Below are 57,030 nucleotides of genomic sequence, written 5' to 3'. Positions count from 1 at the left end.
GTTGATCACGTCATCATATCTTCTCAGTTTTACGGCATGGTAACCACCGATGGAAGACTTGAAATAGGAAGTATTCGTCTCGCTGAATGTTCCTAAAATATTATTGAAAACCCTGTAGTGGGTTTTGTCTTTTTCAGCAATGGTTTCAAGCGTTTTGTTAACGTTGACATTCGCTAAGATGGATTCTAAATTCGGATTTCCCTGAACCTTCTCGGCCAGTAGATCTGAACTTTCCGTCTGAAACGGGTTTTCAGCAAAAACTTTATCTACATAATTTTCATCATTCAGATAACGTTTGTTTACCGTCCAAAGATCGAATAAACTTACTGTTCCTATGATGATCAAAGCAATATTCTGGCTCAGCTTCTTCTTCATGGTCATGAAAAGGACTACAGCGGTTATGGCCACATAAATCAATGCTTTGATGGCATCAATTCTGAATAATTTGAATCTTTCATCCGCCAGATAATCCAACAGGAACGGCGGGAAATACAATTTTTCGTTATCCGTATAAAAACCGAGCAGTGATTTTCCAAAGAGCAGAAGAATCAACAGCAGTCCCAAAGTTCCCCCGCTTACATAAAGAAGGATTTTCTTTTTGTATTCCTCAGTCAGTTTTTCGTCTGTGAAGAACCTGTAGATCCCGATTATGGCAATTAACGGGAATAATAATTCCACAACCACCAATATAGAAGATGGCGCCCTGAATTTGCTGTAAAAAGGAACGTAGTCGATAAAGAAGTCAGACAGCGGCATGAAATTGCTTCCCCAAGCCAGTAAAACAGTCAGGATGGAAGCTCCGAGAATCCAGTATCGGTATTTTTTCCATGCGAAGAAGAATCCCAGCAAGGCAAGGAAACATACTACAGCTCCCTGGTAAGCCGGACCGGATGTTCCCGGCTGGTCTCCCCAATACGTAACTCCATTGAATCCTTTTGAAATCCTGTCCATTTCAGCCTGCGAACCTACATTTTCCTGGATAAGCTCCTGCACACGGTTCATCATTTCTTTGGCTTCCGGTTCCTGGCTTCCGCCACCCATCAGTCTTGGGATGAATAGGTTCAGGGTTTCCAGTTTTCCGTAACTCCACATCAGGATGCTGGTTTTATCCATTCCTGATTTTCCTGAAGTGTGACTGTCGTTGGTCAGGATCTGTTTTCCACGTACGGTTTCCTTAATGTACTCGGAATTGGCCATAATCCTCTGGGAATTCATTCCAACACCGATTGCGCATGAAGCGGCAATGATTCCTGATGAAATAAGAAAATGCTTCATCGGAACTTTTTTCTGAATGGCTCTTACCAGTTCGGAAAGGAATAAAAATCCTAGCGCCAGAAACAGGTAATACGTCATCTGCGGGTGGTTCGCTGCAATCTGAAGCCCCATAAACAGGGTAGTGGCAATGAATCCCCAAATGTATTGTTTCCGGATATAGACCAGTAATATTCCGGCTAAAAGCGGCGCGAAATACTCTATGGTATTTACCTTACCGTTGTGGCCGGCGGCAATAATAATATAAAAATAAGTAGATAAACCGAAGAAAGTGGCGCCGAGTAAAGCGTATTTCCAGTTTCTGACGGCTACCATTCCAAGGAAGAAGAATCCTGCAAAGAGCAGGAATAGATAATTAACCGGCCTTGGCAGGAAATTCAGGTTGCTGTCGATCTTTTTAATGATGTCCCCTTTGAACTGGCTTCCCATCTGATAGGTCGGCATCCCTCCAAACATGGAATCACTCCAGTAGGTTTCGTTTCCGGTATCGGCCCTGTAGTCCAGGAGTTCTTTTGCGCCTCCTCTGTACTGAACGATATCATGCTGGAAAAGCTGTTTCCCTGAAAAAACAGGAGTGGAGTATAAAAATGCTAAAACTATAAATACAACTAATGAAATTGCAATATAAATTAAGTTTTTATTTTTAGCCATGCTGGTTATTATCTTTTATTTCTTGGAATTTTACCTTTTGTCCTTAGTTTCTTTTACCTCTTCATAGTCAACTGTTTCTGCATCCCAGTTGAGGTTCTGTTTATTCTTATCCGAGCTGCGGATGTCCCGCTGCCCGTTATTATCTTTATGGTTATTGAATCTGTAACTATAAAAAGTCTTAAAGAAAACTCTTTTAAGAATATTCCACACAAAGAAAATAATAATAGCTGCGAGTACTAACTCAAGAATGTACTTCATAATTTCTGATTTAAATTTAAAGCTTCCGGCTGATTGTTGCTGGTTTTTTTGTTATCAGTTGCTGGCTTGTAGTTTAGTCAAAAACTCTCAAACACTTTCACTCTCAGCCCTCACTTAAAACTCTGTTATTTCAATTATTTTGCAGAAGGATTGATCATCACAGAAGATTTGGAGATGCTTTTCATAGACTGTGACTGTTTTCCGTCTGAAATCGTCTCAATCTGTGTGGTTTTTACATCGATATTCTGGTTCGTGATCCATCCTGTGCTCTGGTCAAACTTAATGGTCCCGTTTTGGGCAAGCTCACTGCTCAGGCTGTGGGTGATTGGTCCTTGCGTTTTCTTTTCGGTTTTCTTAGGAATTCCTCCGGTTATCGAAATCTCAGCAGCACCGTTTCCTACGCTTTTCAATACATAGTTTGAGGTTACTTTAAGAGCTCCGCTTGGATCCGCATTTTCAGAAACAGTCCATTTTTCTCCAATTTTTGCTCCTTTTTTAGGAATAATGGTTAAGTTCTTTTTAAGCTGGTCTTTCAGTATTTTTTCGTTAAAGGTTTCCTTAAGGCTGGCTACAACGCTGGCTTTCTGGTTAGCATCCTTGATAAGGGTTCCTACCGCATTGGTCACTTTGGTATATACCGCATCAAAACCTGTAATGGAGATCACGTTTCCTTTCGTGTCCATTTTCATGTTCAGCTTGTTTCCGGTAAGTGCTTTGTTGATATTCCAGATCATTTTCAGGTCATCTTCCTTAGGAATAGCCATTTTTGTATCTACCACTACGGTTTTACCCTGTGCATTCTGGGAATTCCTTTTAGCCACAAGATTAAGGGTCATGTCATATACATTTCCTTTAATATCGTTGACAACGAAATTCATTTCATCAGTAGATTCACTGGTTGCGGTAATGGTTTTCCCCTGAGGGTCTTCCATGGTTTTTACGTCTCTCTGGTAGGTCGTAAGAGGGTAGGTTTTTCCTTTTTCCAGTTTGAAAGTTTGTGTGAATACTCCTGCAGAGTCTTTGATTGCAGGGTTTTCAGCCACTTTAGCTACAGAATCGGCAGGAACTTCCACCGTGACTGTTTTTCCGGTTTTAGGATCTACTTTAGTGATGGTCGCCGTTTCTTTTTTACAAGATACTAAAGCTATAGATGAGATAAGCATTAATGCTGCTACGTTTTTCATTTTAATTTTTTTAAGTTTAAATTTTACTGATATCCTGTTCTTTGTATCAATAACGATACCATAAACATCAGATTAAAATACCTGTACCGCCGGTTAAACGCCCGGAACCGCTGTGATTTTCTGTCTTACCGCTTCATACAAAATAGCTCCGCAGGCTACAGAAACATTGAGCGATTGTGTTTTTCCTTCAATAGGAAGTTTTATTTTTTCGTCCGCATGATGAAGGACCTCCTTGGAAATTCCGGTCTCTTCATTTCCCATCACAATAGCACAAGGCTCTGTGAAATTCACCTCATAAATCAGTTTTTGGGCTTTTTCACTTGCTGCATATACGGAAATACCGCTCTGCTGAAGGAAATCTACTGCGTGGGCAAGGTTTGGTTCTTTGCAGATCTTAATATTGTAAAGCGCTCCGGCAGAGGTTTTAATCGCATCAGAATTGATAGGTGCCGCTCCTTTTTCAGGAAGAATGATTGCATCTACTCCCACACATTCAGCGGTTCTGCAAATGGCTCCGAAGTTTCTCACATCCGTAAGCCTGTCCAGAATCAGTAAGAAAGGGGTTTTCCCTTCTTCAAATAATTGAGGAACAATATCTTCTACTCTGTGAAACGGAACGTCAGAAATAAAAGCAACCACGCCCTGGTGGTTTTTTCTGGTAAAACGGTTCAGTTTTTCAACCGGAACATAGTTAGGACGAATTTTATTTTTAGCTAAAATAGTTTTCAGCTCGGCATAAATAGGACCCTGAAGTGCGTTCTGCACAAAGATCTTGTCAATTGTTTTTCCTGCTTCTATAGCTTCAATCACGGGACGCAGCCCGAAAATAAAATCGTCTTTCATTGAGTTGTCTGAATTTGTATGTTTAAGGTTCAAAGTTTAATGTTTAAAGTTCAGAGATTTTCTGAGTTTAAGGTTTGTACTTTGTTCCTTTTAAATCTGTTATTTTTAAATATTTTATAAATGAGCTGATCTTTTTGCTCAAGGTTTCTGTTCGTTCAAGTAAATTTTCAAATAATTCCAGGCTTATAAAGCCTCTGTCAAAAACACGGTATAGCTGTGATCTTGTTTCTCCGCAAGAAGCTTTGGCTATAGAAAGGAACTGAATAAATTCTCTGTTTCCGTTTCTTTCAAATCCTTCCGCAATATTATCCATAATGGAACCGGAAGAACCGTCGATCTGACCACAAAGTTTAAAATTATTCTTAAGGTCCGGTGATTGAATAATATGATAAATTTCTTTACAAAGTTCGCGGGACAACTGCCAGATTTCTAAATCCTCAAATCTTCTTATTGTTCCCATAACCTTAAACCTTAAACCTTGAACCTTAAACTTAAAACCTTGAACTTAAAACCCACTAATACTTCTCTCCTAATATCGCTCTTTTTTGTGCCATGATATAGCCGTAATGAAGGCTTTCATGCATATTGTTGAAAATAATGGCGTCCTGGATGCTTTTCAGGTCCATTCCAAAACTTGTGGTGTAGGGCGTATAGTCTGAAAAGAAATCGCTGTCATAGTCCTTCATTAAAATCTTTGAAGTTTCGGTGAGTAAAAACTCAAGGTCTTCCACTTCGGATTTTTGTACATTCAGGTTGGGAAGGGTGCCTTTTTTGTAGGTTTCAATCCAGTATTTATCAATTCTGAAAGGATTTCCGCTCAGATAATAATGCAGCAGCTGCTGGGTAGCCACCGTATGCGCGATATTCCAGTAGATATTATTGTTGAAACCATCGGGAATCAGCAGAAGATCCTCGTGGGAAGTATTCTGCAGGATACCTAAAAGGTTCTTTCTCACCTGTCTGTGGGCTTGAAAATGATAGTTCATTTTGCAAAAATTTTAATCACCAAAAATAGTTTAATAAACTGGAAATGACAATTTTTTGAATAAAGGATTAAAGCAAAAATTTTTCTTGAAGAAAAAATCACGCAGATTGGGCGGATGATGCAGATTTTATATTTGAACCATTAAGGACAATGAAACGATTAAGTTTATTAAGAAAATCAAGTAGATTTTTAAAGCAGAGCTCTTTAAGAAGCCATGACAGATGCATAAATATAGCGTGATGAAATCATCCGCTTCATCAACTCAATCGAAGATTAATTCCTCTTTGCCACCTTAAAAAAATACATTCAGAAAGTAAACTTTTGCGTTTTAAAAAAGCAAAACAAAAAAGCCCTTTCTCCGGATAATCAGAGGAAGGGCTTTTAGTTTTTCAGATCAGAAGACCGGAATTTATTTTTTAATGATTTTATGCTTAAACGTTATGCCGTCTTTCAGGACAATCCGTAAGAAATAAACCCCTGCCGTGTAAGAAGAAAGATCTATCCTGCTTTCTTCGCGGGTTTCGGATAATTTTCTTCCGTCTATCCCGTAAAGACTGATGGAAGCTACTTCCGCCTTCGATTTGATATTAACGAAATCGGCCGTAGGATTCGGGTATATGCTCACATCCACTGTTTTTACATCCTGCACACTTAAGGCCACGTTGCTTTTCCCCTGCATGTACACGGAAAGATAAACATCTCCCTGCTGCTGGTTGAAAACAGCTGTTGGTATGGTGTGTTTCAGTGTGTGATTTCCTGCAGCTATCGTCGCCATATTAAATCCTCTGATAGGAACAGAATTTCCCGGACACCAGTTGTTCCATGAAGTCCATCCTGCAAGCGTTCTCGGAGTAGCTCCGTAGATTCCGTTACCTTGCGTATTGTAAACTCTGAATGGTTCACAGGAAATCCCTCCCGGAGTGTAGGTCAGCATTTGAACATCATCTATGTACGTGTAATTTTGTCTTCTTACGTATTCTTCGCCACCGCTGTTCGCCCCGTGAGGTGTGGATATTACATAGAATTGAGCATTGGTAACAGGGTCGGGTAAGTTGAAATTAACGATCCTTACCGTTTCTCCCGGAACATCGGTACTGTTATAGTTATTCAGTCTGTTATAAGTTAATATAGGAGCGAGCGTATTAAAATCGGTGGCAGTTGCTCCCACATCTGTTGAGAAAAAATTCAGGGTTCCGGAAAATACATCAATTCTGCCGCTGCATCCTGCAACTTCATTCTGGGCAGCATATGGAACACCGAAAACATCCAGCTCCATATACATATCATAAGCTGTACGCAGTGTCGCGTCATGAAATATACTGTACAAATTACTTAAATCATAAGTAAATGGAACCTCCAACGGTGAGCGGTTCTTATTCATAAACGGAGTGATATACCGGGCTGCTTCAATCCTTTTTACATTAGCATCATTTACAGTATATGTGGGCTGGTTTTTGGGAACCATCGCCAGAAAGACACTTCCCAGACGGTCGTAATTATCACACAGAGCGCCAATAGTTACCCTCATGGCAATTTTTGCTTTAAAAGAATTGAGCTCGGCGTCAGTAAGTTTCCTTGCATATCTGGTGTTGGAGAGGCGGATCAGACCTGCCGGAACCGGGGTCGTTACTGTGGCCGCATAGCCGTCATAATATACAGCCTGAGAAATCACATCAATCCTGTTGGTTTGTGACTGAAGAAGGCCTGCAAACAAAATACCCAGAAAGAATAGTTTTTTGTACATATTACTAGCGTTTGATACAAATATATTAAAATATACTGTTTGTGTTGCTTTTTAATGGTGAATTTTTAAAATAATTATTGATTTATTATTAAATATGTAAATTTATAATTATTGTATGTGTATATTTTTAATAAAAAATTAGATTTAGATTATTTTTATACACTGTTTTGTGAATTTTAACTTAAAGTGTTGATATCTGTAATTAAATAATCAATTATGCTGTAAAAATTGAAATTTTATAATTAAATTAGCATCGTTTTCGTGTTGAATTTAATTAATTATGAAAAAAACTTTACTTTTATCCCTATTGTTGATAGTGTCGGCGTTCAATGCCCAAATAAATATTAATATTGGAAGCACGGGCGTGGGAACCGCACCCATAAGTAGTTTCTTTTCCTATTCATATGTTCAGCAGATTTACCTTAAGCAGGAGATTAATGCCGATGCTGCAGGAAATATTACAGGTTTATCCTTTTATGCAGATCCTTCAGCCACCATTACGGAATCCTCAAACTGGACCGTTTATCTCGGACACACTACGAAAACCGCATTTACATCCGGTACGGACTGGATTCCTGCAGCTCAGCTGACCCAGGTTTTTGCAGGAACGGTGACCGCCACCAACGGTAAAGTGGATGTCACTTTTAACATACCTTTTGCTTATAATAATACTGATAACCTGGTAATCGCAGCAAAAGAAAACACTCAAAGTATTGATATTAATAATTTTGATGAGGCTTTTCATGTATATAACCATCTTCCGAATTCCACGTTATTCTATAAAGGAGATCTTGCAGTTGTTGATCCTGCAGCGCCGCCGGGAGGAATCAGAGCGGATTATAAATCAGCGATCAGTATTTTAGGATTGGCCCCAAAACCTACGCCGGCATGTCCTTTTGTGCAGTTTCCAGCGAACAATGCGCAGTTTGTTACTTTAACCCCGAATTTCAAATGGTTTGCCGCTTCAGGCGCTGATTCCTACAGAGTTTCAGTCGGAACAACTGCGGGAGCTACGGATGTTGTCAACCAGGTGGTGACTGGGAATAATTTTACTCCGCCCACAGCGCTTAATTATAATACTACTTATTATTTGAGAATTTCTTCAGTTTCAGGAAGTGTTGAATCTTCGGGCTGTGCAGATATCATGTTTAAAACCATTCCGCCAATCCCAGCCAATGATGCATGTTCAGGAGCTTTTGTAGCTTCAGTGTTCCCTTATGAATACACTCAGAGCGATGCGATGTCCGCTACAAACAATGCAGGATTCATTACATCATGTGCAGACGCGATGAATGACGGAACCTGGTTTAAATTTACAGGAGACGGAGGACAGTTTACCGTAGGGATCACCATGCCTGCAGGCAGTACTTACGATCCTCAGATGGATATTTACAGCGGATCATGCGGTAATTTTACCTGTATAAAAGCAGTGGACGCCGGTGGCGGTGGAGCTGCGGAAACATATACGTTCACAACAACCGCCGGAACCGAGTATTTTATTAATGTCGGAGCCTACGAAGAGACGGTGGATATGCCGGAAAATGTATTTACAATTAAAATTACGAAACTTTAAAGGTGAATAGTGAATGGTCAATAGTGAATTTTCCACCGTGATCATTCACTATTGACTTGCGTAGCAAAATTGACCATTCACATTGAGAAGTTGTGAATGGTCAATTGTCAATGATGAATTTTACACCCAGACAATTCACCATTGACCTGCGAAGCAGAATTGACTATTCACATCCATAATTCCAATTTCACTACGGTCGCGGAATATTTAACAAACTTTAACTTAAAAATGGCATTCATTATGTTGATTAATGCCAGTATTTATTAGAAATTTACCACTTATTTTTAATTAAAGTTATGTCAGATACGTATCAAGCCGAAGATATCCGCCAGTTGACGGAAAAAGTAAAAGAAAAAAACTACTTGTTTTCGCTTCTGAGGCAGGAAATCAACAAAGCGATCATTGGACAGGAATATATGATAGACCGCCTTCTGGTAGGACTTTTGGGTAACGGACACATTCTTTTGGAAGGGGTGCCGGGACTGGCAAAGACTTTAGCGATCAAAACCCTGGCTGAAGCCGTTCACGGTGAGTTTTCCAGGATACAGTTTACTCCGGATCTGCTTCCTGCGGATGTCGTAGGGACTATGATCTTCAATATCAAAGACAATGATTTTTCTATAAAAAAAGGTCCTGTTTTCGCTAATTTTGTGTTGGCGGATGAGATCAACCGTGCCCCTGCAAAAGTACAATCGGCTTTGCTGGAGGTGATGCAGGAAAAGCAGGTAACGATTGGTGATGAAACCATGAAACTTCCCAAACCGTTTCTGGTACTGGCCACCCAAAACCCGATTGATCAGGAAGGAACCTATTTACTGCCGGAAGCTCAGAGCGATCGTTTTATGCTGAAATGTAAGATAGATTACCCGAATTTCGAAGATGAAAGAACGGTAATGAGAATGGTTTCCACTTCCCATCAACCGGTCATTAAACCAGTGATCGCATTACAGGATATTGTAGACGCCAAAGAACTGATCAACCAGATTTACCTGGATGAAAAGATTGAAAAATATATCCTGGATATGGTTTTTGCGACCCGTTATCCTGAAAATTACGGACTTTCCGAGCTTAAAAATTATATCGGCTTCGGAGCTTCTCCAAGAGCCTCTATCAACCTTGCGATTGCGTCCAGAACCTATGCATTTCTGAAGGGAAGGGCTTTTGTGATTCCGGAAGATGTAAAAGCACTGGCTCAGGATGTATTGAGACACCGGATTGGTCTTACTTTCGAAGCTGAAGCAGAAGAGATTTCAGCAGAAGAGATCGTCAACAGAATTTTAGCGAAAATCCAGGCACCGTAATGAGTGAAGTGGTCATCAGAAAAGCTGTTCAGGAAGATTGCGCACCTATGCTGCAGCTGATCCTTGAACTTGCAGAATACGAAAAAGCACTTCATGAAGTGACTTTAACCTTAGATGAATTTATCGAAGACGGCTTTGGAAAATCGCCGGTCTGGGGAGCTTTTGTCGCTGAATTGAATGGCGAGATTGTAGGAATATCCTTATATTATGACAGATTTTCAACCTGGAAAGGAAGAAGATTGTATCTTGAAGATCTTGTCGTGACCGAAAAAATGAGGGGAAAGCAGATCGGAAAACTCTTGTTTGAGGCTACCCTGGAATACGGAAAATCAAATCAATACAGCGGTATGGTGTTCCAGGTATTGCACTGGAATGAACCGGCCATTAATTTTTATAAGAAATACAGCCCGAAATTTGATAATGAATGGCTGAATGTGTCGATTGAATTGAAGAGTTAGAAAATAGAAGTTAGAGGATGGGAGAGGGAAGAAGGAAGATCCCGGATTCCAAACCCACCACATACTATGGAAATAAAAGATATTGTAAAAAAAGTAAAGCAGATAGAAATCCGGACCAGAAAAAAGACGGAGGCTTCGCTTATGGGGCAGTATCACAGTGCTTTTAAAGGGCAGGGGATGACGTTCTCAGAAGTCCGTCCGTACCAGTTTGGGGATGAGATCCGGAGAATCGACTGGAATAAAACCGCCCGTTTCCGGGAGCCGTTCGTCAAAGTAATGGAGGAGGAAAGAGAGCTCACGATGATGATTCTGGTAGATATTTCCGCATCCATGGATTACGGCACCAAAGGCCAGCTGAAAAGGGAATATGTGGCGGAGATCGCTGCAAGCCTGGGTTTTTCGGCTGCCGGAAATAATGATAAAGTAGGGCTGATCCTGTTTGCAGATAAAGTGTATAAAGTGATTCCGCCGCAGAAAGGCAGAAAGCATATTCTTTCCATCATCAGCAATATATTGACAGCTGATTATGTTCCGGCTATTTCGAAGATTGATAAAGCGATGGAATACATGATGGGCATTTTTAAAAGGAAATCCCTGGTATTCCTGTTTTCAGATTTTGAAGATGAATATGACTCCAAAATGCTGCGTGTGGCTTCAAAAAAGCATCAGCTGCTGGGCATGAGGATTTATGATGAAAAGGACAATGAAATTCCTGACGTGGGCTATGCGCTTTTATATGACGCCGAAACAGGAAAAGAAGTTTGGGCAAATACGTCCAGTGCAAGATGGAGATATACCTTTGCCGAAGCCCAGAAACAGAAAGTCCGGGCTCTGGAAGAAGATTTTGCCAACAGTTCGGCCAGTTTTATGAATATCAGCACCGGCGCGGATTATTCAAGGCTGTTATATAATTATTTCCAGAAGAAGTAAAATTTAAACAACAAAGACTGCGGTCTTTAACCATTAGTATTTGAAATTGAAAAAAATAATATTCATACTTTCTTTTTTAATCTGTGGACATGCTTTTTCACAGATCCTTTCTTCCAATCTTGAGAAGAAAACCCTTGCATTGGGTGAAGTAAATCATCTTGTTATTAAAATAAACAATATTCACGAGATGCAGGTCACTGCTGCCCCTAAAAATGAGCTGCTTCCTTTCCATTTTGAGGAAATTAAGGACAGCATCGGGCAGAACCAGAATTCCTACGAAAGAAAAATTGAATTTTCAGTCTATGAAGAGGGGAAATTTACCATTCCTGAACTGGAATTTAATGTAGGCGGGAAAATTTTAAAAACCATTCCTTACGAAATTGATGTCATCAATACCGCCCAAAAGGCAGACCAGATCAATGATATCATGAATAATAAGGAAGTAAAGCTTGAAACCCAGGATTACTGGGAACTTTATAAATTTTATATTCTTGCTGCTCTGGCAGTTATTGCATTGATTATTGCCATTGTCATGTTCGTCAAATGGGGCAGAAAATCCAAAAGCTCGCCTGTGGTGGCTACCAATCACACGCTAAAGGAACTGGATTCCCTGAAAAAGAAAAAATACATTGAAAGCGGGAACTTCCGTTTGTTCTATGTTGAATTAATAGAAATATCAAGGACATTTATTACAAAACAATATCATCTTCCTGCGGATGTTCTGCTTACAGACGATCTTATTGACGTGATGAAAAGGAACAATACCATTTCTCAGGAAAACGAGAAGATTGTGGAAGAGGTATTTTTAAGGGGAGATCTGGTGAAATTTGCAAAAACCTTCCCAGATCAGGTGACCATGGAAAAAGATTTTGCAGACATCCGGGATTTTGTGAAGAGATCATCAAAGGATTTGGAATTTGAAAACTTAAGAAAGGATGTTTAATTTTGAATTTTACAGTCCGTGGTTCCTGCTGCTTTTTCTGCTGTTCATTCCGCTTCTTGTAAAGGATGTAAGCGGAAAGAAGAAAAAAGGGATAAAAGTTCCCACCGTTAGCCATATGGAAGACAGCGGGGGCATACGTGCTGTGCTTGCCCTGCTCAAAATCTCGAAATACATTATCCTTTCGGCGCTGATCATTGCGATGGCAAGGCCCAGAACCTTTACGGTTTCCCAGGACAGGGATGATACGAAAGGGGTGGATATTATGCTTTCTGTAGACGTTTCCCTGAGTATGCTCGCCAAAGACCTTAGTCCGGACAGGATTACCGCACTGAAAGATATCGCCGTAAAATTTGTCCAGAAGCGCCCGAATGACAGGATTGGTGTGGTAGCCTATGCTGCCGAAGCCTTTACAAAAGTACCGGTAACCTCCGATCATCAGGTCGTAATTGATGAAATTAAAAACCTTAATTCTGCAGGTCTTGAGCCCGGAACCGCTATTGGGGAAGGACTTTCCGTAGCTGTAAATCACCTGATAAAAAGCAAAGCTAAAAGTAAGGTGGTGATTCTGATGACTGACGGGGTTAGCAATATTCAGAATGCGATACCGCCGCAACTGGCTGCAGAACTGGCCAAAAACAATAATATTAAAGTATACTCCATCGGGATAGGAACCAACGGTTTTGCCCTGATGCCTACTTCACAGGATATTTTCGGAGACCTTATTTTCACGGAAACGGCTGTGACCATTGATGAAAATACATTGAGAGAAGTAGCACAGACCACAGGCGGAAAATATTTCCGAGCCACTTCCAACAGCAGTCTGGAGGAGGTCTACGATGAGATCAATGAGCTGGAAAAATCTGATATCAAGGTTTCCAAGCTGTACAATTATGATGAGTATTTTAAAATCTTCCTTTGGATCGCATTGGGAATGCTGTTCTTTGATGCGTTATTGCGATGGGTAATCTATAAATTTTTAAGCTGATGAGTTGGTCCCTGGGAAATTACTGGTATTTACTTTTGCTGCTGCTGTTGCCGCTGCTTTCGTTCTTCCTGATCCGTTTTCTGAGATGGAAAAAGAAAAGAAGAGAAATCTTTGCAGACAGCCGTTTTCATGATCAGTTGTTTGAAAACAGATCCGGGTTTGTGAAAATTTTCCCGGCATTATATCTTTTGGGAACGCTTTTCCTGATCTTTTCCATCATCGATCTTCTGAACGGTTCGGAGGAGGTGAAAACCAACCAGAAACTGAACAATGTTATCTTTATGCTGGATGTATCCAATTCGATGAATGCGGAAGATATTGACCCCAGCCGTCTGGTGGAAGCCAAAAATCTGATGATCAACACCATGCAGAAGATGAAGAATGATAAGATCGGAATTGTGATTTTTGCAGGTGAAGCGGTTTCTATTATGCCGCTTACCACAGATTACGGTTCGGCGGAAACCTACATCAGTGCGGTGGAAACAAGTTCGATGAAGATCCAGGGAACTGATTTTCTGAAGGGGATGCAGGCTGCGGCAGAAAAGTTTAAAAACGTCAGTAAAGGTTCAAGAAAAATAATCCTGCTGAGTGACGGGGAAGATAATGAAGGAAATGACAATGCGGCGATCAGGCTGGCCAATAAAGAAGGAATTTCCATCACATCGGTTGGGATAGGAACAGATGAAGGAGCACCTGTGCCGGAATATGTATTCGGGCAGCTGATGGGCTACAAGACCGATATGGATGGCAGTACGGTGATCTCCAAAAGACAGACTGAAGCCCTTAAAAAAATGGCGGAATCCACAGGAGGAGATTATATAGACGGAAACAACATCAATGAAGCTCCGGATAAAATCATCGATGCCATGAACAAAAAGTCTTCTTCTGCACAGACTTTGGTGAGATCCCAAAACGCGAATCACTATTATCAATATTTTTTAATCGTATCTATTTTCTTTTTCTTTTTAATTTATATATTGAATCCTAAAAAAGATTTTAATATATAGATTTTTATCTATTGTTTATCAAGATTTTAAATAATACTTTAACCGAACTTTAACAAATAAAAGCCTGTTTATTAACATATAAACGAATAATTTTGCAGTTGATGAATACTAAAATCATTTTTTTATCGTTTCTTATTGCTTTCTCCTTCTCAAACTTCGTTTCGGGGCAGGAAAATTACAGGACTTTAGTGTATGAAGGCAATCAGAAATTTAATGGTAAAGACTATGATGGAGCGTCTTCCAAGTATATGGAGGCTTTAAAAAACAATGAAAAGGATTTTACAGCGCATTATAACCTGGGGAATGCCTTGTATAAAAGTAAAAAATATGAAGAGGCTAAGGCAGAATTCGACAAAGCCCAAAAGCTTGCCCAAACCCTGCCGGATAAAACAGCTGCTCTTCATAACCTCGGAAATGCTTATATGCAGATGAACCAGCCGGAAAAGGCGGCGGATTTTTATAAGAAGGCCCTGAAGCAGAATCCTTATAGCGAGGTAACCCGGAAAAATTATGAAATTGCCAAGCTGAAAGAAAAAGAAAAGCAACAACAGCAAAAAAACGAACAGAATAACTCTGGAAAAGGCGGCGGAGGTAATGATCAGAATAAAAATGATGATCAGAAAGGCGACAAAAAAGATCAAAAGCAGGATCAGGGAAGCGGCCAGCAGAATGAAGGGAAAAGTGATAAGGGAGATACTCCGAAAGACAACCAGAATGATGAAGGAAAATTGCCGAAAAACCTTGAAAATGCCATATTAGATAAAGTAAGCGAAAAAGAAAAAGAAACCGCCAGAAAAATCTTAAATAAGAATTCTTATTCGGTGCCGCAGAGCAACGAAAAAGATTGGTGATGCAGCAGAAACTGATTTACATACTATTTATTTTTGCATCCGTAATTTCTTACGGACAGGTAAACCTTTTCATGGAATCTGATAAAGCAGAATACAACGGAAAGGATATTGTAAATCTTACGATCGTGCTGGAGCTTAACGGGATAGATCTTGAGCCGCAAACCCGTTTTCAGCTTCCTGACCTTTCAAAATTCAATATTATAGGAAGCGGATCCGTAACCAATACCGTTATTGATCCGGCTACCAACACCCTGATTACCCAGAAAGTATCCAGAATTGCCCTTGAGCCTAAGAAAAAAGGGAAAATTAAAATCGGTTCCGTACTGGTAACCGTTAATAACAGGATCTACAAAACAGAACCTTTTGATGTCAACATCAAAGACATTATAGACAGGAGGTCTCTTGCCGGCAATGTTTCCAATGAGGTGTATCTCAATATGGAGATAGAAGACCGGGAGATCTACCAGGATCAGCCAACGGTAGCTGTGCTGAGAGTGTATTCCAAAAGCATGGACAACTTCAGAAAAGTGAAGGATGTTCGTCTTCCGCATCAGGATAATATCAATGTGCATCCGATCAGCATGAATAAATCTGAAATAGATCCTACGGGAGCCGGAAATATGGCTTCCCAGATTTTAGCGGTGTTTATGGTATTCCCGAATGAGGCAGGATATGTGGAGGTTCCTTCCGTATCAGCGTCAGTAAGCTCTTATTCCAATAAAAACAAAATTGTTTCCAATAAAGTAAAGCTGAATGTAAAAAAGCTCCCTGAAGGATCACCTGAGTGTTTTAAAAATGCAGTGGGGAACTTCAGTGTGAATGTTTATAATGCTTCAAAGGAAAAGGTAGAGGTTGAAAAACCGGTTCATGTGATTGTAAAAGTTTCTGGAGAAGGAAATCTTCCTGATATGTACCTTCCGAAGATCGTTTCATCCCCGGACTACGAAGTTTTTGCTCCAAAGATCACCTCTAAAGTTGCTCCCGGAACAACGGGAATGAAAGGGGAAATCTTCGCCAATTATGTGGTGGTTCCTAAAAAGCCCGGCGCAATTTCTATACAGACCGAGCAGTTTGCTTTCTTTGACCCGGCCAGCCGTGAATATGTAGACCTGGGGCAGAAAACACTTGCCCTGAATGCATTTTCCCACGACCAGATTCTGGAATCCCGTACCACAGTTGAAAAGGTGAATGAATATACCAACACCCTTTTGGAGACGGTAAATACCCCGGTTCTGAAAACTACTACCCTTAAAGTAAAAGAGAAGAGTAAATTCCACTGGAATATACTTTTAACCAATATTGCCATTCTTGTAGGATTATTAATAGTTTATCTGCTATTTAAGACCTGGCAAAAAAAACGAACACTTGTTAGAGAAACGGCATCACCAAAACCGCTTGGCTCTGTGGCTGAAACGGAAAGAGAGATCAGAGAAAAATTAAAGACAGACATAAACGATTATTTCAGCTATCTTGAAAATCTGAAGGATAACGGGGATTATGCTAAGTTCTTTGATACGCTGGAAGAAATGGATCTTGATCTGAAAAAGCAGTATAACCAGACTTCTTCAGAAGATTTCAGAGCATTTCTGGAAAACAAAAAAGGATCTTCGGTTGCTGAAGAATACAGAAACTTATCCCAAAGGATTCAGATGGAGAAATATTCGCCATTGAAATCAGCAGAAGGGATGGATGAGCTTTTAAAGGCGGTTGTTAATTTGTATTCACGTATTAGCAAATAATCATTTATTTTTCATATTTTTGCGAAATTATTAATTACAAAGAGATGGAAATATTTAATGATTTCTCTATTAAAGAGATCTTTACCTGCTTTATGGTTCTTTTTGCCGTAATCGATATTATCGGCTCTGTTCCTATTGTAGTAAGCCTTCAGCAGAAATTCGGACAGATTGAGGCCGGAAAGGCGTCCATTACTGCAGGAGTGATTATGATTGTTTTTCTTTTTGTAGGAAATAAAATCCTTAAACTGATCGGGGTAGACGTTAATTCCTTTGCAATTGCCGGAGCTTTTGTGATTTTTATCATAGCCCTTGAAATGATTCTCGGAATTGAGATCAACAAAACCACCGAAGCAAAGGCTGCATCCATTGTCCCTATTGCGTTTCCGTTGGTTGCCGGAGCTGGAACCCTTACCACAACGCTGTCTCTCAGGGCTGAATTCCATGACATTAATATTATTTTAGGAATCGTTCTCAATACAATTTTCGTATATTTGGTGCTGAAATCAGCGAAATGGCTGGAAAACAAAATGGGGGAGGCTACCTTGTCTATTCTTCAGAAAGTTTTCGGGATTATCCTTTTGGCGATTTCAATAAAATTATTCACCGCTAACTTTGCCCAATTGGTGCAGAACTATATTAATTTTTAAGAATCATGCAGAAGTTTTATAAAGTATTTCTCGTTGTGTTTATCGTGTTTATTGCCATTAATCTTTATGCGTTGGACTGGCAGACGGATCTTCTATCAGAAGATAACCTGAAGTTTGTATTCTCAATAGCAGCGGCAGTTCTTGGTCTTATTTTGCTTTTTGTACTGGATACGTGGAGCAGAATCGGAGTGAAGAAATAATTTAAGAATCACATTATTCAATATACCCAACCTCTTTCATTGGAAAGAGGTTTTTTGTTTGTGTGGCGGCTGAGGCTTCCGAAGCCACCGTTTCCCGAAGCGACCATCGTCCTAAAAAACAATATTCTTTAAAATTGCTTCGGATTTCAGTTCAGTTTCAATCCATTCCTTTTCCGGGTTGCTTTGTGCCGTGATTCCGCCGCCAACAAATACATGTACGGAATCCTGATACAGTCTTGCGCATCTGAGATTCACGAAATACATAATGCTTTCATCGGTTTCCACTTTAATATAACCGGCATAGAATTCACGGGGGAATTTTTCCAGTTGCTGGATGTTCTTTTTACAGAAATCCTTTGGAATCCCACACACGGCCGGAGTAGGATGGAGGTCATGAATCAGGCGGTCCAGATCATCAGGATGGATATGGGCTTTAAAATCCGTCCGCAGATGTTTGATATTTCCTGAAACGTGGTCATACGTTTCTGATTGCTCGGTATTTTCGGAATAATTCGCAAGAATATCTTTGATATAGGACGTTACTGGCTTTTGCTCTTCAATCTCTTTCTCAGTCCATTCCTCAGAAACCGGAAGTGTGCCGGCAAGGCTCATGGTTTCAAACTGATGGGTTGTTTTATTGAATTTCCCCAGAGTCTCTGAAAAAGCACCCATCCACGCGTTTTTCCCGTCATTAAAAATATACCTGAAGGCATTGGGATAAGAAGTACACAGTTTTTCAAAGCTTTCTTTATAATCTATCCTTTCGAAATCAGTGAAAATCTTTCTTCTTGAATAGACCAGTTTTGGGAGTCCGTTCTCTTTAATTACATCAATCACCTTATGTAAAGTATTGATATATTCATCCTTCGTTCCCGCATTGAAATGGCTTTCATCTTTCAAAAGATATTCATGGATCTTTTCTTTTTCAAACTGTCCTGCAGCTTCAATAATACTGCCCTTAAAACCGATCTGCCTCAATACATCAAAAGAATAGAAATGAATGGATTTTTTGTTTTGTTTTTGATCCGTAGAGTACAATGTTTCGTCGAAAGGAAATTTGAAATAAATCATGATAAGACTGCTTTTTCAAAAATCAAAGCCTGGAAATAAGGTAAGAAACTCCTAAGCTGATTTTGCTTTCTGCAAAGGTATTATTAGTCTTAAAGATGTCAAAATCAAACGACGTATTTTTTAATGAAAAATGGTTGATTTTATAATACTGATATTCTAGATCAATCAGGAACCGGCTGGAAATCTGATATTGCAGACCTAATGAAAATCCCATGTTGATCCGGTTGTTTTTAAAGTCATCCAATTTGTTCAGAATCTGGTTTTCCGGTACTAAAAACTGCATTTTGTAGGTGTTTTTATTGACTGAAAACCCTGCAAACGGACGGAATTTTTTCCATTCATACATTGCTTTCACCTGCAGAACGTATTCAAAGTGTTTATTATTAAACCTCTGAAACAACAAAGGCTGCTGGTCCCGGGTAAAGTAAAATCCACTGAGAGGAGTATCTTCTTTGGTGGCATCTAGATTGAGGGTGGAATGCCAGTAAAAAACATTTGCAGAAAGCATGATCGAAAATCGTTTATAAATACTTCCTGAAATCCAGATTCCTGAATTGAACCCAGGCTGCCGGCTTTTTTCAGATGATTCTTTATCCCAGCTGCTATGTTTTAAACCCATTCCAGCTACCACACCAAAGGCGAATTTTTTCGCTTTGATTTTCAGTCCTTTTGTTGTATCTGAAATTGTAATATACTCAAATCCCGGTTCTTCACGAACAGCATTCATATCAGAGATAACCAACGGTTTGGAATGGATGCCAACCGGTTTTATTTTTAAGACTTTTTCTAAGTAAACGGTATCATAAACAATGACTTTTTCATATACATACACCGTATCAACCTTTCGCTTTTCTTGTGCCAATGAAAAGTTAATTAAAATCAAGAAAAAGAGTAAAAATACCTTTTTTAAAAGCATGGTTTGATCAGTTTTATCTTTCGATATAAATGGTGTCCCTCTGGATAATTTTTTTCACAACAATTACTTTGTGAGAAGCAGGCTCTGCAGAATCTTTTTTTATTACAGTTTTTGAAGATACTAAGTTTTTTGTTTTGAAAGCTGGAGAATAATCTGTTTCTGCATTTTTCCCTGGTTCTGAATTTGATTCCTGAGAGATTGAGTTATGTTTTAAAGCTTCCTCAGGATCCGTTTTACTTGCTTGATCTGTTTTAATTTCATGGGTTGTAAAGGGCTTTTCTTCTGATTTAGAATCTGAGCTATTGGATTGAAGTGCTGTTATTAAAGAGTTTTTTGGATTAAATAATAAAATGGATCCAACAATAATAATGAAGATCGTAGATCCGGTAACAATTTTCTGTTTCCAGAGATTATTTGATGAAAATGAAATTGTATTAAGCGGAATATCAGAAGGAATCTGAAAACTTTTGGAAGGTGAAACAGTGAAATCTGAAAACTTGCTTTTAAAAGTCTGCGCCCACAACAGCCCTCCAAATCCTAAGAAAATTAAAATCCGCGCAGTTTTATTTTTTTGAGTTTCACTATTGATAAAATAGGCCGTCAAATAATTCTGCACAGATTTTTTTGCCCTCATTAAATGTGATTTGGAGGTGTTGACAGGAATTTTCAATACGTGTGAAATCTCCGCATGTGAATAGTTTTCGATATAATACAGGTTGAAAACCGATTTGTGATGATGAGGCAGGCTGTCTATAGATTGTAAAAGCTCTTCTCTTGTAAAATGGTAAGCTAAAATGTGGTTTGTGTCGTCAGTTACAGAGGATGCGGTCATTTCGGGAGAGTTTTCTGAGATTTCGCTGGTAAGTAAGACTTCTTTACTGGATTTCCGGAGATATTGTAAAGCATTATTGACTACAATTTTTTTAAGCCATGCCAACAGAGTCTTTTCATCTTTAAGCTGATGGTTTTTCTGTATGGCAGTGATGAAACTATCCTGCACAATGTCTTCAGCCGTGTAAACATCCGGTATATATCTACGGCAAATCCCCAAGAGTATTGGGGAGTTTTCAAGATATATTTTTTGCCAGTCTGTTTTTATTTTTGACATTTTAATTTTCTACAACAAAGATAGATTCAAAAATATTTCCCAAGTGAACATTATTAGCTATATGGTCTATCTGTTGTGTTTCTACTCCATTGATAAACACTTTATAGGCAATATTAAGCGAACCTGCCTGAGAAATCTTTTTACAGATCATATAATTATTACCGTCTAATACTTTTAAATCTGTTATATCATTAAATCCATTAGGATTATTTACGGGAATCATGTTTCCATTTTTGTAATAAGACTGCCCGGAGAAAGAATAAATATCATTATGATCCAGCCGTACATTTACTCTGCCGCCGCTAGTTGTATAATGATTGGTATTATTAAGTAAATTTTTAAAGTAAGAACTATGGGCACCTGAATCATGAATTACCATAAATACACCGTTCGCATTGGATTCAATACCATGAGCCAATGAGTTATTTTGTATAATGGATGTATAGTTATTATTTTTATAGTACCCAATTTCTGAATTATTGGGAACCGGATATTTTATTACAGGGACATACACATCAGTATTATGGACGGTGATACCCATAAGTTCTCCACCAGTATTAGAGTTTGTCTGTGTGAATAATACATTTTTTATTCCATTTTTCCAGTAACAATGCTCAATGGGATATATAGCTGTCCCTCTTATATTTCCTACTATGTAAATGTCATTATTTTTTACATAAAAATCTCTAATCCGTATTATACTGTTTGGAGCTGCGCCTAAATAGGAGGAAAAGTCATATTTTGTATTATTCTTCCAGAAACTTCCATCTGCAAAAACGTAAACATTGTTATTTTCAACAATTATTTTTCTGGGGCCTATATTATTTCCGTTAACCAGATCTACTTTAACATTATTTTTCCAATAACAGGCTTTATTATTTTCCATACCTGCAACATAAACATCATATGATGCCACATTTTTTTGCAGTGGATCAGGATCATTATCCTGGCAGGAAATCATAAAAATAAGTAACAAGAGTAAAAATGAGTTTTTCATAATCTTTTTTCTTATAAGATGCAAGAAAAGAAAAAGGTTGCAGTTATGATACAAAAAAAGCTCAAAAAAAATTTGAGCTTTGTATTTTATGGTGTTTAAAACCTATTTGTTGATGATGTTGTTGGTCATCGTGGTGTGGTTAATCAGTGCGCCTTTTTCGTCCCTGATCTCAATTTCGGAAACATGCATCGTTTTTCCTTTTCTGATGAAGCGTGCCGTAGCCGTTACCATACCGTCTTTCTTACTTTTAAGGTGATTGGAATTGATATTGGTTCCTACACCGTAATATTTGCTGCCATCGATAAAAAGATTGGACAGGCTTGATCCCAGGGTTTCTGCCAGCACACAGCTTGCGCCACCGTGCAGGATTCCGAAAGGCTGATGAACCTTTGGCTGTACAGGCATGGTAGCCGTTAAAGTTTCATTGTCCACATCCACATCGATGAATTGTATTTCAAGTGTCTTTGCTAATGTTTCACCCTCGCCCCAGCTGTTTAAGAAGGTAAGGAGTTCCTCTTTGGTTTGCCCTTTCATTTTTATAATTGATGAATGATAATTGATAATTGATAATTGATGTCGGTATGAAAAAGTAATTTTGCTTCTAACTTCTAACTTCTAACTTCTAACTTCTAACTTCTTCCTCGCTTCCGTTACCCATAATATTCGGGTTCCAGTTGGCCGGTATTTTAGGGACGATGTCGTTTTTGATATAATAATCCTGAATCTCGTGCATAATTTCTGAAAACGAAGCCGAAGCAATTCTTTCATACGGAATGGTATAACCCAGATACACAATCTTTCTTTTGAAATCTCCTGCTGCCAGCACGATAGGGACTTTAGCGGCCAGGGCCATATGATAAAACCCTTTTCTCCATTTCGGAACCCAGCTTCTGGTCCCTTCCGGAGTGATCACAAGACTGAAATCTTCTTTTTCGAACTGTTTAGCCACAAAATTCACCAGGTCATTTTTCTGGCTCCTGTCGATGCCTATGCCTCCCAGACCTTTTACCACACTACCGTACCATGCTTTGGTGTGGGCATCTTTAATGATAATCTTCAAAGGTTTTTTCAAAGACCAGTAGGCAAGATTTCCCAATAGATATTCCATGTTATGGGTATGGGGTGCCACCACGAGGATACACCGGTTCAGGCTGTTTACATCGCCCTGCAGGACAACTTTCCAACCCAACATCTTTAACATTAATTTACCTATCAGCTTTCTCATATATCTTCAGATTAAAACAAAAAAGTATAACCAATCTGGTTATACTTTACAAATATATTGAAATATTATCGCTCTTAAAACAAACCGCTGATTAAATCTGCGATCTTCATTACAATTTCTAGTGCAACTTGTACCATGGTTAGAAGGTTTTTAATGATTTGGTTAATTATTTTTTAACTACACGAATGTATAACATTTTTTTAACATAGCGAACTAAATATTCATTTTTTTTCTGATTTCCGAGAGAAGAAGGGTGTGAATTTCAAACGGTTGCCTTCAATCCACACCTTCTGCACTCTCTGAAGTTAATTATTTAGTTTGTATGGAAATTTCGTCTTTTCCGTCCTTGATTTTGATGTCTACATTTTTATTCATCTTTTTGATGGTAGACTTCATGGAATCAATAACCTGGTCAGCCTGGTTTTTTGGAACTTTTTTCCCGTTGATGATAAGGCTGTCTTTGTCATCAGAGTTATATTCAATGGTAGAACCGTTTACAGAGATCTTATTTTTCTCGATTCTGATCTGTCCGTTTTCATCCTTATCCTGTTCATCATCATTGATACCGTCTGCATTCAGGTCTCCCTCAAAATTGATCATATTATGTTTTGAAGGAAGTACCACTGTTTTTAAAGGAACTACCAGTTCATAATTGATGCTGTAATCTCTGAATCTGTGCTCGTAAGGATATTTTACGTAGTTCGGAAGAATCACTTTATTATTTACAACTTCTACAGGAACACTTACATTCAGTGGAAGGTTATATCCTTTAGCCTCTTTCTTAATGATTAAATAAGGGGTTTTGATATCCGCTTTTCTTGTTACGTCTACGTGAATCCAGTCTTTTTCGAATACTGATACTTTATCTGAATAAAGATCGTTATCATATCCTTTGAAGTTCTGAGGAATCGTTACCTGCTTCACATCTACATAGATACTGTCTGATGGTGTACTGATGGCTACTTCTTCCGTATCTTCTTTATGGCCTTTTAAGAACATTTCTTTTTTCGCCATGCTGAATCCGAAATATGCTCCAAGAGCGATTAGTGCAAGGAATAATGCCCCGATTACCCAACCTGTGTTTCTTAATTTCGTTTTAGGGGAAATTAATTTGATACTTAATATCCCGAAAATCATTGCCGGTAATAAACTTCCCAGAGTGATCAGTGCCATGATAACATATTTCATGCTGTCATTATCAAAATAGAAATTCATTTCGCTGATAGGAGGGAAGTCGCTGTCTGCTCCCATGAAACCGAAGATTACAAATACCCCCATTAAACAGGAAACTGACATGATGGCGAAAATACCACCCAGGATATAACGGATTATATTCCATACTCCGCTGCCTGCATTGTTGATGTACGGCTTGCTTTCGTTGTACATCTCTCCGACCCTCTGAGTAGATTCATTGGCAAATTGTACCAGTTTATTGGACTCATTCTTAAGATTGTCGAAGTTCATAGGCTTTCCCTTCATTTTCAGGTAATCTGCAGCTGTTTCTGCTTTTGGAAGTACAATCCAAAGAATTACATAAAGAAGGCCGATCAGTGAAGAAGAAATGGCTGCGGTGAAAATACCCAGGATAAATATTCCTAACCAGATGGCCCTCATGGCTGTAATATCCATTCCTACATAGTGGGCAAGACCTGCACACACCCCTGCAACTTTTTGTCTTTCAGGATCACGGAACAATTGTTTTTTGTCAGTATATTCCGCACCTGCCTGGCGTGATTTTTTGCTGTTCTTTTCAGAATAGTAAGCTTCTTCCTGCTCTTCTATTTTTTCAGGAGTTCCGATCTGTGCGATTACTTTTTCTACATCCGTATCGTTGATCACTTCACGTTTTCCTAAAGAATCTCTGAAGATTTCTACCATTCTTATTTCTATATCATGCATCACCTCCTCCTCCTCTGAAGCATCCAATGAGCTTCTCAGTGCATTCAGGTAATCGCTGAGCTTTATATATGCGTGTTCTTCTATAGTAAAAGAAAAACCTGCGAGTCCTATTGAGAGTGTCTTGTTCATAGCTTTGTTTTTTAAATTTTTTGAGTGATTTGGTTGACTGAGTCTGTGAGCTCTGCCCATGTATTTTGAAGTTCGTCCAAGAAAAGTTTTCCTTTTTCTGTGATCTGGTAATATTTTCTTGGGGGTCCTCCTGTAGATTCTTCCCATCTGTAGGAAAGGAACTCGCCGTTTTTCAATCTTGTAAGGAGAGGATAGAGGGTTCCTTCCACTACATCCAGTTTTCCTTTTTTAAGTTCATCTATAAGGTCGGAAACATACATTTCACGATGATTGATGAGACTTAAAATACAGAATTCCAGAATTCCTTTACGCATTTGCGCTTTGGTATTTTCAGTATTCATCTTTAATAAGTTTTGTTAATTAGTTATATGGTTTAGAATAATGTTCCTAGCTAGTTGAACCTATTCTTATTTTACATTACAAAGATATGTAATTAAAATGGTATTATGCAATACAAAGTAGTGAATTTTTTCATTAAAAATATCTAATATATTGATTTTCAGTTAAATAATTTTTAGCCCGAATTTCATGAAAGCATCTTTTAACTTAAAATAAGGGTGAAAAACTTCAGATTTCGGAAGCTGATTCGTATTTTTGTTATGATTTTTTCTGAAATATTCAATTTTAATATTCAAAACAACGATGAATACTGCCATAGTTTATAAAACCTTATCTTCACTGCTGCTGCTCGGGCCCCTGTGTTTTGGGCAATACCGCTTTAAAATGGATAATGAATCCAAAAAGTACAATGCGGAAATTACAATGGAAGAATGTGGAACGGATGCATGCCGGAATAAAGCTGATATTGTGATTTTTAATAAAAAAGGAGAGAAAATACAGACGTTTACTTCCGAAAATCTGGTCATCTATTTTAAAGAGGGTTTAAAACCGTCAGAAAATAATATGATACAGCTCACCCGGGAAATGACCCAGGATTCTCCGGTGTTTTTCGATGATTTTAATTTTGATGGGACAGAAGACATCGCTATACGAAATGGCAATGGGGGAAACTATGGCAGCGGTTCCTATGATGTCTATGTTTTCAATTCAACCCGGAAACAGTTTGTTCCCAGTGCCGAACTGACCGACCTCGCAAGCTCTTACCAGGGGATGTTTGATGTAGATGCCAAGCGTAAACGCCTGACTACCTATGCAAGATCAGGAGCTGCCCTGCATTATGTCTACGAATATCAGGTAATTCCAAACAAAGGAATAGACCTCGTGTACGAAGAAATAAGTGATTTCAGTGATGATGAGAAAACTAAAGTGACCGTAAGAGAGAAGATCAATAATAAATGGGTGGTGAAAAAATCATACAAAAAATAACATAATAAGATATGAAGATACAGAAGGAAATTGATTTTATCCTGGCAGTGGATGCCCTGAAAAATGTACAGAGAAGAAATTATAATGCCGATGACTCCCGAAGGGAAAATACCGCAGAACACTCGTGGCAAATCATTATTCTGGCCCAGATCCTGTTTCCCTACGCCAAAAACCGTGCAGATATTGATCTTTTAAGAGTCATCAGAATGCTTTCCATTCACGATCTTGTAGAAATAGAAGCCGGAGATACCTTCCTTTTTGACGAAAAAGCAATGGTAGGAAAGTTTGAGCGGGAGAAAATTTCAGCACAGAAAATATTCGGAATCCTGGATGAGCCTTTACGGACGGAATTCTTTGAGCTCTGGCTTGAATTCGAGGAAGAGAAAACTCCCGATGCTATTTTTGCCTGCTCTATCGACAGAATTATGCCGTTTATCCTGAATTCGCACACTTCAGGAAAGAGCTGGACAGAAGCCGGAGTTACTGAAATACAAATCAGAAATATGCTGGAAAATGCCATTACACGGGCGTCGGATGAGATGGGAGAGGCGTTTGAAATGCTGTTGAGCAGAAGTCTGGATACGGAGAAGGTAGTGAGATAAAAAAGGTTTCGGGCGGCCGGAGGCCGCCCGAAACCTACAAGATAAAAAATCAATCAAAAAGCAGGTTCATCGAACCTGCTTTTCGAATATATATATTAACAATTATTTCAATGTAAACTTCACTTTCGTTTTAATTGCATCCGAAGAATTTCCGATCTGTGCTTCGAAATCCCCAGGTTCGGCAGTCCATTCGTGTTTATCAGCATCAAAATAGCTGAGTGCTGTTTTATCAATGGTAAAGGTTACTTCCTTCTGCTCACCGGGATTTAGGTACACTTTTTCAAAGCCTTTCAGTTCCTTTGCAGGCCGTGGTACAGAAGATTTAAGATCGCTGATGTAGAGCTGTGCAACTTCAGCACCGGCTTTTTTCCCTGTATTTTTCACACTGACTGTGAAAGTGATGGTATCATTGGCTGAGATCGTAGTTTTATCAGCTTTAGCTTTTCCAAATTCAAAAGTGGTATAGCTCAAACCATGTCCAAAACTGAATAAGGGTTTGATCTTTTTCGTGTCATGCCAGCGGTATCCCACAAAAATACCTTCGTTATACGTAATATTAATAGGATTTTTCTGATCTTTTCCCTTTCCGGCCGCCAGCTCATCTTTCTGTCCGGGATATTCTCCCAACTGATGCGCCGAATTATCCTCAAGCTTTACAGGTAAAGTAAACGGAAGTTTTCCTGATGGATTGGCATCACCGGCCAGAACAGAAGCAATAGAATTTCCGGCTTCCGAACCAAGGTACCACGACTGCAGAACAGATGGAACTTCTTTGATCCATGGCATGGCCACAGCATTCCCGGAAACAAGAACCACGGCAAGATTTTTATTGGCTTTTGCCAGTGCTGCAATCAGATTGTCCTGATTGTAGGGAAGTCCGTAGCTTTTTCTGTCATTTCCTTCACTGTCCTGGAAATCTGATTTATTCAGTCCGCCTACAAAAATAACGTAGTCCGATTTTTTCGCTAATTCAACAGCCTCATTCAGTAATTCATCTGCAGAGCGGTCGTCTTTTAAATTCTGTCCGGATTTTACTCCGTTGTATTCTCCGCCAATGTCACCTACATATCCTCTTGCATACTGTACATCTGCCTGTTTCCCGAATCTCGCTTTAATACCGTCCAGAGGAAGCGTTTCATATTTTACTTTCAAAGATGAGGATCCCCCACCAACAGTCATGATTTTAATGGCATTTTCACCGATAACAGCAATCTTCTTAGCTTTATTCATATCAATCGGAAGAACATTCCCCTGATTTTTCAGCAATACAATTCCTTCCTCTCCAATCTCTTTCGCCACAGCTTTATGCTCCTCGGAAGCAATATTCCCGAAAGGTTTATTTCTGTTCATCGTGGTTTTATAAGCCAGGCGAAGAAGTCTGGTTACTTTGTCGTCCAGTTCCTGTGTTCCCACTTTTCCGGCTTTGATGAGATCTAGATAAGGTTTGGCTAAATAATAATTGTCATAGGCATTTTTTGTTCCGGCAGAAAGACCGTTGGTCCAGCTCCCGAATTCAAGATCCAGACCGTTGTGAATAGCCTGTTCCGTATTGTTGACTGCTCCCCAATCGGAAACCACAACCCCTTTGTAGGCCCATTCTTTTTTGAGAATATCATTTAAAAGGTATTGGTTTTGGCTCGCGTACTGATTTTTATACATGTCATAGGCACCCATGATCGTCCAGGAGTCACCTTCAGTTACAGCGGCTTTAAAAGGCGGAAGATAAATTTCGTAAAGCGCCCTGTCATCCACATTCACATTGCTGGTATGACGGAACATTTCCTGATTATTCAAGGCAAAATGCTTCACAGAAGTGGCAACACCGTTAGATTGTACGCCTTTGATATAAGGAACCACCATTTTTGAGGTCAGATAAGGATCTTCACCCATATATTCGAAATTTCTTCCGTTCAGCGGGGTTCTGTAGATATTCACACCCGGGCCCAGAAGGATATCTTTTTTTCTGTATCGGGCTTCTTCTCCTAAGGCTTTCCCGTAATTCCAGGACATTTTTTTGTTCCAGGTTGCAGAAAGAGCGGTTAGGGCAGGGTAGGCAATGATAGAGTCATTCGTCCATCCGGCCTGGTCCCATTCATCCCACATGACTTCAGGACGTACCCCATGTGGCCCGTCGGTGGTCCAGAATTCAGGAATTCCCAATCTCGGAACACCCGGAGAACTGAACTTGGACTGTGCGTGAAGCATAGCCACCTTTTCCTCAAGGGTCATTCTGGAAAGCGCGTCCTGAATACGCTGCTCCACAGGTTTCGATTCATCTAAATAAACGGGTTGAGTATGATTCTGGGCCATATACGAAGCAGCAATAAAGGTGAATAAACTTACAATGGCGGTTTTCTTTAACATAAAATGCCTTTTTATTGATTAACAACAAAAGTAAGTAAAATTTTTATTATCTCAAATTGAGAAAATAAAAATAATCAATAAAATTTAAGTGGGAAGGTTTGAGGGTTTGAGAATATTAGGGTTAATTGACCATCAATTATCATTCATCATTTATCGATTATCAATTATCAATTATTACTCATTACCCATTACTCATCACTCATGTTCCCCCATCCCTTCACCGCACCACCTTTAAAAATCTCTTTGGCTTTTTTTACCACTTCCTCGGATTGATAAGCTTTTACAAAGTTTTTTACTTTATCTGAATTTTTATTATCATGCCTTGCAACAATAACATTCACATAAGGAGAATCTTTATCTTCACTGAAAACACCTTGTTTATCGGCATCCAATCCCGCCTGTGATGCAAAATTATTATTGATTACTGCAATAGCCACTTCTTTGTCATCCAGCACTCTGGGAAGCTGCGGTGCTTCGATTTCGAGGATTCTCAGCTGTTTCGGGTTTTCTGTAATATCTGTGACTTTGGGAAGCAATCCAATCCCTGCTCTTAATTTTAAAAGTCCGTTTTTCTGAAGCAGCAGGAGAGACCGGCCACCGTTGGTCGGATCATTGGGAATAACAATCGTGTTTCCGTTCTTAAGCTGACTGATATGTCTGATCTTTTTGGAATAGGCAACAATAGGGTAAACAAACGTATTTCCTACCACAGCCAATTTGTAGCCTCTCTGTTTCGCCTGTTCGTTCAGATAGGGAACATGCTGGAAAGCATTGGCTTCAATATCCCCATTGCTTAGAGCTTCATTGGGGACCACGTAATCGTTGAATGGAATGAGCTCTACTTCAAGATTGTATTTTTCCTTTGCTACTTTTTTCGCCGCTTCGGCAATTTCCAGCTCCGGCCCGTAAGTAATTCCTACCACGATATGGTTGGGATCATCTTTTTTTCTTGTACACGCATTAAATATCAGTAGTGCAGCCGTTAAAAGGCTTAGTATTTTTATTTTTTTCATTGGAATTTTTATTTTTTTGAAAAGAACATTAAAGGTGGCTGAGGCACCCGAAGCCACCGGCAGTAGTTTTATTGGCAAAAAGGCTAAAGGGCGAAAGAGCAAAAGGGCTAAAATAATTAAGCAAAACGGCAAATAAGCTAATTTGTAAACTGCAAATAGCAAATTTGCCCTTTCGCCTTTTTGCCATTTAACCCTTTCGCAATAAATCATCGATGATCAAACCTTTTCGCCAATCTGTCCCCTATAAACTGAATGAAGAATACAAGAGCGACCAGCAGTATAAGTACAGCATTCATGATCACGGCATCATAGCCGATGTAGCCGTACTGATATCCTATCTGGCCCAGTCCGCCGGCTCCCAGTGCACCGCCCATTGCAGAATAGCCTACCAGGGTGATCAGGGTGATCGCAGCATTATTGATGAGTGAGGGAAGTGCTTCAGGAAGAAGTACCTTTTGAATGATTTGCAGCGGTGATGCTCCCAGGGCTCTTGCGGTTTCAATCAGGCCATGAGGAATCTCCAGAAGGCTGTTCTCTACCAGTCTTGCGATAAACGGAGCGGCTCCAACACTCAACGGAACCAACGCGGCATTCATTCCGATGGAAGTTCCGATGATGACCCTTGTGAATGGAATCATCCAGACTATTAATATAATAAAAGGAATAGAGCGGAAGATATTAACCAGAATAGAAATAATTCTGTAATAAATTTTATTTTCCAGCAATTGTCCTTTCCTCGTTAAAAATAACAGAATTCCAACCGGAAGCCCCAGAACGAAACCGAAAAAACCGGAAACAAAAGTCATATAAACCGTTTCCCAAAGGCCCTTTCCCAAAAGAGCAATAAACGTATCACTAAGCATATCCTTTAACTGTATTTTGAATTTTATTCTGGTTAAAATAATAGATCGCTTTTTGGTTGTCCTCAGCTTCTCCCTGCAGCTGCAGAAGCAGTTTTCCGAAGTTTGAATCACCGAGGTATTCCACATCTGCTTTCAGAAGTCTGTACGGAATTTTATATTGGTCATAAAGAGTTGACAGCAGTTTTTCAACACTGATATTTTCATTAAGTTCTATTTCAACAAGCGGAAACAAACCTTTTTGCGGTTCTTTCTGCAGTTTTTTGTTAAGTTCCTGAGGTATGGTCATGATATCTGAATTTATAAATTGACGGATCACCGGATTTTCCTTATCCGAAATAATCTCGCTTAATGTTCCTTTTGCGGATAATTTCCCTTTGTCTATAACGGCTACGTGGTTGCAGACGGCTTTTATGACTTCCATTTCGTGGGTAATCAGCAGAATGGTGATTCCAAGTCTTTGATTGATGTCCCTTAACAGCTGCAGGATCGATTGGGTGGTTGCCGGATCCAGCGCGCTTGTGGCTTCGTCGCACAGAAGTAGGTAAGGATCATTGGCGAGGGCCCTTGCAATAGCTACCCTCTGTTTTTGCCCTCCTGAAAGGCTTTTTGGATAATCATTCGCTTTATCTTCCAGCCCGACAATCTTCAGCAGCTCATTGACTTTTTTGCTGATCTCATCTTTATTCACACTGTCCAGCTCCAGGGGAAGGGCAACATTATCGAAAACAGTTCTTGAGGAAAGCAAGTTAAAATGCTGGAAAATCATTCCTATTTTTTTTCGTTCTGCGGCAAGTTGTTTTGCATTGAACCGGGTGAAATCTTTTCCATTGATAATGATCTGGCCTTCATCAGGTCTTTCCAGAAGATTCACCGTGCGGATCAGTGTGCTTTTTCCGGCCCCGGAAAATCCTATGATTCCTACGATATCTCCTTTTTCTATAGTGAGGCTGATCCGATCCAGTGCTTTAAAAGACTGATTTTTTTGATGAAATGTTTTTGAAATGTTTTTGATTTCTATCATTTTGAATGTATAGTTTTAATTTAAATGGGCTGATACGGTCTTACAGTTTTACTGAAAAATCGTCTGAACCTTCTTATTTTTACTTTTGAGCGTTTTGAAAGCCTGAAATATTTCGTTACATTGGTAAGAAGTACTCCTAATAGGATAATCGATAAGCCGTACACCTGACTTCCATTGATGGTTTGTCCGGCAACGATCCATCCGGCGAATACCGTAACGATGGGATTGATATAGGTGTGGGTACTTACGAGTGCTGCCGGTTTTACGGAAAGCAACCATATATAAGATAAATAGGCAACGATTGATCCGAAGAATACTAAGAACAGCACACCGGCCCATGCGGAAGCAGGCACGTTTGAGAATGAAAACCCATGCCACTCACTTCGGAAAGCTGCAATGATAAAAGAGGCAACACCTGCTGTGATCAGCTGTTGGGCAATATTCATAAAGGTGGATTGCGAGGCCGGATTTTTCTTGGAATATAAAGATCCCAGAACCCATGCCACTGAACTTAATGCCAGTACAATGAATGCCGTGATCCTAAGTTTTCCGTTTGCTATGCCATGAACATGTCCGGATACACTTCCGTTTAAGAATAGTATCAGTCCTGCAAAGCCTATTACAAGCCCTATCGGAATAAATTTATCCGAGAAATAATACTTCCAGTTTTTCTTATCAATAGCGATGAACCAGAATGGTCCTGTAGCAATGGCAATGGCAGCTTCAGACGCAGTTACGTATTGTTCACCCCAGGCAACGAGACCTGTTCCTCCGGTAAGAATCAGTATACCGGTGATGGCATTTTTTTTCCAGTTGAGCAAAGAATTTACTTTTTCACCTTTGGCGAGAAGCCATCCGATCATCAGGAGCCCGGCTGCCAGAAATCTGAATCCGGACAGAATGAAAGGCGGAAATCCTTTCAATCCAAATGAAATGGCGAGAAATGTAATTCCCCAGATCACGTAAATGTTGATGAATGCTACCGGCACCAGCCAGCTGTTTTTAGAACTGCTCATTGTGTATATTTTTCTGCATGTTTGTAAAATAAAAAAGGCCCTACAACGTGGTAAGGCCTTTAGGAATATGTTATATAAAGTAAGGTCAGCCACGGGATTTCTCATGCATAGGCATGCAGTTATACATCATCACAGTTTTGATGGTCTGTTTATTTACTGACTGATGTTTAAATCCTTGTTTCATTGTATTTTCTTTTCCTGAATACGGTTGCAAATATAGGGCATATATTTTTATTAGTCCACTAAAAAAGTAGACTTTTTGTATTTTTTTTAATGAATATTTATATTGTGTTGAATTTCAGTTTTTTAAATTTTGTATTTGAACGATTTTTAATATAGCAAAATCGCAAAAAGGCGAATTTGCAAATTAGCTTAATTGCTTAATTGTTTAGTGCAGTTTCGCCTTTTTGCCGTTTCGCCCATTCGCCCTTTCGCCCAAAAATTACCATAGATCATTCTACCATTTTCAGAAAGAACTTACTTTTGAAGTATTAATTGAAAAATCATAACAATGGAAAGAACAGAAATCGTTTTAGGAAAAGTAAGAGGAGAAATACAGCTCTTCTCAGATGAAAACAAAGCCGGGAAAATGGATATTTCCATTATCGGGAAAAAATTAACTGTTTACCATACCGAAGTTAACCCCGAATATGAAGGAAAAGGATTTGCGAAAATACTGCTTGACAGGCTGGTTTCCTATGCCAGGGAAAATGACCTGAAAATCGTACCGCTTTGTCCGTATGTTCATTTGCAGTTCAAACGTCATCCGGATGAGTATAATGATGTCTGGCTGAAAGAGGAAGGTGATTTATAAGTTATAAGTTATAAGTTATGAGTTATGAGTGATTCCGTGACTCAATTTAAATGTGAAATATAAAATTTAATGTAAGATGAGAAGTCTGAAATCTGAAATGTGATATCTTACATCTTACATCTGTTATCTGATAAAAAACTATGCACGAACAACTTCTTTTGATACTGGGACTTTTATTAATCGTTATGATGCTGGTGATGCTGGCACAGCGCATCAGAATTGCTTATCCCATCTTTTTGGTACTGGCAGGACTGGGAATCAGCTTAATTCCAGGGGTTCCGGTTTTAAAGCTGGATCCGGACATTATCTTTCTGATTTTTCTTCCGCCTCTTTTATACGAAGCGGCCTGGTATACTTCATGGAATGATTTCTGGAAATGGAAAAGAACGATCGGTTTGCTGGCCTTTGGATTGGTATTCCTGACCTCTCTGGTAGTGGCTTTTGCTTCACAGGCTTTGATTCCCGGGTTTACACTGGCATTAGGGTTTTTGTTGGGTGGAATTGTTTCTCCGCCGGATGCTGTTGCTGCTACAACGGTTTTAAAAGGCCTGAAAGTCCCGAAACGTACGATTGCCATGCTGGAAGGAGAAAGTCTGATCAACGATGCTTCGTCTTTGATTGTCTTCAGATTCGCCCTGGCGGCTGTTATGACGGGCGTATTTTCTATCCAGGAGGCAACCGGACAGTTTTTTCTGGTCGCAGGAATGGGTGTGGTAATAGGTATTGCCGGAGCCCATATTTTCTACGCCATTCACCGGTTTTTACCAACAACTCCGGCTATTGATGCAGCACTGACCGTGATGACTCCGTATATTTTATTTTTGAGTGCGGAACATTTTCACTTTTCAGGGGTAATGGCCGTGGTAAGCGGTGGATTGTTCATGTCTTTCAGGGCTCATGAGATGTTTAAAACAGGAACTACCAGAATCAATATGACGGGAGTCTGGAATACCCTGATTTTTGTGATGAATGCATTGGTTTTTGTCTTGATAGGGCTGGAACTTCCGGATATTATCAACGGATTAGGGGAAACTTCTGTGATGGAAGGAGTTAAATACGGTTTGATCATTAGTGCAATTGTAATTGTCGTTCGTTTATTATGGATTTACCCGGTAGCCCATATTCCGAGATGGATAAGTAAAAAAGTAAGGCAGGACGCAAGTCCGGGATGGAAAAATCCTTTGATCATAGGCTGGGCAGGCATGCGTGGCGTGGTATCGCTGGCCACAGCGTTGTCTATTCCCGTTATGATGAATGACCAGACAGATTTTCCGATGCGGAACTTAATTATTTTCATCACATTTGTCGTGATCTTTGTAACGCTGGTTTTTCAGGGGTTAACGCTTCCTCTGATTATTAAATTAACCAAAATTGAGGAACTGGATGCTATCTTACCATCTCATGAGCAGCAGGCCGGAATTCAAATCAGGCTGGACAGCCTGGCGGTGAACGTACTGAATGAAAAATATGAATCCAATATAAACAGCAACGGCCTGGTTGAAAACTTTAAAAATACAATTGAAAATGATATCATTCTTCATCAGAACCACCTGAGTTCACTTGAAATGTGCTCGAACAGACAAAGTGATATGAAGGAATATCACGAAATCATGCTCGATATCTTTGCATTGCAGAGAAAGGAATTATTTAAGATGAAACGCGAAAAGCAATTCAGCGATGATGAAATCCGAAAGGCAGAATCACAGCTGGATCTGAATGAACTGCGAATCACAGGAAATAAACATTTGTAATCCGTAAGCTTTAAAATGCCATAAACATTCATGTAAATCTAAAAAGCTAAAACAAAAATGAAAACATTGAATTTTTTAGTGATTGGAAAAAATCAGGAAATAATAGACACCTTAAAACGGATCATCGAAAATAATGAAGGCTGGAAAGCGGAAATTGAAAGTGATGAAAACAAAAGTTATGACCACATAAAAAAACATCCCGTAGATATTGTACTGTTGAGCTCCGGTCTGGAAGAACAGTTTGAAAAAGATATTAAAGTTTTTTGTGAACAGATGGATAAAGACGTAAAAGTCATCGACCATTACGGTGGTGGAAGCGGGCTGCTGAAAAATGAAGTGTACAGTCTTTTCCCTCACCTGAAAGCATAATTGATCCATGTTCGAAAGTATCATCAGGAATATTACCCGGTTTGTACATCTGGATGAAGAAGAAAAGAAAAAGTTTACGGACCTTTTAACCTATGAAAAAGTTCCTAAAAAAACTATTCTACTAAAGGAAGGAGAGGTCTGTAAGTTTGAAGGCTATATTCAGAAAGGATGCCTGCGTATGTACTGCATGGATGATAAAGGAGCTGAGGTAACGGTATTATTTGCGATCGAAGACTGGTGGATCAGTGATATCACTTCATTTCAGGACCAGCATCCTTCAAAACTGAACATCGAAACGCTGGAAGACTCGGAAATTTTCATGCTGAATCCTGAAACAAAAGAAAAATTGCTTCAGGAAATCCCGAAATTTGAAAAGGCTTTCAGAATATTGGTCCAGAGAAATCTACGTACGCTGCAGAACCGTCTGATAGATACCATTTCGAAATCCGCTTCGGACCGGTATCTGGAATTTATAAAAGTTTATCCTACGATCCCCCAAAGGATCCCGCAATATTATATTGCTTCTTATCTGGGCGTTTCAAAAGAGTTTGTAAGTACCATCAGGAAGCGTTTAGGGGCAAAGGGAACGTAATAGGTGAGGTTTCGGGCGGCCGGAGGCCGCCCGAAACCATTACATAATCCTGATCGGCTTCTTGAACTGGTCAATGGCTACAAAAGTGAAATCACCTACAATAGCTCTTTCTCTTTCATAAGAGTACATTTCCTCGGTATAGATTTCCACATTCACCTTCATACTGGTTTTCCCCACATGGGAAACCTTTCCGATCAGCTCTACGATGGTTCCGGCCGGAATAGGTTTTTTAAAATCTATTTTGTCGCTGCTTACGGTTACCACTCTTTTTCTTGCAAATCGGGTGGCGGTGATAAAAGCTACTTCATCCATCAGCTGCATGGCAGTTCCTCCGAAAAGGGTATCGTAATGGTTAGTGGTATTTGGGAAAACCGCTTTAAAAATTCTGGTTTCGGATGCTGCAATTCTTTCTTCTGTAGTCATATTTCATTATTAATTAATGCGAAATGAAATATATTAAAATAACAGAACAATGACAGGAACCATAGGAATTCCTGAAGCAGTCCATCAGATCAATAAACTTCAGATCGCGAAAGTTTTTTGTTTAAAGAAATAGGCAGGTCTCCTGACTTGTAACATCTTTTATCTCCTTCCCGTGCCCTGCACAGTGGACTTGTGATAAAGACTTTGGTTACTTACAGTTGCGCGACAGTCCGTGATTTTCACACGGTTCCCTTTTAATCTGCGTTAAGCAGAACCGGTTTCTGTGATGAATTAGCGTTAAACTTTTTCAGAGGCAAAAATAAGAATATTAAAGGAACAAACAGCAATTATTCCGGATTATTGTAAATGATCTGGCTCATCACCCTTCCTTCCTTGATGGCCCAAAGCGTTACATACCTGTTTTCACCGGAACCATTGATCATATAAAGGTAGATATGATTATCGTCAAGAGCCGTTACCCCAATATTGTTGAAATCCATGGTAGGCTGGAACATATTTTTAATAGCCTCCCTTACAAAGACAGATCCTCTTCCCGGCTGCTGAACCCTGATGGATTTAATTTCTGTCAGTCCTTCAGGAAGCTCATCCTTAATTCCCCATGGTTTTATCTTATCAATCGTAAGGATTTTCCCGTCTGCATCTTTTTCTTTCTTTCTGTAACTGGCGTTGGACGGATAGATATCAATGACTACTTTGGTTCTTTGGGCTGTCGGTACTTTGGGATTGCTGTTATCCGTAAAAATAAGGGATTTCCCGTTCTTGGATTTAGAAGGAGTAAACTGGGGAAGTTGATCAATGAAGGCAATACGTTCTTTATTGACCATTCCTTCCTTTTCAAGATTTTCATACCTTACAAAAGGCTTTTCATCGTCCTGTTTTTCCGGATATTTGATCCAGATCCATTCCGTTTCTCCGGGAGCGGGCTTTACATAAACAAATACATCGCCTTTACGCATTCTGATCTTATCTACGATTTTTCTGTAGTTATCCTTATGGACACGTACGTTGGCGTAGCCTTCCTCCGCTTTTACAACACCGAAAGGAACTTTATTTTGTCCTTTGACAAATGCTAAGGAAAAAAGACTGAAAGCGGATAAGTACAATGCTCTGTTTACGGAAATCATTTCTTGGAATTTTTTGATCCCTCAAATATATAAATTAAATGTTTTTTTGATTAGTAAAATCTCAGTGTATTTAATTAAAGTGATCAATTTCTTCCAAAAGTGCTTTCCAGGACACTAAAATATCTCTTCAATTTATCAAAATCAATTAAAAATTTAATATTTATCAAATAAAATTGAACAATATTTAAATGATTTAAATTATTTTTAGGTCAAAATTAATAATCCAAAAACTATGACCAAAAATCTATTTTTTATGTTCCTCCTTTTTTTGGGAACAGCACAATTTCAGGCTACCAATAAAACAGGAAACAATTTTACGGAGTCAGCCTTTACCATTCCAACCAATCTAACGGTTTCCAATATCACCTATACTTCAGCTGATATCACGTGGGATCCTGTGCCTGGAGCAACCGGTTATTTAGTAAGATGGAGGGCCTCAACATCTTTGGTTTGGACTACCATGAATATTCCTGCAGCAACCACTTCCGTTAATCTTAATAGTCTTACACCCTGCACAGGATATATTCTTGAGGTAATTGATACTGCGTCCGGCGATGTGTCCTTTCCTTTATCCTTCTATACCCATCTCAATTACTGTAAATCCATGTCTACAATGCTCGGTGCACTGTATTTATCGAATGTTACCATAATTCCTTCCGGAGGACTTCCGACAATGGTGAGTGCTTCCAGTGCAACAAACCATACGGATTTCCGTCCGGACTTAACCCGTCGCATACAGCTTGGTCTCGGCTCGGCAGGTAATGTGATTTCGGTACAGCCCAGCTGGTCAGGTACACCGGGAACGGCTTACATAAGAGCATGGATAGATTTTAATGCGAACGAAATTTTTGAAGCTTCGGAAATGATGATTTCTACGGTGGTAGATTCTACCAATCCTAAATCTTTTGTCTTTAATGTTCCTCCTTTGGCCACTATAGCCCAGTGTGGAACAACAATGAGGGTCATGATCAGCCAGGATATGCCTGGTGGTCCGTGCGGTACATTTACCTATGGGGAAGTGGAAGACTATGGGGTAACTTTATTGAATACAAATCTTGCTGTACATGAAACTGCAAAATCCAAAGAATTCAGTGTATATCCTAATCCGGTTTCAGATGTTTTACAGATCTCAGGACTTTCTGAAGAAACGGATTATGAAATTTTCTCTGTTTCAGGACAGAAAACAGGAGAGGGTAGAACAGTAGAAAATAAATTGGATGTCAGCCATCTTACCAAAGGAGTTTATTTTATCCGGTTTAAAAATAAAGAAACTTTAACCCGCCTGAAATTCATCAAAAAATAAAAAAGAAATAGCGCTGAACACATCAGCGCTATTTTTATAAAGTTAAAAGTTGTATAAATTATCTTTTCAACACATCATCAAATCATCACATCGTCAAATCATCGCATCAATCAATCATTAAATCCTCTCCAATTCATCCGCATTAATCGTCGTCTTAAAAGTACCGTAGTTCACCGTTACTTTATTTTTAGAGATTTTCTCAATGGTTCCTACGCTTGTGCTTCCCGGAATACGCACACGCTGGCCTTCTTTCATCCAGACGGCGCGGTCGGTTTTACGTTTTTCTTCCAGCTTTTCATTGGTTTCTGCAATTTTTTCAATCACTTCTTCCTTTTTAAGCTGCTGTGTGATCTTCCTTTTAACGACCTGGAGACGTTTGGACTCATCCTTGTCAGCCCCTATTTTCCTGAATTTTTCCTGTTCCAGAATCTTCACGAAATCCTTCACAACATCCTTTCTGGATTTTCCTTTCACATAACTGTCAATAAAGGCTTCAATTTTATTTCCGAACTGAAGTTTGCGGTGTTCCTCCTCATACAGTTTCTGGAAATTGAAAAGTTTTTGCTGAAGCTGGTCATTCAGCTTCTGGAGATTATCGCGTTTGTCTTCTACAGATTCTTTTCTTTCTGCAAGATCGGTTTTCAGTTTTTCAACCTCAAATTTTTCCTGCTGAAGCTTGACAATCGTTTTATCCAGGTTCACAATATCATGTTCCACTTTCTTTTTGGCCGCATGGATAATAAACCTTGGAATCCTGTTTTTCTCCGCTACTTCAAAGGTAAATGAACTTCCTGCCTGTCCCACTTCCAGCTTATACATCGGTTCCAGCGTCTCCTCATCAAAGAGCATCGCAGCGTTTTCCGCATGGGGAAGCTGTTCTATCACCAGTTTTATATTCGTATAGTGCGTAGTGATGATCGCAAAACTCTTTTTATCATAGAAATACTCCATGAAACTCTCAGCCAGCGCACCACCCAGCTCAGGATCAGATCCCGTTCCGAATTCATCAATCAGTAAAAGCGTTTGACCATCTGCCTCACGAATGATTCCGGCCATTTTCTTAAGCCTTGATGAATACGTGGAAAGATGATTTTCGATAGACTGGTTATCCCCAATATCCGTCATGATCTTTTCAAAAAAGAACATTTCAGATCTTGGATGTACAGGCACCAGAATTCCGCTCTGGATCATCAGCTGAAGCAAGCCCACCGTTTTCAGAGTGATGGATTTTCCTCCCGCATTCGGTCCCGAAATACAGATGATCCTGTTCTGATCCGTCAATGACAGGGTCTGCGGGAAAATAGTTTTGTTTTCCGCTTTATTTCTCAGCCACAGCAAAGGATGGAAAGCGTCTTTCAGCTTTAATGTTCTGTGGCGGTTGATCTTGGGAAGAATACCGTTCACCAGCTCTGCAAACTTCGCCTTCGCTCTCGTAAGGTCAAGGTCAAAAATATAAACCTGATACCTCCAGAGCTGAGGTTGGAATTCCGCCAGTTCCGCCGTAAGCTTTCTGAGGATTTTGTCAATTTCTTTTTTCTCTTCCTCTTCATTTTCGCGCAGCTTGAAATAATGCTTTACCACACTGTCCGGTTGAATATAAGTGATAGAACCTGTTTTTGAAATTCCTAAAACTCTTCCTGCCACTCTTTTCTTGAACCCGGATTTTACTGCTAAAACCCTCATGTCTTCAATAATAGTTTCCCGGATATCATCCAGAAAGTCACTTTGCCCGTAATTAAACAGAGCACGGTTGAAATTTTCCTGGATGGCTTTTTTCGCATGCTGAATTTCAGTTCTGAGCTCCTTTAAAGCAGGGGAGGCGTCACTTTTTACTTCCCCGAAACGGTTAAAGACCTTATCTACTTTGTCAATAATTTCCTTTCTGAACTCCAGTTCAGAAACATCTCCGATCAGATTTGGGAAAGTATCCGGCATGGTTGGGAAAAACTTCTGAAGTTTTCCTATCTGTTCCGTTAAAGTTTTTATTTTGATGAAAGCACTGTTTTCCAGACGGTAATTCTCAATCAGCATCAATTTCAGCTCACTTTCGATATCTTCGTATTCATCGAACGGAATTGCATTTGAACTCTCAAAACTCGAAAGATATTCCGACGTTTTTTTCAGTGAAAGTTCCGCCTCGTCAATTTCCATGGGACGAAGTTGAAGAATTTTTTCTCTCGTTTTCGGAGAATACGCAAATGGAGAGATTTCCGCGAGCAATTGCGGAAACTCTAATTCGTTTAAATCTTCTTTATTTATATACACACTGCAAATTTAGTGAGAAAATGTGATTATTATGTATATTTGAGGTATTTACAAAATTTTCACCCCGAAATATTCTAAAATTAGATGGAAAGGATTGATAGGAAAATTTATAATTCAGAAAAATTATTTACAGTAAATAGTGAAATAATTGATTGGAACTTAGAAAAGCGCCATGGTATGCAGAAATGGAGAGCACACGATCGCTATGGTTTCATTGAACTGAATCTTTATGAGTTAGAAAACTATAAAAATGAAATAAATAAAGGATTTCCGTCTGATTACTGTTCAAATATTGATTGGAAAGTAGATGAAAATATATTTCCAAAAGAACTTTACCATCTTCATCTGGAAGAAATAAAAGATTATGCTGATTTTATTGCTTCTTATATTTCGGCACTCAAAGGGAGACATTTAAATTTTATTTTTGAAATTACTTTTGCAGGTTTTCACATTATAGACAGTTTCCGGAAAAATACTTATGGAAGGGCTTTAATTGAGGCTGTCATAAGCTGTTTTAATCAGGAAAGCTACAATGCAGGGAAATCCTATAAAGAAAAATACCATTCACCTGAGGAAATAGAATATCAAATGTCACATTATAAAAATGATTAAAACCGAACGCTTAATTTTACGTCACATCCATGAAACCGATGTGGAGGACATTCTGAGAATCCGGAGTAACGAAGTGATCAATCAATTCGTGAAAAGAAATTCTCCGAAAAACAATTATGATGCGCTTCAGTTTATTTTAACCATCAAAAAAAGAACGCAGAACAATCAGACCATTTATCTGGGAATTGCTTCTAAAGACCAGCCCAATATCATTGGAACCATTTGCCTATGGAACTTTTCTGAAGACCGGAAAACGGCTGAGGTGGGCTATGAGCTTTTACCCGAATACCACAGAAAAGGAATCATGTCTGAAGCCTTAAAAGCGGTTCTGGATTTTGGTTTCAATGAACTTCAGTTGGGGGAAATTGTGGCGATTACCCATAAGCTTAATGAAAACTCAAAAAATCTTCTGTTGAAGCATCATTTTGTTTTGGAAGAGGGAAAAGAGGATGAAGGTTTTCCGGATAATATTATTTTCAGCTTAAAGAACGGTAAATGATTTTATATTTTGAGAGGGGTAACTCAATCCACTTTTTCTTTTGTGATATGAGAAACGAAATAAAATCACTGACCGGACTTCGCGGAATTGTGGCATTGTGGGTTACTTTTTTTCATTTTTTCTATTTTAAAACCTATTGGATCCAGTCCGTTGTGGGGAAGGGATATGTGGCTGTGGATATTTTTTTCGTCCTCAGCGCTTTTCTACTGACGGTTTCTTATTCAGGTAAATTTAAAAATCTAAACACGGAAGGGGTTCAGAGATTTTATAAAAAAAGAATCAACAGGATTTACCCCGTGTATTTCTTTTCTGTGGTTTTTATCAGTGTGTTTATTGCAGAAAACCTTTCCCTGTCTGAATTTTTGATCAATGCCGGACTATTACAATGCTTTTTTAATCCCAACTATTCGCTGAATGAAGTGTATTGGTCACTGAGTACCGAATGGATTTGCTATCTGATCTTCCCTTTCCTGCTCTGGTTGATTCTTAAATACAAAATAAACGGCTGGATCTTGATTATTTCAGGCCTGGCGATACGGCTGATTTCCCCCCTATCTGCCGGATATGTACTGGGATCATGCTACGGTTACAGGAAACAGATCCACACAGTATCTGGACATCGTTTTCGGGGTAAATTCTCTGATACGGACTGTCTCCTGCTATCTTCTTGGGATGGGTATTGCTTTCCTACCGGAAATAAAAATTCGGAAAAATAATCTTTTTGTTTATGCTGTGGTGATCTTATTTTTTCTGCTGATGTACACCGGAAGGGGAGTTTTCTTTGTGCCGCTTTTATCCGCACTGATTATCAAACATCTGTATTCAGAAAAGAAAAGTCTCATAAAAATGTTCCTGGAAACCAAAGCGGTTTATTTCTTAGGAAATATTTCGTATTCATTGTATATCATTCATTATATCGTGAAGAGGCAGAAAATGACCATCGTGGATTCTTATTATCTCAATAATTTTTTACTGATTGGTTTTTCAATCCTGCTGTCTTATTTCTCCTACATACTTATTGAAAAGAAGGTTAAAATATTTAAAGCATAATCTGGTCTCACATTTCAATTGTCTCACATTTCCGTCGCCAAATAAGCACTCATCAGATTTGGTGTTGAAGGAATAAAAGAATATTTTTGTAATAAAGTGTCCGGCATTCCTGCAATGCATTGTCACATTATCATATCTTCAAATTATCAAATTAGCCCAATGACCTGGACAGAAGTTTTAGCCCCGATAAAAAATACTCCCTATTTTACGACCCTTTGGGAAAAAGTAAAACAGGAATATGCAGCAACCAAAGTTTTTCCTCCCAAAAATCAAATATTCAGGGCATTGGAAATTACCCCTTTTGATGAGGTTGAGGTCGTGATTATCGGTCAGGATCCCTACCATAATGATTATCAGGCTAATGGTTTGTGTTTTTCCGTTTCGGAGCAAGTGGCGGCACCGCCTTCGCTTAAAAATATTTTTACAGAACTTAAAGATGATCTGGGTATTGAAAGAATATCCAAAGAGCTGGATGACTGGGGAAAGCAGGGTGTTCTGCTGCTGAATGCAACGTTAACGGTCCGTGCCCATTCTCCCAACTCGCATAAAGACTTAGGCTGGGAAAAATTCACAGATTTTATCATTAAGGAAATTTCGGATCAAAAAGAAAATGTGGTCTTCGTTCTTTGGGGAGCTTTTGCCCAGAAAAAAGCCGAACTTATTAATCCGGCCAAGCATTTTATCTTAAAATCGGCGCACCCGTCACCGTTTTCTGTTTACAGAGGTTTTTATGGAAGCAAGCCTTTCTCAAAGATCAATGAATACCTGATCTCCAAAGGAAAGAAACCTATTTCCTGGTAGAACCGGAGGCTTCGGAGCCTTCTTTTGTCAGCTTAATTCCGATCCTGTATTTGCCTTCCAGCGCTTTGACCCCGCCTTCAGATGTAGGAAAAGGGGTTACTTCCTGCAGGGAAATGATATATCCGTTGTACACTGCTGACTGATGATAATTCCTGCCGGCGTTCTCAGTGGTAGCCAGTTTTAGGACCATAGGCCTGGAATACGTTCCCATCACTTCTACCTGAGCTACGGCAACGCCTGCCCAGATGCAGTTAACGCCTTCAGGACAGCGGCTGTCCTCCGAAATCTCTTTAAAAGTGACATTCATTTCATATTTCGTCAGAAATTTGTTCTCACCCAGGTTAAAGTAAATGATTTCTTCCTTTGAAGGTTTCGTAGCTTTCGTATTGGTAGTGGTTCCGGCGCCAGGTTCTGGCGCTTTCGCTTTCTTTTGAGCATTGCATCCCGCTAAGGTCAGCATGCCAAGACTGAATATGATGGCTTTATGGAACATAATTTTCTGTTTTTAATGTTTGTTATGAACTTGATCACAGCTCAGCCGGATACTGGCTTCCATTCTTCCTCTTCCAGCTTCCGGCCTAAATAATGTTAAGCATATCTAAAACTACTACCAAAAACATTGCCACACCCACCACAAGACTGAACCCGGTTCCGTAAATAAAACCGATAAATGCCCCTTTGGTAGATCTCAGGGCCTTATTCATATCCTTGCTGTCATGAAGCAGCTCGCCTATAAATACCCCTGCAAACATCCCGATCAGAAATCCCAGCGGAATAGGAATGAAAATTCCAACAATGGTTCCAATGACCGAACCTATGCTTCCCCAGCGCGTGCCTCCGTATTTCCTGTTGGTTTTGGCCGGAATTACATAACTGAGCACCGCAGAAGCGGCTGTAAGGATACCAAATGCCCAGATATAGATCATCGGCAGATCCGCATCAGTCCCGAATTTATAGATCAGAAGGCCGCAGATGCTGAGCACAAGTCCCGGAAGAACCGGTAAAAATGTTCCCAATATTCCAAGAAACAATAAAATAAGACAGAGAATATTAATTAAGGTTGTATCCATTCTTTAAAATTATCAATGCAAGATAGGAAAAAACAAGATGAGGAAGGTAGCTTTCAAAATTTGGGATGAAAATTGATGGGGAAATACTAACATCATCCCTCTTAATTTTATAAATTTGCTGTAATGAAAGACGAGATACAAGACACTAAAAGCTTTTTACAGGAAATAAGTGACCAGCTTTATATCTACATCAGCCAGGTGACGCCCGGCGGCATGGATTGGGTGGTTCATATTATTGTGAAACTGGCCCTGCTTTGTGCGGTATTTTTAGTGGTAGATTTTCTCTTCAAATTCGCGATCAATTTTGTATTCAGGTTTTTTCGGAATGACGAAAAATTTCCGGTCATAAGATCCATTTACCAATCGAAGATCACCAATTCCGTGGCTCACTTTTCCGCCCTTTTAGTGGTAGGAGCCATTCATCCGTCTATATTTCCGGCTACAGCGCTGCCCAAAACCAACGTTTTTATCAATAGATCCATTAATTTAGGGCTGGTGCTTATTCTTGCCGGTATGCTCTACAGGTCACTGACAGGTTTCAGAAATTATTTTACCATTAAGCAGGATTTCTATAAAATCATGGCCCTCAATGCCATTTCCGAAACCGTAAAGATCCTGGGGATTTTTATTTTTTCGGTGGTAGGGATCTGTGTCGTATTCGGGATTAAAGGAACAACGATCGTAGGAAGTCTTGGGGCCATTACCGCTGTTCTGGTACTCGTTTTCAGGGACACTATTTTAGGTTTTGTCACCGGAATCCATGTGGCCACTTCCAAAAACCTTAAAGTGGGAGACTGGGTAAGCATCCCGAAATACAGCATTGAAGGGAATATCACGGATATCAGCCTTTTGACGACGAAAATTACGAATTTTGATAAAACCGTTTCAACAATTCCTACTTATGACCTGTTAACGACAGAGATCAAAAACCTTCAGGTGATGTCTGAATCCAATACCAGAAGAATCAAGAAATCGGTTTATTTCAATATCAATTCCTTTAAATTTTTAAATGAAGAAGATATTGAACGGTTAAAAGAAATCAACCTGATCTCAGATTATCTGGAAGAAAAAACTCAGGAGATTGAAAAAGAAAAACTAAACCTGGAGCACAAAGATAAAACCATCAACGGAAGACAGCTGACCAATATCGGGGTTTTCAGGTATTATGTCCAGAAATATATAGAAAATGATCCGGACATTGATCAAAATGGGGCCAAAATGGTGCGCCAGCTGGATATTACACCGCAGGGGCTGCCCCTTGAAGTGTACTGTTTCGCCAATGATTCCAAATGGGAACATTTCGAACAGATCCAGGCTGATATTTTTGACCACCTGCTTGTTGCCTCAAAGGAATTTGACCTTCAGGTGATGCAGGTGAGTGTTAAGGTCTGATGGAAGCAAGAAGCAAGAAGAGGGAAGATAATGGAGTTTCCACTATTTCTACTTCTCTTCTAAAATTAATTTAATTATGATCATGATTGTGGCAAGAAAAGAATGGTACACGCTGAATTACTTCCAGCCTCTATCTTCCTCCTTCCATCTTTTATGATCTAACATCTCAATAAAAATGACAAAGCTAAGCGTAAACATTAATAAAATTGCGACATTAAGAAATGCCAGGGGAGGCGAAACGCCAAGCGTAACGGAAGCAGCAGTGAAGATTCAGGAGTTCGGAGGGCAGGGAATCACTATTCATCCACGGCCGGACGAAAGGCATATCACCAGAAAAGATGTCTACGATCTGAAACCGCTTGTAACCACAGAATTCAATATTGAAGGAAATCCGCACCGCTCTTTTATCGATATGGTTCTGGAAGTAAAGCCGGAGCAGGTAACGCTGGTTCCCGATGCAGATGATGCCATTACTTCCAATGCGGGCTGGGATACCAAAAAGCATCTGGACTTTCTGACGGAGATTATCACAGAATTCAAAAATGCAGGAATCCGTACTTCCATCTTTCTTGATCCACTGCCGGAACTGGTAGGGCATGCCGCCAAAACGGGTGCCGACAGAATTGAGCTGTATACGGAAGCCTACGCAAAAAATTATCTTACCAACAAAGAACAGGCGATAAAACCTTATTATGATACGGCACTTGCTGCTACAGAATTTGGGCTAGGGATCAATGCCGGACATGATCTGAGCCTTGACAATTTAAAATATTTCGCAGACAACATTCCGAATCTTCTGGAAGTTTCCATAGGGCACGCTTTGGTTTCTGAAGCACTTTATATGGGACTTGAAAATACGGTTCAGGCGTATCTGAAGAGACTGGCCAAATGGTAAATAAGAAGTTAGAAATTAGAAGCTAGAAGTTAGTGACAAAGGTTTTATCAAGATTTACCCCTAAACTTTAATTTCAGGTCAATGTATATAGAAACCTAAAACTTCTGCATCCCAATTCTAATTTCTAACTTCTAGCTTCTAATTTCTAAATTAAAAAAAATGGACATCTTAAACTCAAAAATATTTGGCGAAAATCTTACGGTAACGCCGCTTCTTGTATTTCACGGACTTTTTGGAATGCTCGATAACTGGGGAAGCTTCGGGAAAGATCTGGGAGAATATCTTCCGGTACACCTGATTGATCTTAGAAACCACGGAAGGAGTTTTCATTCGGAAAGCATGTCCCACGATGATCTGGCAGATGATATTGCCAACTATATGGATCATTACGGGATTCAGAAAGCACATGTCTTAGGCCACTCCCTGGGTGGAAAGGCTGTAATGCAGTTTGCCCTGAAATATCCGGAAAAAGTAGAAAAGCTTATTGTGGTGGATATTTCTCCAAAAGCTTATCCTCCGCATCACCAGGGAATTATAAAAGCCCTTGAAACCGTGGATTTCAATACCGTGGGTTCAAGAGGAGAAGTAGAAACAGTCTTGAGCCAGTATATTCCTGAAAAATCTACGATCCAGTTTCTGGCGAAGAATTTATACTGGGACGACAACAAGAAATTAAATTGGAGGTTTAATCTTAAAACTTTATCGGAAAAATATAATGAATTTGTTTCGAATGCCATAAAATTTGGTGTGTTTGAAGGTGAGTCTTTATTTATTGCCGGTGAAAAATCAAATTATATCCTTCCTCAGGATGAATACGGCATTAAGCAGCAGTTTCCAAAAGCTAAAATAGTAACAGTAAAAAATGCAGGACACTGGGTTCAGGCTGAAAATCCTGTAGATTTCGCGAATGTAGTCAAGGAATTTTTAAATATTGGTTAATTTAATTCTGTTTTTAAATTGATTTAGTTAAAATTTTCTTAAAATAAGCTAGTATATCCCCACGTGTTGAAATTTTTTGTACTTTAGTTTTACATAAAAACTAAATATATTAACTTATGGAAAAGAAAAATTCAAAAAAGCCATTCTTTGCTTCGTTTTTGGAGAAACAAATTAATGATCCTGAGAAAATTCAAGGAGGTGGGATTACTACACCTACCACTGATGTGCTTACTGTACCTCAGAGAGACGTGGTAACTACTTCGCCGTTTCTTGATAATGCAACCTCTCAGTTGAGAGATCAGGTCGTGACGATGAAATATCCGTCTGACAGTGATGAATCAGGAGAATTGGAAGTCCTGTAATCACGTTGCAGAGAACAAAAACTAATCAAACTTAATAGCTATGACAGACCAGAATTCAAAAAAGAAGCCGTTTTTTGCTTCATTCCTGGAAAAACAAATCCAGGATCCTGAGAAAGTTCAGGGAGGTGGGCCTATCACTACTCCGGATACCGATATCATTACAGCGCCTTCAATAGACAATGTCACAAGACCTGTTTTTGATAACGTAACAACACCAAGCAAGGATCTTTTGGTTACCATGAAGTATCCTTCTGACGGTGATGAATCTGTACTATAAATTTCCAGAAAGGAAATAATCATATTCAAATCAAAACTAAATTATTATGAAAGACAAAAATTCAAAAAAGAAGCCGTTTTTTGCGTCATTCCTTGAAAAGCAGCTTAAAGATCCTGAAACTGTTAAAGGAGGAGATAGCGGAATCATCACGATCCCTGAAAGAGATGTAATTACCAAACCATCTATTGATGTGGTAACTTCTCCTAAGGACGATATGATGCACACTCTGAAATATCCATCTGACGGTGACGATGATGCGCCAACAGTACCGCTTTAATAGATAAATATTAAACTGTATTAATACAATCATACGAAAGGAAACTTACCATTAAGTTTCCTTTTTTAATAAAAAACGGCAAATGATTCTCTGCATTACCCACTCTAAGGATTTTTATAATATTGATCTCTTTTTTGAATACCTTACCTCTAAGAATATTCCTTATTTCAGACTGAATTCTGACCGGATGAACCACCTTCAGAAAATCAGCGTTACGGAAGATTCATTTGAACTCACGGATGAATCGGGAAACACCGTTCATTCAAAAGATATCAAAGCAGTATGGCACAGAAAGGCCTGGGGAATAAGCGTTCCCGAAGAACTGGATGATGATTATAAAAAAATATTTCTGAATGGCTACGGGAATCTGCGCTACAACCTGATCACTGTTTTAGAAGATATTCCATGGATCAATCCTTTTGAAAATGAACGGAAGATTGATGGAAGCAAAATGCTTCAGCTTAAAATAGCCGAAAAAAATAATTTGATCATTCCAAAAACCATTTTTTCCAACGACGAAGAAAAGATTATTTCCTTTTTTCATGAGTTCTGCAACGGAAAAGCAGTGGCCAAACTTCACAGCCTTACCGCAAAAACCATGAGTGGAGAAAATCTGATCTCCACCATGATCATTGAAGAAGAAACCTTAGAGCATATTTCTGATATTGCCTACTGTCCCATGATTTTCCAGCCTTATATCGATAAAGCATATGAATTAAGAATCGTGTATATTGCCGGAGAGTTTTTTACCGGGATGATCAATAACAGTGAGAACGCAGACTGGCGCCTGGCTCAGGGAGATTATGCATGGTCTGCCTATGAGCTTCCGGAAAATGTAAAAGCAGGTCTTTCATCCATGATGGAGGAAATGGGGCTTTACATCGGAGCTATAGATATGATCAAAGGAAAAGACGGAGCCTATTACTTCCTGGAAGTAAATCCGCAGGGAGAATGGGGAATGCTGCAGAAAGAACTGGGCTTTCCCATAGCAGAAAAAATTGCCGATAACCTAATAAAAAGAATCAATAACCCATGAATAAAATACTAATTATTACCCATACTCAGGATAACTTTTCAATCGAAAAAGTCACGGAATACATTGAGAAAAACGGCTGCGAGGTCATACGTTTCGATGTAGATCTGTATCCCATAGAAAACAAACTGTCCACTGTTTTCCAGGATGGAGAATGGATCAGCATTCTTGAGACCAAGGACGCAAAATTCCGTCTGGATGATATTGCTGCCGTTTGGTACAGAAGAGCCTACAATATAGGAAACGGAGTGAAAGAAGAAATGGACACCAAATTCTATGGTGCAGCCATGGGAGAGATCCGCAATACCCTTTTCGGATTTATAGAATCTGTAGATGCTTATGCACTTGGAAAACCAGGAATTTACAGAAGACTTGACAGTAAAGAAGAGCAGCTTAAAATTGCCGTTAAATTAGGATTGAAAATTCCTGAAACCTGCCTTACCAACAATCCTGAGGAAGCAAGACAGTTCATTCTAAAACATCAGAATGTAGTTGCAAAAATGCAGACCGGTTTTGCTATTTATGAAGACGGGGTGGAAAGCGTGGTCTTTACCAACGTTGTGAACGAAGACAAGCTGTCAGAGCTGGATTCCCTGGTATACTGCCCGATGCAGTTTCAGAAAAAGATCGAGAAGAAAAAAGAGCTTCGTGTGACCATTGTAGGACAGGATGTCTATGCTTTTGAAATAGATTCCCAGCAGTCTGAAGATGCAAAAGTGGACTGGAGAAAAGACGGTGTGAACCTGCTTACCAAATGGGTCAGAACGGAACTGCCTGCAGATGTTGAAGCCAAACTTCTTGAACTATTGGATGTTTACAATGTAGATTACGGAGCTATAGATATCATTGTTTCCCCGGAAGATGAGTACTATTTTATTGAGATCAACGCCGCAGGAGAATTCTTCTGGCTTGATAATTTAACTGAAGAAAACCTGATCTCCAAAAGCATTGCGGACGTTCTCTGCGACAAAGCTCCAAGAAGAAACAATACGGTGATGGCTTAATAAAGTCAGACTGATTATATTACAAAAGTCATAAAAGTTTTTTGCAGTACTGACGTATTGAAAAGAGAAACTTTTATGGCTTTTGTGCCTTTAATTTGAACCACTTATTTAAAACCATTAGATTAATTTAAGTTTTTAAGAATATTAAGTTCGAGCTTCGCTTTAAGTTGCATGGCTTAAAAAATCTTTAGATTTTTCCTTAATTATTCTTATCTTCTTCATTAATCTTAATGTTTCAAAATTATTCTCACGCTGATTGAGCTGATCAGGCAGAGATTGTTTTAAAAAACGAATAAAATCAAAGATTTTCAAAAAACTTAAGTGAACTTTTGATAACTGAAAATAACTTAAGTGTTTGAAAAAAAACTTTGCTCCTTTTGTGGTTAAAATCATTCGTCAGCTCTCCCATTTCACCAAAATGATAATATTGGTTAAATTAAGTGGAATTCTGCTTTAAAAATCGCAAATTTGCATAAGCAGTTTTTCATCCCGTCTTTACAGAAAATGAAGAATTGCCGGATCGGAAATATTATCCTATTTTAGTCAGCAATCAAGTAAATAATTAATGATTTTTGTAACGGGTGCAACCGGAATCCTGGGAAGAGTGATCGTTCTGGAGCTTTTAAAACAAGGCAAAAACGTGCGTGCTTCCAAAAGACCGGGCAGCAATTTAAACGATGTAAGGCATTCTTACGGTTTCTATACAGAGAATCCTGATGATTTTTTTAATAAAATTGAATGGGTAGATGTAGATTTTGACGATATCAGCTCTTTACAGGATGCTTTAACGGGGATAGAAGAAGTCTATCACTGTGCCGCAAAAGTAAGTTTCCATCCTCATGATGAAAAAGAAATGTACCGTACCAATGTAAAAGGAACGGAAAATCTGCTGTTTGCGTGTGAAGGTTCACAGGTGAAAAAATTTCTTCATGTGAGTACCATTGCAGTTCTTGATATTTTTAATGAAAAGGGGGAACTGGATGAAAATTCTGAATTTAATCCCAAAGAAGAGCATTCGGCTTACGCTATTTCCAAGCACCTTGCTGAAATGGAAGTCTGGAGGGCTTCTGCAGAAGGATTGAATACCATTATTGTCAATCCAGGAATGATCATCGGGAGTGGAAACTGGGGTCAGAGCAGCGGAGATATCTTTCCGACATTTGAAAAGACCGGTTTCACTTTTTCCGGTGGGACCAGTTATGTGGATGTAAGGGATGCCGCTAAAATTTCTATTGAGCTGATGGATAAAAATGTTTTCGGGGAACGGTTTATCCTTATTTCCGAAAATAAAAGATATGCGGAGCTTGGAAAACAGATCAGGTCGCAGCTGGGTTTAAAAGAGGCAAAAATTCTCAGTAAATTTCAGCTGAATCTCGGAAGAATAGCCAATTTCCTTTTCGGCTGGTTGGTTCCGAAACTGAGATTGATTACAAAATCCAATATAGAATCCATTTCATCGCTCAACACCATTTCCAATCAGAAAATTAAACAAAAAATTGATTATCAGTTTATTCCTGTAAAGGAAAGCATTGATTTTCATCTTACAAACTATATTAACGACAAAAAGCTGAATTCATGAATCTTGCTGCAGCAATAATCCTTAAAAATGTTGAAAAACATCCCCTTAAATCAGCTATAGGCTTCAAAAAGAAAGATGAGGCGTGGAAAGAGCTGAGCTGGAAAAAGCTGGGTGAGATTGTTTTTAAAACAGCCAATGCACTGAAAGAAGCAGGAATTCAGGAACATGATAAAGTAGCCATTTATTCAGATAATTCTTCCGAATGGATGATCTTTGATCTCGCTTCCATGGCGATTGGTGCGGTTACCGTTCCCATTTATTCTACAAACAATGCGGAACAGGCAGAATATATCTTTAGCGATTCATCTGCAAAAGCCGTTCTGGTAGGAAGTCAGGAGCAGTATGATGCCTGTCTTGGAATTTTACAGAAGGAGGGAAGTACATTGGAAACTATTATTGTTTCTAAAAAATCGGTTTGGATTAAGAAAGAATTCAACAGTTTTTATCTTGAAGATTTCATTGCAAAATCCTCCTCTAAACTGGAAATCTGTCCTAAAGAAAATGATGATACCGCTACTTTGATCTATACGTCCGGGACTACCGGAACGCCGAAAGGGGTAATGCTTACCCACGGAAATTTTATCAAAGCTTTTGATTCCCATTTTGAATTTTTTAAATTTAAGAACTTTGAAGAAGAACTGTCACTGGCATTCCTGCCTCTGACCCACGTTTTTGAAAGAAGTTGGAGCCTGCTTTGTCTCTACGGAGGCGCAAGGGTATATTTCCTGGAAGATCCTAAAAATATAGCAAAAGCCCTGGAAGACGTAAAACCAAACATGATGTGTGCAGTTCCGAGGTTTTTTCAGAAAGTATATGCCGGAGTTTTAGAAAAGGCCGGTGAAGGTTCATCCCTGAAGAAAAAGATCTTCAATTGGGCGCTGGCGACGGGTTGGCAGACGGCAGAGCTGAGGAGAAATGAAAAATCAATTCCTTTTGGATTAAAGCTGAAAGAATCCGTTGCTGATATGCTGGTTTTCAGCAAAATTAAAGAAAAAATGGGTGGGAGACTGTGGTTCCTGCCTTGTGGCGGAGCATCCCTGTCCCCGGAAGTCACAAAATTCTTTGACTCAGTTGGCATTCATATCACGGTAGGTTATGGGCTTACGGAAACAACGGCCACACTTACGCTGTTCCCGTTAACTCACTTTGAACACGGAACCAGCGGAAAACCTCTGCCGGGTGTGGAGATCCGTATCGGTGAAAACGATGAGATCCAGGCAAAAGGAAATGGCATCATGAAAGGCTACTACAATAAACCGGAAGAAACACAGAAGGTTTTTACAGAAGACGGATGGTTTAAAACCGGAGATGCCGGAAAATTTGATGATAAAGGAAACCTGATCATTACGGACAGGATCAAAGATCTGATGAAAACTTCGAACGGGAAGTATGTAGCACCGCAGCAAATTGAGAATCTGCTTACCAATAATAACTTCATCCAGCAGATCATGCTGGTGGCGGAGGGAAGACAATTTGTTTCTGCCCTTATTGTTCCCAATTTTGAGTTTCTGAAGGATTTTATGAAGAAGAACAATATTCCTTTTACCAATTGGGAAGAAGCTGTAAAAGATGAAAAAATCGTTACTTTTTATAAAGAAAAGATTAAAGAGCTTCAGGTTCATCTGGCAGACTTTGAAAAAGTGAAAAAGTTCACATTAATGCCTGCTGAATTCGATATCAATACCGGAGAGATCACGCCCACACTGAAGGTTAAGAGAAATGTGGTACTTAAAAAGTATGCGGATATTATCGAGAAAATGTATTAAAAATAAAGCTTGCCAACTATAAAAGACACAGTTTTTTTATTGAAACACTTTAGAACACTTAAGTTGGAGAAGTTTTAATGTTTTGAAAATAAAAAGCTCAGGTACGATGAAAGTTACAGACTTTTGGAAACTTAAGTGGTCTTGGATAGGCAGTTTTATTTTAACTTAAAAATAACTAAAGTGTTAGAATTCTTTTACACCTTCTTGGTTAAAAGATCTATTATTTTAAATCAGATTTATGACAACACAAGAATTTCTGGGAAAACAAAATTTTACAATATCAAATCAGACGGTTTCAGAAAGCTGTCCATCCAATATTGCCCTGATTAAATATTGGGGAAAATATGCAGATCAGATCCCGGCTAATCCCAGCATCAGCTATACTTTGAATCATTGCAAAACCAATACCTCTATTGAGTTTGTTGCAGAAGAAGCTTTCTCTGTACAGACTTTCCTGGCAGGAAATGAAGAAGTGAAATTTGCTGAAAAAATAGAAAAGTATTTTAAAAATATCGAGCAGTATCTCCCATGGATTTTGAAAGGGAAGTATATCATCAAAACAGAAAATACTTTTCCACACAGTTCGGGAATTGCGAGTTCTGCTTCAGGATTTGGAGCTGTCGCTAAATGCCTGATGAAGCTGGATGAAACATTTTCAGAGAAGTCATCTGAAGAAGAATCATTAAGAAAAGCATCATTTTTAGCAAGATTGGGAAGCGGAAGCGCCTGCAGAAGCTTATACAACGGACTTATTGTATGGGGAACATCAGATGTGGTAGAAGGAAGCTCAGATCTGTTTGCGGTGCCCTATCCGGATGCTGAAATTCATGGAATATTTAAAAACTTCAACGACTGGGTGCTGCTGATCCACGAAGGACAGAAAAGTGTTTCCTCAACCGTAGGACACGGTCTGATGAAGACCAATCCGTATGCTGAGAGAAGATTTCAGGAAGCAAGAGAAAATTTTGTCCCGATGAAGGAAATCCTGAAAACGGGAAACATGGAAGAATTTATCAGGCTGGTAGAGCATGAAGCACTTACCCTCCACGCCATGATGATGATGAGTGAGCCTGCTTTTATCCTGATGAAAACCGGAACGCTGGAAGTGATCAATAAAATCTGGGATTTCCGCCGGGAAACCGGACTTCCGCTATTCTTTACATTAGATGCGGGAGCTAATGTTCACCTGTTGTTCCCGAATGACGGATCCGAAGATCAGATCAAAATATTTATAGAAGCCGAATTACTGCAACACACCCAGAAAAATGGAGTCGTGAAAGATGTAATGAAGTTCTAAAACAATAAACTTACAAATCTGCCTGATCTGCTGAATCTGCGTGATTTTTTTGCTCGCAGATTCAGCAGATCAGGCAGATCTTTTATAATAAGCGTAAAGAATAATTTCTTGTAAAAAAGCAGGAGAGGGTTTAAAATATTTGCCCTTAAAACCTCCGCTTCATCGAATCAATGCCAATTGATTCTCCCTTTGCACTCTTAAAATAAAACGCAACTTTGATTAAAACCTTGCGGCAAAAAAAACTTTTTGTTTTTCAAATTTTTTACTGAAAAGGTGTATTAAGGAAATCATTAAAAGGCTTCATTAACTTAAAGATTTTAGCCAGATTTTTTGCCGCATTTTTGTCCAGAACTTCCTCATCTTTCAGTGAGTACACCACAATAAAGTTCTTCAA

General features: G+C 39.2%; 60 protein-coding genes and 1 riboswitch (2 of these 61 running past the window's edge). Of the genes, 34 read left to right on the top strand and 26 right to left on the bottom strand.

Annotation, left to right across the window (positions count from 1 at the left end):
• The 7 genes from B7E04_RS18790 to B7E04_RS18760 all read right to left on the bottom strand — a co-directional run.
• On the bottom strand, positions 1 to 1,923 hold the 5' portion of the coding sequence (locus B7E04_RS18790) for a YfhO family protein (RefSeq protein WP_080780083.1). The gene continues 606 nt to the left of window position 1, outside the view; 1,923 of the gene's 2,529 nt are visible here — the first part of the coding sequence; the start codon lies at positions 1,921 to 1,923; the stop codon falls past the left edge of the window.
• Positions 1,924 to 1,953: 30 nt separating this feature from the next.
• Positions 1,954 to 2,181, bottom strand: coding sequence for a hypothetical protein (locus B7E04_RS18785; RefSeq protein ID WP_080780082.1), 228 nt, complete (start codon positions 2,179 to 2,181; stop codon positions 1,954 to 1,956).
• Positions 2,182 to 2,315: 134 nt separating this feature from the next.
• Entirely contained in the window at positions 2,316 to 3,365 is a 1,050-nt protein-coding gene (locus tag B7E04_RS18780) for a DUF6263 family protein (protein WP_080780081.1), read from the bottom strand.
• A 93-nt stretch (positions 3,366 to 3,458) separates the two neighbouring features.
• Positions 3,459 to 4,208 carry a 23S rRNA (guanosine(2251)-2'-O)-methyltransferase RlmB gene (gene rlmB, locus B7E04_RS18775; RefSeq protein WP_080780080.1) on the bottom strand — a complete coding sequence of 250 codons (750 nt, stop codon included), beginning with the start codon at positions 4,206 to 4,208 and terminating at the stop codon, positions 3,459 to 3,461.
• A 67-nt stretch (positions 4,209 to 4,275) separates the two neighbouring features.
• Positions 4,276 to 4,668, bottom strand: a complete 393-nt coding sequence (locus B7E04_RS18770; protein ID WP_080780079.1) for a four helix bundle protein — start codon at positions 4,666 to 4,668, stop codon at positions 4,276 to 4,278.
• A gap of 55 nt (positions 4,669 to 4,723) precedes the next feature.
• On the bottom strand, positions 4,724 to 5,194 hold the full coding sequence (locus tag B7E04_RS18765) for a DinB family protein (protein ID WP_080780078.1): 471 nt from the start codon (positions 5,192 to 5,194) through the stop codon (positions 4,724 to 4,726).
• 408 nt (positions 5,195 to 5,602) lie between these two features.
• Positions 5,603 to 6,937 carry a peptide-N-glycosidase F-related protein gene (locus B7E04_RS18760; protein ID WP_080780077.1) on the bottom strand — a complete coding sequence of 445 codons (1,335 nt, stop codon included), beginning with the start codon at positions 6,935 to 6,937 and terminating at the stop codon, positions 5,603 to 5,605.
• A gap of 280 nt (positions 6,938 to 7,217) precedes the next feature.
• On the opposite strand from B7E04_RS18760, the gene B7E04_RS18755 reads away from it, so the two are divergent.
• The 11 genes from B7E04_RS18755 to B7E04_RS18705 all read left to right on the top strand — a co-directional run bounded on the left by B7E04_RS18755 (position 7,218) and on the right by B7E04_RS18705 (position 17,571).
• Positions 7,218 to 8,510, top strand: a complete 1,293-nt coding sequence (locus B7E04_RS18755) for a hypothetical protein (protein WP_139785445.1) — start codon at positions 7,218 to 7,220, stop codon at positions 8,508 to 8,510.
• A gap of 296 nt (positions 8,511 to 8,806) precedes the next feature.
• Entirely contained in the window at positions 8,807 to 9,811 is a 1,005-nt protein-coding gene (locus tag B7E04_RS18750) for an AAA family ATPase (protein WP_062648907.1), read from the top strand.
• Positions 9,811 to 10,269 carry a GNAT family N-acetyltransferase gene (locus tag B7E04_RS18745; RefSeq protein ID WP_080780075.1) on the top strand — a complete coding sequence of 153 codons (459 nt, stop codon included), beginning with the start codon at positions 9,811 to 9,813 and terminating at the stop codon, positions 10,267 to 10,269. The genes B7E04_RS18750 and B7E04_RS18745 overlap by 1 nt, the downstream gene beginning before the upstream one ends.
• 66 nt (positions 10,270 to 10,335) lie before the next feature.
• Complete coding sequence (locus B7E04_RS18740) at positions 10,336 to 11,199, top strand: DUF58 domain-containing protein (protein ID WP_080780074.1); 864 nt, start codon at positions 10,336 to 10,338, stop codon at positions 11,197 to 11,199.
• 46 nt (positions 11,200 to 11,245) lie between these two features.
• Positions 11,246 to 12,142 carry a BatD family protein gene (locus B7E04_RS18735; protein WP_139785444.1) on the top strand — a complete coding sequence of 299 codons (897 nt, stop codon included), beginning with the start codon at positions 11,246 to 11,248 and terminating at the stop codon, positions 12,140 to 12,142.
• Complete coding sequence (locus B7E04_RS18730; protein ID WP_080780072.1) at positions 12,135 to 13,127, top strand: VWA domain-containing protein; 993 nt, start codon at positions 12,135 to 12,137, stop codon at positions 13,125 to 13,127. Before B7E04_RS18735 ends, B7E04_RS18730 begins: the two co-directional genes overlap by 8 nt.
• Positions 13,127 to 14,134 (top strand): vWA domain-containing protein, encoded by a 1,008-nt coding sequence (locus B7E04_RS18725; RefSeq protein ID WP_080780071.1) that lies wholly within the window; start codon positions 13,127 to 13,129, stop codon positions 14,132 to 14,134. The genes B7E04_RS18730 and B7E04_RS18725 overlap by 1 nt, the downstream gene beginning before the upstream one ends.
• A 101-nt stretch (positions 14,135 to 14,235) precedes the next feature.
• Positions 14,236 to 14,985: a tetratricopeptide repeat protein gene (locus B7E04_RS18720; RefSeq protein ID WP_080780070.1), complete on the top strand. Its 750-nt coding sequence runs from the start codon at positions 14,236 to 14,238 to the stop codon at positions 14,983 to 14,985.
• A complete protein-coding gene (locus tag B7E04_RS18715; RefSeq protein WP_080780069.1) occupies positions 14,985 to 16,724 on the top strand; it encodes a BatD family protein in 1,740 nt (579 codons plus the stop codon). The genes B7E04_RS18720 and B7E04_RS18715 overlap by 1 nt, the downstream gene beginning before the upstream one ends.
• A gap of 44 nt (positions 16,725 to 16,768) precedes the next feature.
• Positions 16,769 to 17,371, top strand: coding sequence for a MarC family protein (locus tag B7E04_RS18710; RefSeq protein ID WP_080780068.1), 603 nt, complete (start codon positions 16,769 to 16,771; stop codon positions 17,369 to 17,371).
• A 5-nt stretch (positions 17,372 to 17,376) separates the two neighbouring features.
• Entirely contained in the window at positions 17,377 to 17,571 is a 195-nt protein-coding gene (locus tag B7E04_RS18705) for a hypothetical protein (protein ID WP_062648888.1), read from the top strand.
• Positions 17,572 to 17,682: 111 nt separating this feature from the next.
• On the opposite strand, the gene B7E04_RS18700 is transcribed toward B7E04_RS18705, so the two are convergent.
• From B7E04_RS18700 to B7E04_RS18665, 8 genes are all read right to left on the bottom strand, one after another.
• Positions 17,683 to 18,642, bottom strand: a complete 960-nt coding sequence (locus B7E04_RS18700) for a chorismate-binding protein (protein WP_080780067.1) — start codon at positions 18,640 to 18,642, stop codon at positions 17,683 to 17,685.
• Positions 18,643 to 18,664: 22 nt separating this feature from the next.
• Complete coding sequence (locus B7E04_RS18695; protein ID WP_165439473.1) at positions 18,665 to 19,504, bottom strand: outer membrane beta-barrel protein; 840 nt, start codon at positions 19,502 to 19,504, stop codon at positions 18,665 to 18,667.
• Positions 19,505 to 19,571: 67 nt separating this feature from the next.
• A complete protein-coding gene (locus B7E04_RS18690) occupies positions 19,572 to 20,666 on the bottom strand; it encodes an RNA polymerase sigma factor (protein ID WP_080780065.1) in 1,095 nt (364 codons plus the stop codon).
• Position 20,667: 1 nt separating this feature from the next.
• Positions 20,668 to 21,663 (bottom strand): hypothetical protein, encoded by a 996-nt coding sequence (locus tag B7E04_RS18685; RefSeq protein ID WP_139785443.1) that lies wholly within the window; start codon positions 21,661 to 21,663, stop codon positions 20,668 to 20,670.
• Between the two features lie 102 nt (positions 21,664 to 21,765).
• Entirely contained in the window at positions 21,766 to 22,197 is a 432-nt protein-coding gene (locus B7E04_RS18680; protein ID WP_080780063.1) for a PaaI family thioesterase, read from the bottom strand.
• Positions 22,198 to 22,285: 88 nt separating this feature from the next.
• Positions 22,286 to 22,888, bottom strand: coding sequence for a 1-acyl-sn-glycerol-3-phosphate acyltransferase (locus B7E04_RS18675; RefSeq protein ID WP_080780062.1), 603 nt, complete (start codon positions 22,886 to 22,888; stop codon positions 22,286 to 22,288).
• Between the two features lie 309 nt (positions 22,889 to 23,197).
• Positions 23,198 to 24,916, bottom strand: a complete 1,719-nt coding sequence (locus B7E04_RS18670) for a PspC domain-containing protein (protein WP_080780061.1) — start codon at positions 24,914 to 24,916, stop codon at positions 23,198 to 23,200.
• Positions 24,917 to 24,927: 11 nt separating this feature from the next.
• The gene (locus B7E04_RS18665) at positions 24,928 to 25,257 is read right to left on the bottom strand and encodes a PadR family transcriptional regulator (RefSeq protein WP_062648869.1); all 330 of its coding nucleotides are present in this window, start codon (positions 25,255 to 25,257) and stop codon (positions 24,928 to 24,930) included.
• 301 nt (positions 25,258 to 25,558) lie between these two features.
• Here B7E04_RS18665 and B7E04_RS18660 point away from each other — a divergent pair, with 301 nt between their 5' ends.
• On the top strand, positions 25,559 to 26,242 hold the full coding sequence (locus tag B7E04_RS18660) for an XAC2610-related protein (RefSeq protein ID WP_080780060.1): 684 nt from the start codon (positions 25,559 to 25,561) through the stop codon (positions 26,240 to 26,242).
• An 11-nt stretch (positions 26,243 to 26,253) separates the two neighbouring features.
• Positions 26,254 to 26,844 (top strand): HD domain-containing protein, encoded by a 591-nt coding sequence (locus B7E04_RS18655; protein ID WP_080780059.1) that lies wholly within the window; start codon positions 26,254 to 26,256, stop codon positions 26,842 to 26,844.
• 102 nt (positions 26,845 to 26,946) lie between these two features.
• On the opposite strand, the gene B7E04_RS18650 is transcribed toward B7E04_RS18655, so the two are convergent.
• From B7E04_RS18650 to B7E04_RS18630, 5 genes are all read right to left on the bottom strand, one after another.
• Positions 26,947 to 29,208, bottom strand: a complete 2,262-nt coding sequence (locus tag B7E04_RS18650) for a glycoside hydrolase family 3 C-terminal domain-containing protein (protein ID WP_080780058.1) — start codon at positions 29,206 to 29,208, stop codon at positions 26,947 to 26,949.
• 188 nt (positions 29,209 to 29,396) lie between these two features.
• Positions 29,397 to 30,221, bottom strand: coding sequence for a methionine ABC transporter substrate-binding lipoprotein MetQ (metQ, locus tag B7E04_RS18645; RefSeq protein ID WP_080780747.1), 825 nt, complete (start codon positions 30,219 to 30,221; stop codon positions 29,397 to 29,399).
• 206 nt (positions 30,222 to 30,427) lie between these two features.
• The gene (locus tag B7E04_RS18640; RefSeq protein WP_080780057.1) at positions 30,428 to 31,084 is read right to left on the bottom strand and encodes a methionine ABC transporter permease MetI; all 657 of its coding nucleotides are present in this window, start codon (positions 31,082 to 31,084) and stop codon (positions 30,428 to 30,430) included.
• Positions 31,077 to 32,105 carry a methionine ABC transporter ATP-binding protein gene (locus B7E04_RS18635; RefSeq protein WP_080780056.1) on the bottom strand — a complete coding sequence of 343 codons (1,029 nt, stop codon included), beginning with the start codon at positions 32,103 to 32,105 and terminating at the stop codon, positions 31,077 to 31,079. The genes B7E04_RS18640 and B7E04_RS18635 overlap by 8 nt, the downstream gene beginning before the upstream one ends.
• Before the next feature lie 20 nt (positions 32,106 to 32,125).
• Complete coding sequence (locus B7E04_RS18630; RefSeq protein ID WP_165439472.1) at positions 32,126 to 33,121, bottom strand: EamA family transporter; 996 nt, start codon at positions 33,119 to 33,121, stop codon at positions 32,126 to 32,128.
• A gap of 511 nt (positions 33,122 to 33,632) precedes the next feature.
• On the opposite strand from B7E04_RS18630, the gene B7E04_RS18625 reads away from it, so the two are divergent.
• The 4 genes from B7E04_RS18625 (at position 33,633) to B7E04_RS18610 (ending at position 36,647) form a co-directional block, all read left to right on the top strand.
• Positions 33,633 to 33,935 carry a GNAT family N-acetyltransferase gene (locus B7E04_RS18625; RefSeq protein WP_080780054.1) on the top strand — a complete coding sequence of 101 codons (303 nt, stop codon included), beginning with the start codon at positions 33,633 to 33,635 and terminating at the stop codon, positions 33,933 to 33,935.
• A gap of 140 nt (positions 33,936 to 34,075) precedes the next feature.
• Complete coding sequence (locus B7E04_RS18620; protein ID WP_080780053.1) at positions 34,076 to 35,686, top strand: Na+/H+ antiporter; 1,611 nt, start codon at positions 34,076 to 34,078, stop codon at positions 35,684 to 35,686.
• Between the two features lie 57 nt (positions 35,687 to 35,743).
• Complete coding sequence (locus tag B7E04_RS18615) at positions 35,744 to 36,055, top strand: hypothetical protein (RefSeq protein ID WP_080780052.1); 312 nt, start codon at positions 35,744 to 35,746, stop codon at positions 36,053 to 36,055.
• A 7-nt stretch (positions 36,056 to 36,062) separates the two neighbouring features.
• A complete protein-coding gene (locus B7E04_RS18610; RefSeq protein ID WP_080780051.1) occupies positions 36,063 to 36,647 on the top strand; it encodes a Crp/Fnr family transcriptional regulator in 585 nt (194 codons plus the stop codon).
• 39 nt (positions 36,648 to 36,686) lie between these two features.
• Here B7E04_RS18610 and B7E04_RS18605 read toward each other — a convergent pair whose 3' ends face one another.
• Together B7E04_RS18605 and B7E04_RS18600 are read right to left on the bottom strand one after the other, a co-directional pair.
• On the bottom strand, positions 36,687 to 37,070 hold the full coding sequence (locus B7E04_RS18605) for an acyl-CoA thioesterase (protein WP_080780050.1): 384 nt from the start codon (positions 37,068 to 37,070) through the stop codon (positions 36,687 to 36,689).
• 115 nt (positions 37,071 to 37,185) lie between these two features.
• Positions 37,186 to 37,364, bottom strand: a riboswitch (cobalamin riboswitch).
• Positions 37,365 to 37,417: 53 nt separating this feature from the next.
• Positions 37,418 to 38,215 carry a hypothetical protein gene (locus B7E04_RS18600; RefSeq protein WP_080780049.1) on the bottom strand — a complete coding sequence of 266 codons (798 nt, stop codon included), beginning with the start codon at positions 38,213 to 38,215 and terminating at the stop codon, positions 37,418 to 37,420.
• Positions 38,216 to 38,468: 253 nt separating this feature from the next.
• Between B7E04_RS18600 and B7E04_RS18595 the strand changes: the two genes are divergently transcribed.
• Positions 38,469 to 39,518 (top strand): GEVED domain-containing protein, encoded by a 1,050-nt coding sequence (locus B7E04_RS18595; protein ID WP_165439471.1) that lies wholly within the window; start codon positions 38,469 to 38,471, stop codon positions 39,516 to 39,518.
• A 117-nt stretch (positions 39,519 to 39,635) separates the two neighbouring features.
• Here the strand turns inward: B7E04_RS18595 and B7E04_RS18590 are convergent, their stop codons facing one another.
• On the bottom strand, positions 39,636 to 41,783 hold the full coding sequence (locus tag B7E04_RS18590) for an endonuclease MutS2 (protein ID WP_080780047.1): 2,148 nt from the start codon (positions 41,781 to 41,783) through the stop codon (positions 39,636 to 39,638).
• Between the two features lie 84 nt (positions 41,784 to 41,867).
• Here B7E04_RS18590 and B7E04_RS18585 point away from each other — a divergent pair, with 84 nt between their 5' ends.
• From B7E04_RS18585 to B7E04_RS18565, 5 genes are all read left to right on the top strand, one after another.
• Positions 41,868 to 42,395, top strand: coding sequence for a hypothetical protein (locus B7E04_RS18585; protein WP_080780046.1), 528 nt, complete (start codon positions 41,868 to 41,870; stop codon positions 42,393 to 42,395).
• Positions 42,388 to 42,894, top strand: coding sequence for a GNAT family N-acetyltransferase (locus B7E04_RS18580; RefSeq protein WP_080780045.1), 507 nt, complete (start codon positions 42,388 to 42,390; stop codon positions 42,892 to 42,894). The genes B7E04_RS18585 and B7E04_RS18580 overlap by 8 nt, the downstream gene beginning before the upstream one ends.
• Before the next feature lie 47 nt (positions 42,895 to 42,941).
• Positions 42,942 to 43,610, top strand: a complete 669-nt coding sequence (locus B7E04_RS18575; protein ID WP_165439470.1) for an acyltransferase family protein — start codon at positions 42,942 to 42,944, stop codon at positions 43,608 to 43,610.
• A gap of 40 nt (positions 43,611 to 43,650) precedes the next feature.
• Positions 43,651 to 43,944: an acyltransferase family protein gene (locus B7E04_RS18570; RefSeq protein WP_139785442.1), complete on the top strand. Its 294-nt coding sequence runs from the start codon at positions 43,651 to 43,653 to the stop codon at positions 43,942 to 43,944.
• Positions 43,945 to 44,103: 159 nt separating this feature from the next.
• Positions 44,104 to 44,745: a uracil-DNA glycosylase gene (locus B7E04_RS18565; protein ID WP_080780042.1), complete on the top strand. Its 642-nt coding sequence runs from the start codon at positions 44,104 to 44,106 to the stop codon at positions 44,743 to 44,745.
• Here the strand turns inward: B7E04_RS18565 and B7E04_RS18560 are convergent.
• Positions 44,732 to 45,238 (bottom strand): hypothetical protein, encoded by a 507-nt coding sequence (locus tag B7E04_RS18560; protein ID WP_080780041.1) that lies wholly within the window; start codon positions 45,236 to 45,238, stop codon positions 44,732 to 44,734. The two genes, B7E04_RS18565 and B7E04_RS18560, sit on opposite strands and share 14 nt — an antisense overlap.
• Positions 45,239 to 45,323: 85 nt before the next feature.
• Positions 45,324 to 45,815 (bottom strand): DUF456 domain-containing protein, encoded by a 492-nt coding sequence (locus B7E04_RS18555; RefSeq protein ID WP_080780040.1) that lies wholly within the window; start codon positions 45,813 to 45,815, stop codon positions 45,324 to 45,326.
• A 123-nt stretch (positions 45,816 to 45,938) separates the two neighbouring features.
• On the opposite strand from B7E04_RS18555, the gene B7E04_RS18550 reads away from it, so the two are divergent.
• The 11 genes from B7E04_RS18550 (at position 45,939) to B7E04_RS18495 (ending at position 56,636) form a co-directional block, all read left to right on the top strand.
• Positions 45,939 to 47,207, top strand: a complete 1,269-nt coding sequence (locus B7E04_RS18550) for a mechanosensitive ion channel family protein (protein WP_080780039.1) — start codon at positions 45,939 to 45,941, stop codon at positions 47,205 to 47,207.
• Between the two features lie 175 nt (positions 47,208 to 47,382).
• Entirely contained in the window at positions 47,383 to 48,102 is a 720-nt protein-coding gene (locus B7E04_RS18545) for a pyridoxine 5'-phosphate synthase (RefSeq protein ID WP_080780038.1), read from the top strand.
• A 159-nt stretch (positions 48,103 to 48,261) separates the two neighbouring features.
• Positions 48,262 to 49,041 carry an alpha/beta fold hydrolase gene (locus B7E04_RS18540; RefSeq protein ID WP_080780037.1) on the top strand — a complete coding sequence of 260 codons (780 nt, stop codon included), beginning with the start codon at positions 48,262 to 48,264 and terminating at the stop codon, positions 49,039 to 49,041.
• Between the two features lie 116 nt (positions 49,042 to 49,157).
• On the top strand, positions 49,158 to 49,403 hold the full coding sequence (locus tag B7E04_RS18535; RefSeq protein ID WP_062648816.1) for a microviridin/marinostatin family tricyclic proteinase inhibitor: 246 nt from the start codon (positions 49,158 to 49,160) through the stop codon (positions 49,401 to 49,403).
• 40 nt (positions 49,404 to 49,443) lie between these two features.
• The gene (locus tag B7E04_RS18530; RefSeq protein WP_080780036.1) at positions 49,444 to 49,680 is read left to right on the top strand and encodes a microviridin/marinostatin family tricyclic proteinase inhibitor; all 237 of its coding nucleotides are present in this window, start codon (positions 49,444 to 49,446) and stop codon (positions 49,678 to 49,680) included.
• 46 nt (positions 49,681 to 49,726) lie between these two features.
• The gene (locus B7E04_RS18525; RefSeq protein WP_062648812.1) at positions 49,727 to 49,957 is read left to right on the top strand and encodes a microviridin/marinostatin family tricyclic proteinase inhibitor; all 231 of its coding nucleotides are present in this window, start codon (positions 49,727 to 49,729) and stop codon (positions 49,955 to 49,957) included.
• Between the two features lie 82 nt (positions 49,958 to 50,039).
• Positions 50,040 to 50,993 (top strand): MvdC/MvdD family ATP grasp protein, encoded by a 954-nt coding sequence (locus B7E04_RS18520; protein WP_080780035.1) that lies wholly within the window; start codon positions 50,040 to 50,042, stop codon positions 50,991 to 50,993.
• Positions 50,990 to 51,994, top strand: a complete 1,005-nt coding sequence (locus B7E04_RS18515; protein WP_080780034.1) for an MvdD family ATP-grasp ribosomal peptide maturase — start codon at positions 50,990 to 50,992, stop codon at positions 51,992 to 51,994. Before B7E04_RS18520 ends, B7E04_RS18515 begins: the two co-directional genes overlap by 4 nt.
• A gap of 565 nt (positions 51,995 to 52,559) precedes the next feature.
• Positions 52,560 to 53,573: an NAD-dependent epimerase/dehydratase family protein gene (locus B7E04_RS18505; RefSeq protein WP_080780032.1), complete on the top strand. Its 1,014-nt coding sequence runs from the start codon at positions 52,560 to 52,562 to the stop codon at positions 53,571 to 53,573.
• Positions 53,570 to 55,339: an AMP-dependent synthetase/ligase gene (locus B7E04_RS18500; protein ID WP_080780031.1), complete on the top strand. Its 1,770-nt coding sequence runs from the start codon at positions 53,570 to 53,572 to the stop codon at positions 55,337 to 55,339. The genes B7E04_RS18505 and B7E04_RS18500 overlap by 4 nt, the downstream gene beginning before the upstream one ends.
• A 238-nt stretch (positions 55,340 to 55,577) precedes the next feature.
• Positions 55,578 to 56,636 carry a diphosphomevalonate decarboxylase gene (locus B7E04_RS18495; RefSeq protein WP_080780030.1) on the top strand — a complete coding sequence of 353 codons (1,059 nt, stop codon included), beginning with the start codon at positions 55,578 to 55,580 and terminating at the stop codon, positions 56,634 to 56,636.
• Positions 56,637 to 56,898: 262 nt separating this feature from the next.
• Here B7E04_RS18495 and B7E04_RS18490 read toward each other — a convergent pair whose 3' ends face one another.
• A protein-coding gene (locus tag B7E04_RS18490; RefSeq protein ID WP_080780029.1) for a DUF2461 domain-containing protein crosses the window boundary here: on the bottom strand, positions 56,899 to 57,030 show its 3' end. It continues 531 nt past the right edge of the window; the window shows 132 of its 663 coding nt (coding positions 532–663); the start codon falls outside the window, past its right edge; the stop codon is at positions 56,899 to 56,901.

It is taken from the genome of Chryseobacterium phocaeense (assembly GCF_900169075.1).
GTDB classification, from domain to species: Bacteria; Bacteroidota; Bacteroidia; order Flavobacteriales; family Weeksellaceae; genus Chryseobacterium; species Chryseobacterium phocaeense.
This window is presented reverse-complemented; position numbering and strand designations above follow the sequence as displayed.

Bases quoted from the DNA above. Each gene is read 5' to 3' on its own strand.
- B7E04_RS18750 (WP_062648907.1), top strand. From the start codon at position 8,807: ATGTCAGATACGTATCAAGCCGAAGATATCCGCCAGTTGACGGAAAAA.
- B7E04_RS18650 (WP_080780058.1), bottom strand. From the start codon at position 29,208: ATGTTAAAGAAAACCGCCATTGTAAGTTTATTCACCTTTATTGCTGCT.
- B7E04_RS18505 (WP_080780032.1), top strand. From the start codon at position 52,560: ATGATTTTTGTAACGGGTGCAACCGGAATCCTGGGAAGAGTGATCGTT.
- B7E04_RS18640 (WP_080780057.1), bottom strand. From the start codon at position 31,084: ATGCTTAGTGATACGTTTATTGCTCTTTTGGGAAAGGGCCTTTGGGAA.
- B7E04_RS18605 (WP_080780050.1), bottom strand. From the start codon at position 37,070: ATGACTACAGAAGAAAGAATTGCAGCATCCGAAACCAGAATTTTTAAA.
- B7E04_RS18630 (WP_165439472.1), bottom strand. From the start codon at position 33,121: ATGAGCAGTTCTAAAAACAGCTGGCTGGTGCCGGTAGCATTCATCAAC.
- B7E04_RS18575 (WP_165439470.1), top strand. From the start codon at position 42,942: ATGAGAAACGAAATAAAATCACTGACCGGACTTCGCGGAATTGTGGCA.
- B7E04_RS18570 (WP_139785442.1), top strand. From the start codon at position 43,651: ATGTACACCGGAAGGGGAGTTTTCTTTGTGCCGCTTTTATCCGCACTG.
- B7E04_RS18700 (WP_080780067.1), bottom strand. From the start codon at position 18,642: ATGATTTATTTCAAATTTCCTTTCGACGAAACATTGTACTCTACGGAT.
- B7E04_RS18740 (WP_080780074.1), top strand. From the start codon at position 10,336: ATGGAAATAAAAGATATTGTAAAAAAAGTAAAGCAGATAGAAATCCGG.
- B7E04_RS18550 (WP_080780039.1), top strand. From the start codon at position 45,939: ATGAAAGACGAGATACAAGACACTAAAAGCTTTTTACAGGAAATAAGT.
- B7E04_RS18675 (WP_080780062.1), bottom strand. From the start codon at position 22,888: ATGAGAAAGCTGATAGGTAAATTAATGTTAAAGATGTTGGGTTGGAAA.
- B7E04_RS18760 (WP_080780077.1), bottom strand. From the start codon at position 6,937: ATGTACAAAAAACTATTCTTTCTGGGTATTTTGTTTGCAGGCCTTCTT.
- B7E04_RS18515 (WP_080780034.1), top strand. From the start codon at position 50,990: ATGAATAAAATACTAATTATTACCCATACTCAGGATAACTTTTCAATC.
- B7E04_RS18560 (WP_080780041.1), bottom strand. From the start codon at position 45,238: ATGTTCCATAAAGCCATCATATTCAGTCTTGGCATGCTGACCTTAGCG.
- B7E04_RS18745 (WP_080780075.1), top strand. From the start codon at position 9,811: ATGAGTGAAGTGGTCATCAGAAAAGCTGTTCAGGAAGATTGCGCACCT.
- B7E04_RS18660 (WP_080780060.1), top strand. From the start codon at position 25,559: ATGAATACTGCCATAGTTTATAAAACCTTATCTTCACTGCTGCTGCTC.
- B7E04_RS18530 (WP_080780036.1), top strand. From the start codon at position 49,444: ATGACAGACCAGAATTCAAAAAAGAAGCCGTTTTTTGCTTCATTCCTG.
- B7E04_RS18720 (WP_080780070.1), top strand. From the start codon at position 14,236: ATGAATACTAAAATCATTTTTTTATCGTTTCTTATTGCTTTCTCCTTC.
- B7E04_RS18715 (WP_080780069.1), top strand. From the start codon at position 14,985: ATGCAGCAGAAACTGATTTACATACTATTTATTTTTGCATCCGTAATT.
- B7E04_RS18755 (WP_139785445.1), top strand. From the start codon at position 7,218: ATGAAAAAAACTTTACTTTTATCCCTATTGTTGATAGTGTCGGCGTTC.
- B7E04_RS18500 (WP_080780031.1), top strand. From the start codon at position 53,570: ATGAATCTTGCTGCAGCAATAATCCTTAAAAATGTTGAAAAACATCCC.
- B7E04_RS18730 (WP_080780072.1), top strand. From the start codon at position 12,135: ATGTTTAATTTTGAATTTTACAGTCCGTGGTTCCTGCTGCTTTTTCTG.
- B7E04_RS18710 (WP_080780068.1), top strand. From the start codon at position 16,769: ATGGAAATATTTAATGATTTCTCTATTAAAGAGATCTTTACCTGCTTT.
- B7E04_RS18600 (WP_080780049.1), bottom strand. From the start codon at position 38,215: ATGATTTCCGTAAACAGAGCATTGTACTTATCCGCTTTCAGTCTTTTT.
- B7E04_RS18565 (WP_080780042.1), top strand. From the start codon at position 44,104: ATGACCTGGACAGAAGTTTTAGCCCCGATAAAAAATACTCCCTATTTT.
- B7E04_RS18545 (WP_080780038.1), top strand. From the start codon at position 47,383: ATGACAAAGCTAAGCGTAAACATTAATAAAATTGCGACATTAAGAAAT.
- B7E04_RS18520 (WP_080780035.1), top strand. From the start codon at position 50,040: ATGATTCTCTGCATTACCCACTCTAAGGATTTTTATAATATTGATCTC.
- B7E04_RS18685 (WP_139785443.1), bottom strand. From the start codon at position 21,663: ATGAAAAACTCATTTTTACTCTTGTTACTTATTTTTATGATTTCCTGC.
- B7E04_RS18555 (WP_080780040.1), bottom strand. From the start codon at position 45,815: ATGGATACAACCTTAATTAATATTCTCTGTCTTATTTTATTGTTTCTT.
- B7E04_RS18610 (WP_080780051.1), top strand. From the start codon at position 36,063: ATGTTCGAAAGTATCATCAGGAATATTACCCGGTTTGTACATCTGGAT.
- B7E04_RS18670 (WP_080780061.1), bottom strand. From the start codon at position 24,916: ATGAACAAGACACTCTCAATAGGACTCGCAGGTTTTTCTTTTACTATA.
- B7E04_RS18620 (WP_080780053.1), top strand. From the start codon at position 34,076: ATGCACGAACAACTTCTTTTGATACTGGGACTTTTATTAATCGTTATG.
- B7E04_RS18615 (WP_080780052.1), top strand. From the start codon at position 35,744: ATGAAAACATTGAATTTTTTAGTGATTGGAAAAAATCAGGAAATAATA.
- B7E04_RS18580 (WP_080780045.1), top strand. From the start codon at position 42,388: ATGATTAAAACCGAACGCTTAATTTTACGTCACATCCATGAAACCGAT.
- B7E04_RS18680 (WP_080780063.1), bottom strand. From the start codon at position 22,197: ATGAAAGGGCAAACCAAAGAGGAACTCCTTACCTTCTTAAACAGCTGG.
- B7E04_RS18635 (WP_080780056.1), bottom strand. From the start codon at position 32,105: ATGATAGAAATCAAAAACATTTCAAAAACATTTCATCAAAAAAATCAG.
- B7E04_RS18690 (WP_080780065.1), bottom strand. From the start codon at position 20,666: ATGTCAAAAATAAAAACAGACTGGCAAAAAATATATCTTGAAAACTCC.
- B7E04_RS18595 (WP_165439471.1), top strand. From the start codon at position 38,469: ATGTTCCTCCTTTTTTTGGGAACAGCACAATTTCAGGCTACCAATAAA.
- B7E04_RS18535 (WP_062648816.1), top strand. From the start codon at position 49,158: ATGGAAAAGAAAAATTCAAAAAAGCCATTCTTTGCTTCGTTTTTGGAG.
- B7E04_RS18765 (WP_080780078.1), bottom strand. From the start codon at position 5,194: ATGAACTATCATTTTCAAGCCCACAGACAGGTGAGAAAGAACCTTTTA.
- B7E04_RS18780 (WP_080780081.1), bottom strand. From the start codon at position 3,365: ATGAAAAACGTAGCAGCATTAATGCTTATCTCATCTATAGCTTTAGTA.
- B7E04_RS18785 (WP_080780082.1), bottom strand. From the start codon at position 2,181: ATGAAGTACATTCTTGAGTTAGTACTCGCAGCTATTATTATTTTCTTT.
- B7E04_RS18725 (WP_080780071.1), top strand. From the start codon at position 13,127: ATGAGTTGGTCCCTGGGAAATTACTGGTATTTACTTTTGCTGCTGCTG.
- rlmB (WP_080780080.1), bottom strand. From the start codon at position 4,208: ATGAAAGACGATTTTATTTTCGGGCTGCGTCCCGTGATTGAAGCTATA.
- B7E04_RS18770 (WP_080780079.1), bottom strand. From the start codon at position 4,668: ATGGGAACAATAAGAAGATTTGAGGATTTAGAAATCTGGCAGTTGTCC.
- B7E04_RS18705 (WP_062648888.1), top strand. From the start codon at position 17,377: ATGCAGAAGTTTTATAAAGTATTTCTCGTTGTGTTTATCGTGTTTATT.
- B7E04_RS18525 (WP_062648812.1), top strand. From the start codon at position 49,727: ATGAAAGACAAAAATTCAAAAAAGAAGCCGTTTTTTGCGTCATTCCTT.
- B7E04_RS18655 (WP_080780059.1), top strand. From the start codon at position 26,254: ATGAAGATACAGAAGGAAATTGATTTTATCCTGGCAGTGGATGCCCTG.
- metQ (WP_080780747.1), bottom strand. From the start codon at position 30,221: ATGAAAAAAATAAAAATACTAAGCCTTTTAACGGCTGCACTACTGATA.
- B7E04_RS18585 (WP_080780046.1), top strand. From the start codon at position 41,868: ATGGAAAGGATTGATAGGAAAATTTATAATTCAGAAAAATTATTTACA.
- B7E04_RS18665 (WP_062648869.1), bottom strand. From the start codon at position 25,257: ATGAATACTGAAAATACCAAAGCGCAAATGCGTAAAGGAATTCTGGAA.
- B7E04_RS18625 (WP_080780054.1), top strand. From the start codon at position 33,633: ATGGAAAGAACAGAAATCGTTTTAGGAAAAGTAAGAGGAGAAATACAG.
- B7E04_RS18540 (WP_080780037.1), top strand. From the start codon at position 48,262: ATGGACATCTTAAACTCAAAAATATTTGGCGAAAATCTTACGGTAACG.
- B7E04_RS18495 (WP_080780030.1), top strand. From the start codon at position 55,578: ATGACAACACAAGAATTTCTGGGAAAACAAAATTTTACAATATCAAAT.